This window comes from Rickettsia endosymbiont of Urophora cardui, assembly GCF_964030725.1.
In the GTDB taxonomy this organism is placed as follows: Bacteria; Pseudomonadota; Alphaproteobacteria; order Rickettsiales; family Rickettsiaceae; genus Rickettsia.
Genome location: NZ_CAXIPY010000004.1, coordinates 115,344 through 173,014, shown reverse-complemented (window position 1 = coordinate 173,014; position 57,671 = coordinate 115,344). Strand labels below are relative to the sequence as shown.

Sequence of the window (57,671 nt, the reverse complement as noted above, 5' to 3'; positions counted from 1 at the left end):
TTAGAGTTAAAACGTCGTAAGGAACTTGATGAGTATAATAATAAACATATTTTAATTGAAAAAGAGTTGTCAGAGTTAAAAGATAATTTACTAAAACGAGAAACTGATTTGGCAACCAAAGAACAGGAATATGTTTCATTAAAAATGCAAATAGATGGCATGGCAGATAAGATAAAAGAAGCAGTTTATACTGCCGAAGAATTATTACGTAACCAATTATTACAACAATATGATTTTGAAAAACAACTAACACAAAAAGAATATAATGGCATATTACAGCTAAAGGAGCAAAGCATTATCTATCTTGAAGATAAAATCAAAAAACAAGAAAACACTATCCAAGAACTAACTGCTAAAGCCGATCATGCAACGCAACAAGTACAATCTATAGCGTGCCGAGCCCTAGACACTTCAGGTCAACGCTTCGTAAGCTTAGCTACCAATAAACAGGAAGAAAAAGGCTAATCTACAACTAAGGCTATGCCATGGGTTTACTATTAGTTTGAGTGTGCCAAAGCTTAGCATATATACCTTGCTGCTGTAATAGTTCCGCGTGACTGCCTTGTTGGACAATCATGCCTTGATCTAGCACCAGAATGCGATTAGCATACTTAATAGTATTCAATCTATGAGCAATACTAATTACTGTACGATTACGGCAGATTTGATCCATATTAGCCATAATAGCTGCCTCAGATTCATAATCAAGTGCTGAAGTTGCTTCATCTAAAATTAAAATCCTTGGATTTACTAACAAAGCTCTAGCAATAGCTATTCGCTGACGCTGACCACCAGATAGACCACTGCCTTTTTCGCCGATCATGGTTTGATAAGCTTGCGGTAATCGTCTAATAAAATCATCTGCACCAGCTAGCCTCGCTGCTTGTACAATTTCTTCTTCACCAGCTTCTGGGCAACAGAGCTTAATATTTTCTAATATTGATCCGGCAAATAACATGTTATCTTGTAATACCACACTCATATTGCAACGTAATGAAGTAGGATCAGCTATGGCTATATCCATACCATCTACTAAAATCTGACCATGCTGAGGAATATAGAGGCGTTGTAATAATCTAGTTAGCGTACTTTTACCTGAACCAGATGGACCGGTAATGCCGATAAATTCTCCTGATTGGAGTCTTTTGCAATGATTGTGTAAATTTTTGTTGAGCCTATATTAGAAGTAATTAAAAATATAGGTAACAGAAATGCAAATAGAGAAGAATAAAAAAATAAATGAAGCAATAGATTTGCTGATAGAAGGCGGAGTAGATTTAAAAACAGTACTAAGTCAGAATGGATTAATTAAGGAATTAACCAAGGGTATTTTAGAGCGAGCACTGCATGCTGAGATGTCAGAACATTTAGGTTATAGCAAGTATGATAGAGCTGAAACTGAGAATGCGAGGAATGGTAGTTTTAGTAAGAATCTGATTAGTGAGAATGGTACTATAGAGCTAAATGTTCCAAGAGACAGACAAGGTAAATTTGAACCTATAATAGTCTCAAAGAAACAAACAAGAATAGATGGCTTAGACCAAAAGATAATATCCTTATATGCGAAGGGTATGAGTGTGTCTGATATTAAAACACAATTGCAAGAATTATATGGAGCTGAGATCAGTGAGAGCCTAATCAGCAGGATTACAGATGAAGTAATAGATGAGGTCAAGATTTGGCAGAGTAGACCTCTTGAATCAGTATACCCTATAGTATATTTTGACTGTTTAGTAGTGAAAGTAAGACAAGATAAACTTATTATTAATAAATCAGTATATGTAGCTTTAGGAATAGATTTATCTGGCAGAAAGGATATTTTAGGCTTATGGATAAGTGAGAATGAAGGAGCTAAATTTTGGCTTGGTAATTTTACTGAAATGAAGAATCGAGGAGTAAAAGATATCTTAATTGCTTGTAGTGATAATCTAACTGGTATGTCTGATGCTATTGCATCAGTATATCCGAAAACTGAACATCAAATTTGTATTGTCCATCAGATCAGGAATAGCCTCAAATATGTATCATATAAAGATAGAAAGCAATTAGCAGCGGATTTGAAACTAATCTATACTTCTGCTACTGAAAAAGAAGCAGAATTAGCTCTTGAGTCATTTGATCAAAAATGGAGTAAGCAATATCCGCATATAGCTAAATCTTGGTATAATAATTGGGATAATTTGATAATTTTCTTGCAATATCCAAAGGAGATTCGTAAGATTATTTACACTACAAATGCGATAGAATCGCTGAATAGCCAATTGAGAAAAGTTACTAAGAATAAACGCATCTTTCCAAATGATGACGCAGTATTTAAAGTTTTATATCTGACAATTGATTATATTACCAAAAAATGGTCTATGCCTATCCCCAATTGGAATGAAGCTATGGCTCATTTTATGATCAAATTTGATGGTAGAATTTAATGGTTCACGAAATTTACACAATTGATGAGACAGAGCCCCTGATTGTATTATAAAGGATAAATCTCTTAATATTTCCGGTGTATCAGCTTGATAGCGAAAACACACATATTGGAACTCTACTTTTCCGGTTAATTTTGGCATAGTAGCAACTCCCTTACCAACTGCTTCTGTTCTGATTTAGTATCTAAAATATCTCCAATACGACGTAATGCTATTAAACTATGCTGAAACTCTTGCCATATTTGTGCTAATCTTAGAATTGGTTGAGTTATATGATTAGCCAGCATATTAAAAGCTACTAACCCACCAACTGTTAATTCATGTTGTAGTACAATCTTAACGCCACACCATAATAGCAATGCTGAAGTTAATTTTTGTATTAAGCTAACTCCTTGGCTAGCAATAATTGCTACCTTCTTAGCTAAAAATATCGCTCTTAACTGACAAGATAGAACTTGTTGCCAACGTTTTAAAAAAGCTGATTCTGTAGCAGTAGTTTTTAATATTTCAATACCAGTAATAGTTTCAGTTAAATAAGCTGTAGCAATACTACTTGCGTCATATTCTTTAGTAACTCGCTGTCTTAATATTGGACCAATACTTAACCAAAACACGACATATAACACTAGGGATCCAAGTACTATCCAAGTTAATATTTTAGCATAACTAAACATTACTACTAAAAACATCAGAATAAAAATAATATCTAATACCAACATTAAAGCCGAACCAGTTAAAAACTGGCGAATCTGGTTCATTTCACGCACACGAGCAACAATCTGACCAGTTTGTCGATTACTAAAATAGCTTAGTGGTAAAGTTAACAAGTGACGATATAATTTACCGGAAAGTTCAGAGTTAATCTTACTAGCTAAATTGCTAAAGATTTTACCGCGTAAATAACTAAATAAAGGCTCAGCTAGAGCAAGTGCTAATATAGCAATAGCTAGTACCTTTAAACTTGAAACACCACGACTAACTAATACTCGATCTATAACATTTTGGAATAATTTAGGACCTACTAAAGCAATCAACTGCAACATTAATGATAAAGCTAATATAGCTAACACGGAAATGTTTCTACCACAGATTAGGAAAAACTTAGGCATTGATCAATAATTTTATGTAAACAGTTTTTAAAGTTAGTCCAGCAATGTTTAATAGGATTTAGATCTGGTGAATATGTGAGTAAATACAAAAACTATGGTAAAAACCTTTTCGCGTTAGCTATACATCACGTAACTGATTTATATGCCGCAATATCGAAGGCAAAAACCAATTAAAGCCAAATTTAACATCTGTAATTTGCAGTTCTTGGACTGCTAATAATATTATTGGTAGGTTATATTTACTATTATTAGCTGTAGGAAGTAGCTCCTTATTAAACTTTTCAGTAGCTACATCATAACGCCACCAATATTCTGTTTCAACTTTTTCAATCACACTCCATTGATTAGCTAAACAAACCAATATAGGCACAGGTAATGTTTGCAGATCACCACTAATTTCTTCATAATATTTTGCCCGCAATCCTACTGCTCGAGCTGCTCGGCAAACATCTATCCATGTTAATTCTTGGCAATCTATACCAAGTTTATGACGTAACGATCCTTCAGTTACTAATATTTGAAACTGTTTAGCAGCTCTAATAATTGCTGGTATACCATGTGTACCAGTAATCATCTTTTGACCCATCATGGTTCTCTCCAAGCTTCTGATTTATATTCTCGAATTGGACTCAATAAATAGTCAATCACTCGGCGTTTACCAATTTTAATCTCAGCAACAACAGACATACCAGGGGTTAAAGTAACTAAACTATTATCTATCATGATATGATTTTGAGCTAATTCAATCTGAGCTGGAAATACTAACTCAGCACTTGACTCATTAAGTTTAACTGAATCAAGAGAGATACTTTGTACTTGACCGCTAATAGTACCATAACGGCTATATGGGAATGCTTCAATTTTAACTGTTACAGGTTGCCTAGGGCTAATAAAACCTACATCTTTATTAGCAATATTGACTTCTGCTTGTTGCGGTGCATCATGAGGCGTAATCATCATTAATGTCTGAGCACCTTGCACAATCCCACCAACAGTATGAACAGCTAGTTGTTGTACTATACCATCCATTGGTGCTCGTAAGATTTGTAAGCGATCTCGCTCCTTGGCTTTAGCTAGCTCTTGTTCTGTTATTAACAAAACAGATTGGGCTTTATTTAAATTATCATGCCACTCACGATATTTTTGAGCAATATAGCTAGCTTTATTCTCCCGTATGGTGTTAGCACGAGCCTGTAATACTTGCAATTCCTGCTGCTTAACTGTAATTGATAATTCAGTCTCTAATGCTTCTTTCTCTTTCGCTAATAACTCAGTTTTAGATACAAATTTAGACTTTAACAACTCACGACTTGGAGCAAGGCGTTGTTGAATATTATGTAGCAATTTTTGTAGCCCAACTATACTAGCGTGATTAGCAACTTGTTCAGATTGATTAGCTGCTAATTCAGCATCAAATTTCGCCAAGATTGCTTGATGTTCCTGCCAAATACTAATAAGATGAGCTCTAGACCTTATCGCAGCTGACTCCTCAATATTATCCGGCATTGTTAGTAGATTTAATGGCTCATGGCTTTGTTGCATAAATAAGATTTGTAGAGAAAGAGTGGTGATAATCTGGTAAGATGTCCTGAATTAAAAATATAATGGACTAATGGTATGGACCTCCTGATATAGAGAATGAAAAGCAGTTGCTAATCTTCTAGGGTTAATATTTAACATATTAAAACAACAATTAAGGAGGTCCATATGGAGGTTACTACAATTGGTATAGATATTGCAAAAAGAATTTTTCAAATTCATGGTGTAGATAAAAATGGCAAGACAGTATTAAAGAAAAAATTGATGAGAGATCAGGTTTTGACATTTATGGCTAATTTACCACAATGTTTAGTAGGGATGGAAGCTTGTGGTGGTTCTAGTTATTGGGCAAGAGAAATAACTAAATTAGGGCATGAAGTAAAACTAATGGCACCGCAATTTGTCAAACCATATGTTAAAACTAATAAAAATGATCAAGCAGATGCTGAAGCGATATGTGAAGCCGTGACAAGACCTAATATGAGATTTGTTGCAATTAAAACTATAGAGCAACAAGAAATTTTATCAATACATAGGGTAAGAGAGAGATTGGTAAAAAATCGTACAGCACTTGCTAATGAAATTAGGGGGCTACTACATGAGTTTGGTTTTATTGTTCCTCAAGGCATTAATAAGGTTATCACAAAATTAATTGAGATTTTAGATGCAGGGAAATTAAGCCAGTTAAGTTATCAAACATTTAGTGAACTAAAAGAAGAATTCTTAGATAATAACAGAAAAATAAAAGAGATAGAAAAACGATTAACAATGATAGCAAGTAACCTAACTCAATATCAACGATTAAGAGCTATACCTGGTCTTGGTTTAATTACTGCTACTGCTTTAATAGCATCAATAGGTAATGCTACAAGTTTTGAGAATGGCAGGCAATTATCGGCATGGCTAGGATTAGTGCCAAGACAACATTCAAGTGGTGGGAAGGATAAGCTGCTGGGAATTAGCAAGCGAGGTGATGTATACTTACGCACTTTATTAATTCAAGGGGCTAGAGCTGTACTAAATGCCAAGATAAGATTTACATCGGAAGAACAGAAATCTAAAAAAGATTTTAGCCAATTTACGAAATGGATGTTTAATTTATCTGAGCGAAGTAGCCATAATAAAACGACAGTTGCCATAGCTAATAAGTTGGCAAGAGTGGTGTTTGCTGTACTAAGATCAGGAGATGATTATGTAGAGAGTAAAGTTTGTAGCTAAAGAGTGTGTAGCATAGCACTTATAAGTAAAATAAATGGTGATTTATATAATGAATAGGTAAAAGCAAAACAATATGTAAGAGATTCCAACCCGAAATATGCTTGAGATAATTAATATTGATGGTAAATAAGACAAACCTTAGCTTACAAAAAAACTGCGTTTTTCAGTGGCTCTTTTAGAAGCCGATGGACTGATAAGTATATAGTTTGTAAGCCAGCGAATTCCATCAGGGCTGTAGAATAAATTAGGTTGATTTATCAGCTATAAGCCGGATACATGACTGCATTTGTTTGTTTTTATTATTGATGTTATTTTTTTCTTGCATTCTACAGGAGGTCCATACATGAAAAAATTGGACAAAAAAATGAAGGAGTGTGTTTCCGCAATAAGTTAGAATAAATAGCAATAAACTTAAGAGGAAAGATGAAGAAAAATAAAGTAAAAATTTTCAGTGCTTCAGAAAAAACGGGGATAGTATTAGAATTAATAAAAGAGGAGTCGACACTTGGTCAGTTAGCTTCAAAATATGCAATAAGTGTTAAAACAATTCAAAATTGGAAAAAACAGTTTTTAGGTAATGCGGCATGGCTTTGTTGCATAAATAAAATTTGTAGAGCAAGAGTGGTGATAATCTGGTAAGATGTCCTGAATTAAAAAATAATCCAGATTATATGAGATCTCGGAAGAAAGCCCCTTTTAGTAAATCACGCAAGTATTCTAAATATAAAATAACGAATTGGTCAGAATATAATAATTTTTTACGCAATAGGGGTCGCATAGATTTTATCAGGAGTTTCGCACTTAGCAAAATTGTGTATTAGTTAGAAGCCATTTAATGTTGTTCTGAATTGATGTTTTTATAACTTCCCAAGTTTGTTGATATAAAGTAATGTTTTCATTTATCCTCCTTTTGTTCATATCAAGCCAGGCCAATACAGCAAGGCAAATATGATTTCTTTGAGCTCGACCCGTGCGTGCCTGACAGCATTCAATACCACAAGTTTGTTTCAATTCTCGATGATAAACTTCTATAGACCAACGCGCCTTAACAATTTTCTCTATTTGCTCACGTGTAGGATTCTCTAAATTAGTTGTTATGTAATCAATGCGACCATTTTTTGCCACAAACTTAAATACCGTAACCCAACCGTATCCACGTAGGTGAATTTTTAGCCCTTCATCGGGAATCTCTAAAGTTTCCAAGCTAACATTACGATTAACTTTTCTATTTTTTCTTAGGTTGGTAACCCATATCCAACCTAAATTACGTATATGTTTTAAATTATCCAAACCACTATACCAAGCATCCATAACTATAGCATCAGGCTTGATACCTCTTTCTTTAGCTAAAGTAAGCATATCACAAAAATGCTCGTTCTTTGTTTTACCATCAGTTTCTTTATCATATATTCTATAATCTACAGGAGTAGATTGATCAATTTGAGTATTGTAATGCAGTAAGTTTACCATTCCTATACCAGGTATAACATCATGTACAGCCCCAGAATATTGATAATTTACAAGCTCGATCCTCTTACTGTATTGCTTTGACAATAAGGTGTCATCTCCCACTAATAAACAAGGATCTTCCAGATCAATATATTTTGACACTTTGCTATAGATTTCGCTAGGGCGAAAATCCTTACTCTTTAACCATCGACTTGCACTATCGTGCGATAGATCTAATGGACTTACTTTAGATAATGCTTTGCTAGTATATCTTACACTACTTGCTTGTAAGAATGATTTATATAAATCTTTGCTACATTTTGATCTTGTCATTTTTATCTAAAACTATTTTTCTCTAGATTAGCATATTATTTGCTAAGTGCGAAACTCCTGTAAATGAAAACATTACTTTATATCAACAAACTTGGGAAGTTATAAAAACATCAATTCAAAACAATATCAGATGGCTTTTAACTGATTCGCAACTTTGCTAAGTGCGAAACTCCTGTTATTGATAGTTTAGTACGTAAACCTGGAGCATTTGTTCAATATCAATATTATGAAGCTTTATTCCCACGTGCTATATTTCGTCAGGTATATGACCAGCTTATCTCTATATATCCATATAAAGGGCATAAAATATATCTTAAAATATTACAATTAGCAAAAATGTATGGAGAATTGAATGTAGTTACTGCATTAGAAGTGCTATTAGAAAAGAAAATTGAGCCAATAATTGATCATATTACAGATTTACTAAAGGCTCTGTCTCATCAATTGTGTAAATTTCGTGAACCATTAAATTCTACCATCAAATTTGATCATAAAATGAGCCATAGCTTCATTCCAATTGGGGATAGGCATAGACCATTTTTTGGTAATATAATCAATTGTCAGATATAAAACCTTAAATACTGCGTCATCATTTGGAAAGATGCGTTTATTCTTAGTAACTTTTCTCAATTGGCTATTCAGCGATTCTATCGCATTTGTAGTGTAAATAATCTTACGAATCTCCTTTGGATATTGCAAGAAAATTATCAAATTATCCCAATTATTATACCAAGATTTAGCTATATGCGGATATTGCTTACTCCATTTTTGATCAAATGACTCAAGAGCTAATTCTGCTTCTTTTTCAGTAGCAGAAGTATAGATTAGTTTCAAATCCGCTGCTAATTGCTTTCTATCTTTATATGATACATATTTGAGGCTATTCCTGATCTGATGGACAATACAAATTTGATGTTCAGTTTTCGGATATACTGATGCAATAGCATCAGACATACCAGTTAGATTATCACTACAAGCAATTAAGATATCTTTTACTCCTCGATTCTTCATTTCAGTAAAATTACCGAGCCAAAATTTAGCTCCTTCATTCTCACTTATCCATAAGCCTAAAATATCCTTTCTGCCAGATAAATCTATTCCTAAAGCTACATATACTGATTTATTAATAATAAGTTTATCTTGTCTTACTTTCACTACTAAACAGTCAAAATATACTATAGGGTATACTGATTCAAGAGGTCTACTCTGCCAAATCTTGACCTCATCTATTACTTCATCTGTAATCCTGCTGATTAGGCTCTCACTGATCTCAGCTCCATATAATTCTTGCAATTGTGTTTTAATATCAGACACACTCATACCCTTCGCATATAAGGATATTATCTTTTGGTCTAAGCCATCTATTCTTGTTTGTTTCTTTGAGACTATTATAGGTTCAAATTTACCTTGTCTGTCTCTTGGAACATTTAGCTCTATAGTACCATTCTCACTAATCAGATTCTTACTAAAACTACCATTCCTCGCATTCTCAGTTTCAGCTCTATCATACTTGCTATAACCTAAATGTTCTGACATCTCAGCATGCAGTGCTCGCTCTAAAATACCCTTGGTTAATTCCTTAATTAATCCATTCTGACTTAGTACTGTTTTTAAATCTACTCCACCTTCTATCAGCAAATCTATTGCTTCATTTATTTTTTTATTCTTCTCTATTTGCATTTCTGTTACCTATATTTTTAATTACTTCTAATATAGGCTCAACAAAAATTTACACAATCATTGCAAAAGACTCTTACTAAATAGCCAGACTCAAACTGTTTGTTCAGTAAAAATTAATCAACCAATACTGTCTGAATATGATCAATTACATTGCTTTAAAACAATGGAGGTTGCATGAGTAAACAGATAATAACTCCGCAACCGCTAAATAATTTACTCAAGAACCTTTGCTTACCTAGTCTATCCGCCAAAAACACTTCAAATCCTGATCATTTGTAATGGGATAGAGTTTTGACCAGGAGTTTCGCACTTAGCAAATAATATGCTAATCTAGAGAAAAATAGTTTTAGATAAAAATGACAAGATCAAAATGTAGCAAAGATTTATATAAATCATTCTTACAAGCAAGTAGTGTAAGATATACTAGCAAAGCATTATCTGAAGTAAGTCCATTAGATCTATCGCACGATAGTGCAAGTCGATGGTTAAAGAGTAAGGATTTTCGCCCTAGCGAAATCTATAGCAAAGTGTCAAAATATATTGATCTGGAAGATCCTTGTTTATTAGTGGGAGATGACACCTTATTGTCAAAGCAATACAGTAAGAGGATCGAGCTTGTAAATTATCAATATTCTGGGGCTGTACATGATGTTATACCTGGTATAGGAATGGTAAACTTACTGCATTACAATACTCAAATTGATCAATCTACTCCTGTAGATTATAGAATATATGATAAAGAAACTGATGGTAAAACAAAGAACGAGCATTTTTGTGATATGCTTACTTTAGCTAAAGAAAGAGGTATCAAGCCTGATGCTATAGTTATGGATGCTTGGTATAGTGGTTTGGATAATTTAAAACATATACGTAATTTAGGTTGGATATGGGTTACCAACCTAAGAAAAAATAGAAAAGTTAATCGTAATGTTAGCTTGGAAACTTTAGAGATTCCCGATGAAGGGCTAAAAATTCACCTACGTGGATACGGTTGGGTTACGGTATTTAAGTTTGTGGCAAAAAATGGTCGCATTGATTACATAACAACTAATTTAGAGAATCCTACACGTGAGCAAATAGAGAAAATTGTTAAGGCGCGTTGGTCTATAGAAGTTTATCATCGAGAATTGAAACAAACTTGTGGTATTGAATGCTGTCAGGCACGCACGGGTCGAGCTCAAAGAAATCATATTTGCCTTGCTGTATTGGCCTGGCTTGATATGAACAAAAGGAGGATAAATGAAAACATTACTTTATATCAACAAACTTGGGAAGTTATAAAAACATCAATTCAGAACAACATTAAATGGCTTCTAACTAATACACAATTTTGCTAAGTGCGAAACTCCTGTTGACAACAAATTGCTAAGATTTTCAATAAAAATTAATAAGTTATGTTAATTTTTACTGATACATTTCTGTGTTGGTCTAATTTTGATATGGAGCTATTGTTAACGATTTTTTATCGTTCATCTAGTTTTTGCATGATGATATTTTTGATTTATGTGGAGTTAGACACGATTTGTAAATGATTTGCAATGCATCGTAAATTCAAACCAATAGCAGAGATTATTGGATTGATAATATCTCCTATCATACCTTTCAAGAAGTTTCTACCCATCCGACCATATTGCTTTAAGTGACCTATTATTGGTTCTATGGCACTGCGTCTCTTGATCATAGACTTGTCCTCTTGTAACAACTTCTTCCGCGTTTTTGGGGTATATACCTTACTCTTCTCCTTTACATTGCTACCACTATACCCAAGATCAACAAATGATTTCTTTATCTTGATTCCAGTGACACTCTCTACTGCTTCAAAGCTCTGATGCAATGTATGACCATCATAAGGATTATTATGAAACGATTTTGCGGATAAAACAAAATTTCTACGACCACTTACTACTACCGCTACTTTATTGCCAAACTCATATGGCTTGTTGCGTTTTCCCTTTCCTATACACTCTACTTCAGGGGCATGAAAACTATATAATACTTTGTTATCTTCTTTATATTGCTTTTTAGCTTCTCTTTTTAAAACAGATTGGTTATGTATTTGTTTTATTTTTTGCAATACTTCTTGATTTTTGAGCGACAAGTTTAATTGCTTATTTTTGATCTCACGCTCACATACTCTAATCAAACGACCCAGTAATATTTTTAAATGCTTCATTATTTTCCAACGCTTCTTGGCTTTACTATGTTCTTTATATTTCCATAGCTTTACTATATCGCGTTTATAGGTTCTAGCGTATGTTTCATTCAAATGTATACCCAAACTGTTGCAAAGCTTTACTATGCTAAGCCTAGCTTTATCCATTAAATAAACATCGTGTGGGTGTTTGATATTCTTAATTTGTACAGTCGTATCAGCGATGATTAATTCCAAATCTTTTTTTTTAATTGTGTTAGTTTTTATCCCAACCCTGATCAACTCCGATAATATCTCATTATATCCAGCTTCACCTAATACACTACGAAACCGTCGTATACTAGTTTCCGAGATAGCTATGTCTTTTTCTATATATTCCCACCCGCAGAAATACTGCCAATACATATTCTCTTTTAGCTCTTCCTCTGATAATGAATCTGAAAAATTATACATTGCTTGTAGCATCGTTATGCCAAGCATCACTCTATGACATTTTCTATTTCTACCAAATTTCTTAATACAAACATTTTTTGATAACCACTCTTCGAGCCTAGACCAATTTATTAATTCTCTTAATTTATATAGCTTATTATTTGGGTTTAATTCTTCTTTTAATTTATAACCAAACAGTTTCCCTTGTTCTTGCGATTTGATAATGTTGTCTATTGGCATTGACTGAAATCCATAAGGTTTATGACCATATTTTATCATTTTCTTACGGATTGTTGTATTACTTCTTGTCTTAAAACCATATTATCTATAAGGCTTGTAGAGTTTTGGCGGACGGACTACCTACTTTTGCATCGTGCTATAAATCAGTTGCAGAAAGCTTTGAGCAAGAAAAGAAAACATATATAGATTATCTACAGGAGTTAGCCATACGTGAGTTAGAACATAGACAACAACAACGTATTGCCAGATTGCTGAAGCAAGCAAAACTCTCTCGAGATAAGTTATTAAGCAACTTTGATATTAAGCGTATCCCAGGATTATCGCCAACTAAGATCCAATATCTTGCACAAGGAGAATTTATGGATCGCTATGAAAATATACTTATTTTTGGTAATCCTGGCACTGGCAAAAGTCATCTTAGTATAGGTTTAGCACGTGAGTGGTGTCTTGCTGGTAGACGTGTATTATATACAACAGCAGCTAATTTGGTTCAACAATTACTAGAAGCAAAGCTTAGTTTAAAACTTAAGCAAATTATTAAAAAATTCGATTATTTTGAAATATTGATAATTGATGATATATCATATGTACCATATAATCGTGAAGAAACTGATGTTTTATTTACCTTATTAGCTGAACGTTATGAAATGCGTAGTGTATTAATTACTAGCAATTTAGTTTTTGCAAAATGGAATACTATTTTTAAAGATGAAATGACTACGTCAGCAGTTATTGACAGATTGGTTCACCATTCTTCAATTCTTGAACTCAATACTGAAAGTTATAGAATCGCTACAGCTAAAGGCAAAAAATTAACTATAAAATCGGAGGATAATAATGTAACACTTTAGACAATATTTTTTACTCAAAAATGGGTAATTTTAATATTCGTCATGGGTAATTCTAATGTTCGTTCATCAATCAGCTACTCTGCTGTAGCTATCAATAAATACCTGAGAATAAACCTTACCTATACCCTTAAAGTTGCCTACATAATATGTATCTTGGCATCCTAGATACCCTGGATGCTGTGTCTCAATTTCTCCATGAGCTTCTTTTTCATTATGACGCTTCTCTAGCACTTGTAATTGTGCCTCAGTAAGCACAATACCATCTTGAGCCATTTTTGCTTCTAATGCTTTAAGTCTTTTACTGATGTTGTTTAAATCATTACGTAACCAAATTGATCTTACTCCCCCAGGTGATACAAGTACACCTGTCTTTTTAAGCTCATTTGATACTCTTAGCTGACCATATGCTGGATATTCTATTGCCATATCTAGTACTGCTTTCTCTACAGCAGGATCAACTCTATTCGCTATTATTGGCTTTCTTCGACTAATTTCATACAACGCTTCTTCGCCACCAGTTTCATACAGTTCTTTAAATCTGTAATAACTATCTCTACTATATCCCATCGCTTTACATGCTGATGATATACTACCAAGGCTCTTAGCTAATTCAAGTAAACCTAATTTTGGTTTTATTATTTTTTGATTTAAGTTCATTCTTTATCTCCATTTAATAATTAATTTATTTTACTAAATGTAAGATATAATCTTGTATCTTGAATATGTATCTGACAGTCAAAATTTAACTGACAATCAGGTGCAAAATTTATAGTGTCTGTAAGATCAAATCTTGACTTCTACACTTTATCAGATAAGTCTGTATGTTTCTTTATATGGTTAGATATAAGCTTTTCTATTTCTTTTATCTGTTCATCCAAAAATTTTAGATGAGATCAAATCCAGGAGTTTCGCACTTAGCAAAATTGTGTATTAGTTAGAAGCCATTTAATGTTGTTCTGAATTGATGTTTTTATAACTTCCCAAGTTTGTTGATATAAAGTAATGTTTTCATTTATCCTCCTTTTGTTCATATCAAGCCAGGCCAATACAGCAAGGCAAATATGATTTCTTTGAGCTCGACCCGTGCGTGCCTGACAGCATTCAATACCACAAGTTTGTTTCAATTCTCGATGATAAACTTCTATAGACCAACGCGCCTTAACAATTTTCTCTATTTGCTCACGTGTAGGATTCTCTAAATTAGTTGTTATGTAATCAATGCGACCATTTTTTGCCACAAACTTAAATACCGTAACCCAACCGTATCCACGTAGGTGAATTTTTAGCCCTTCATCGGGAATCTCTAAAGTTTCCAAGCTAACATTACGATTAACTTTTCTATTTTTTCTTAGGTTGGTAACCCATATCCAACCTAAATTACGTATATGTTTTAAATTATCCAAACCACTATACCAAGCATCCATAACTATAGCATCAGGCTTGATACCTCTTTCTTTAGCTAAAGTAAGCATATCACAAAAATGCTCGTTCTTTGTTTTACCATCAGTTTCTTTATCATATAGCTAACACGGAAATGTTTCTACCATAGATTAGGAAAAACTTAGGCATTGATCAATAATTTTATGTAAACAGTTTTTAAAGTTAGTCCAGCAATGTTTAATAGGATTTAGATCTGGTGAATATGTGAGTAAATACAAAAACTATGGTAAAAACCTTTTCGCGTTAGCTATATATTCTATAATCTACAGGAGTAGATTGATCAATTTGAGTATTGTAATGCAGTAAGTTTACCATTCCTATACCAGGTATAACATCATGTACAGCCCCAGAATATTGATAATTTACAAGCTCGATCCTCTTACTGTATTGCTTTGACAATAAGGTGTCATCTCCCACTAATAAACAAGGATCTTCCAGATCAATATATTTTGACACTTTGCTATAGATTTCGCTAGGGCGAAAATCCTTACTCTTTAACCATCGACTTGCACTATCGTGCGATAGATCTAATGGACTTACTTCAGATAATGCTTTGCTAGTATATCTTACACTACTTGCTTGTAAGAATGATTTATATAAATCTTTGCTACATTTTGATCTTGTCATTTTTATCTAAAACTATTTTTCTCTAGATTAGCATATTATTTGCTAAGTGCGAAACTCCTGCTGTTTTTAAATCTACTCCGCCTTCTATCAGCAAATCTATTGCTTCATTTATTTTTTTATTCTTCTCTATTTGCATTTCTGTTACCTAGTCTATCCGCCAAAAACACTTCAAATCCTGATCATTTGTAATGGGATAGAGTTTTGACAACAAATTGCTAAGATTTTCAATAAAAATTAATAAGTTATGTTAATTTTTACTGATACATTTCTGTGTTGGTCTAATTTTGATATGGAGCTATTGTTAACGATTTTTTATCGTTCATCTAGTTTTTGCATGATGATATTTTTGATTTATGTGGAGTTAGACACGATTTGTAAATGATTTGCAATGCATCGTAAATTCAAACCAATAGCAGAGATTATTGGATTGATAATATCTCCTATCATACCTTTCAAGAAGTTTCTACCCATCCGACCATATTGCTTTAAGTGACCTATTATTGGTTCTATGGCACTGCGTCTCTTGATCATAGACTTGTCCTCTTGTAACAACTTCTTCCGCGTTTTTGGGGTATATACCTTACTCTTCTCCTTTACATTGCTACCACTATACCCAAGATCAACAAATGATTTCTTTATCTTGATTCCAGTGACACTCTCTACTGCTTCAAAGCTCTGATGCAATGTATGACCATCATAAGGATTATTATGAAACGATTTTGCGGATAAAACAAAATTTCTACGACCACTTACTACTACCGCTACTTTATTGCCAAACTCATATGGCTTGTTGCGTTTTCCCTTTCCTATACACTCTACTTCAGGGGCATGAAAACTATATAATACTTTGTTATCTTCTTTATATTGCTTTTTAGCTTCTCTTTTTAAAACAGATTGGTTATGTATTTGTTTTATTTTTTGCAATACTTCTTGATTTTTGAGAGACAAGTTTAATTGCTTATTTTTGATCTCACGCTCACATATAGCTAACGCGGAAAGGTTTTTACCATAGTTTTTGTATTTACTCACATATTCACCAGATCTAAATCCTATTAAACATTGCTGGACTAACTTTAAAAACTGTTTACGTAAAATTATTGATCAATGCCTAAGTTTTTCCTAATCTGTGGTAGAAACATTTCCGTGTTAGCTATACTCTAATCAAACGACCCAGTAATATTTTTAAATGCTTCATTATTTTCCAACGCTTCTTGGCTTTACTATGTTCTTTATATTTCCATAGCTTTACTATATCGCGTTTATAGGTTCTAGCGTATGTTTCATTCAAATGTATACCCAAACTGTTGCAAAGCTTTACTATGCTAAGCCTAGCTTTATCCATTAAATAAACATCGTGTGGGTGTTTGATATTCTTAATTTGTACAGTCGTATCAGCGATGATTAATTCCAAATCTTTTTTTTTAATTGTGTTAGTTTTTATCCCAACCCTGATCAACTCCGATAATATCTCATTATATCCAGCTTCACCTAATACACTACGAAACCGTCGTATACTAGTTTCCGAGATAGCTATGTCTTTTTCTATATATTCCCACCCGCAGAAATACTGCCAATACATATTCTCTTTTAGCTCTTCCTCTGATAATGAATCTGAAAAATTATACATTGCTTGTAGCATCGTTATGCCAAGCATCACTCTATGACATTTTCTATTTCTACCAAATTTCTTAATACAAACATTTTTTGATAACCACTCTTCGAGCCTAGACCAATTTATTAATTCTCTTAATTTATATAGCTTATTATTTGGGTTTAATTCTTCTTTTAATTTATAACCAAACAGTTTCCCTTGTTCTTGCGATTTGATAATGTTGTCTATTGGCATTGACTGAAATCCATAAGGTTTATGACCATATTTTATCATTTTCTTACGGATTGTTGTATTACTTCTTGTCTTAAAACCATATTATCTATAAGGCTTGTAGAGTTTTGGCGGACGGACTACCTATATTTTTAATTACTTCTAATATAGGCTCAACAAAAATTTACACAATCATTGCAAAAGACTCCAATTATTATACCAAGATTTAGCTATATGCGGATATTGCTTACTCCATTTTTGATCAAATGACTCAAGAGCTAATTCTGCTTCTTTTTCAGTAGCAGAAGTATAGATTAGTTTCAAATCCGCTGCTAATTGCTTTCTATCTTTATATGATACATATTTGAGGCTATTCCTGATCTGATGGACAATACAAATTTGATGTTCAGTTTTCGGATATACTGATGCAATAGCATCAGACATACCAGTTAGATTATCACTACAAGCAATTAAGATATCTTTTACTCCTCGATTCTTCATTTCAGTAAAATTACCAAGCCAAAATTTAGCTCCTTCATTCTCACTTATCCATAAGCCTAAAATATCCTTTCTGCCAGATAAATCTATTCCTAAAGCTACATATACTGATTTATTAATAATAAGTTTATCTTGTCTTACTTTCACTACTAAACAGTCAAAATATACTATAGGGTATACTGATTCAAGAGGTCTACTCTGCCAAATCTTGACCTCATCTATTACTTCATCTGTAATCCTGCTGATTAGGCTCTCACTGATCTCAGCTCCATATAATTCTTGCAATTGTGTTTTAATATCAGACACACTCATACCCTTCGCATATAAGGATATTATCTTTTGGTCTAAGCCATCTATTCTTGTTTGTTTCTTTGAGACTATTATAGGTTCAAATTTACCTTGTCTGTCTCTTGGAACATTTATCTCTATAGTACCATTCTCACTAATCAGATTCTTACTAAAACTACCATTCCTCGCATTCTCAGTTTCAGCTCTATCATACTTGCTATAACCTAAATGTTCTGACATCTCAGCATGCAGTGCTTGCTCTAAAATACCCTTGGTTAATTCCTTAATGTCCCCCTTCGGGGATCAAAAATCCCTCGCCTTTAGGCGAAGGGAAGATATAATGAAATTGCTTTAGCAATGAATTTATATCAAGAAATGAGTCTTTTGCAATGATTGTGTAAATTTTTGTTGAGCCTATATTAGAAGTAATTAAAAATATAGGTAACAGAAATGCAAATAGAGAAGAATAAAAAAATAAATGAAGCAATAGATTTGCTGATAGAAGGCGGAGTAGATTTAAAAACAGTACTAAGTCAGAATGGATTAATTAAGGAATTAACCAAGGGTATTTTAGAGCGAGCACTGCATGCTGAGATGTCAGAACATTTAGGTTATAGCAAGTATGATAGAGCTGAAACTGAGAATGCGAGGAATGGTAGTTTTAGTAAGAATCTGATTAGTGAGAATGGTACTATAGAGATAAATGTTCCAAGAGACAGACAAGGTAAATTTGAACCTATAATAGTCTCAAAGAAACAAACAAGAATAGATGGCTTAGACCAAAAGATAATATCCTTATATGCGAAGGGTATGAGTGTGTCTGATATTAAAACACAATTGCAAGAATTATATGGAGCTGAGATCAGTGAGAGCCTAATCAGCAGGATTACAGATGAAGTAATAGATGAGGTCAAGATTTGGCAGAGTAGACCTCTTGAATCAGTATACCCTATAGTATATTTTGACTGTTTAGTAGTGAAAGTAAGACAAGATAAACTTATTATTAATAAATCAGTATATGTAGCTTTAGGAATAGATTTATCTGGCAGAAAGGATATTTTAGGCTTATGGATAAGTGAGAATGAAGGAGCTAAATTTTGGCTTGGTAATTTTACTGAAATGAAGAATCGAGGAGTAAAAGATATCTTAATTGCTTGTAGTGATAATCTAACTGGTATGTCTGATGCTATTGCATCAGTATATCCGAAAACTGAACATCAAATTTGTATTGTCCATCAGATCAGGAATAGCCTCAAATATGTATCATATAAAGATAGAAAGCAATTAGCAGCGGATTTGAAACTAATCTATACTTCTGCTACTGAAAAAGAAGCAGAATTAGCTCTTGAGTCATTTGATCAAAAATGGAGTAAGCAATATCCGCATATAGCTAAATCTTGGTATAATAATTGGGATAATTTGATAATTTTCTTGCAATATCCAAAGGAGATTCGTAAGATTATTTACACTACAAATGCGATAGAATCGCTGAATAGCCAATTGAGAAAAGTTACTAAGAATAAACGCATCTTTCCAAATGATGACGCAGTATTTAAAGTTTTATATCTGACAATTGATTATATTACCAAAAAATGGTTTATGCCTATCCCCAATTGGAATGAAGCTATGGCTCATTTTATGATCAAATTTGATGGTAGAATTTAATGGTTCACGAAATTTACACAATTGATGAGACAGAGCCGATTTTTTATTATTTTCTGGATGCTGTGATCAAGCCATGGTATGACACCAAGAGTGTTTTTTGAATCTACACAACAAAGCCTATGCGGGAATGACATGTAATATATGACTATGGAACTTACCGGAAATGAGTTAATTAAGTCCAAGCTTATAGATATCCCTGAGCGTTCAGGAGTCTATCGGATGTTTGACGCTAATAAACAAGTCATTTATGTCGGTAAAGCTAAAAACCTAAAAAAGCGTCTTACTAATTACATTAAAACAGATTTAGATACTAAAACGCTTCGGATGGTTGCAAATACTTGCTCGTTAGAGTATAGCATTACTAATTCTGAAGTTGAAGCACTGCTTTTAGAAGCTCAGCTAATCAAAAAATTTCAACCGAAATTCAATATTCTTCTTAAAGATGATAAATCTTTTCCTTTTATCAAATTACGTTTAGATCATGATTTCCCGCAATTGCTAAAATACCGAGGCAGAGCCTTAAATGATGGGAAGTTTTTTGGTCCGTTTGCTTCAGCAACCGAAGTTAACACTACTTTATCAGAACTACAAAAAATCTTTAAACTACGTTCCTGCACAGATAATTACTTCAATTCACGTACTCGTCCTTGCCTGCAATATGAAATCAAGCGTTGTTATGCTCCATGTGTTGGTAAGATTAATAAAAAGGATTATGCAGAACTAGTAGGGCAGGTCAAAGATTTCTTGCAAGGACGCAGTAAAGAACTCCAAGAAAATCTATCGAAGAAAATAGAAGAGTTAAGCGAGCAGATGCGTTTTGAAGAAGCGGCAGACATCAGAGATCGTATTAAGGCATTGAGTTATGTACAGCTTAAAGCGGGTATTACGGATATCATTAAAGACGCAGATATAATTGCTATTGTAGAAAAAAATGGGCATTATTGCGTAGAGGTATTTTTATATAGAATAGGTCAAGCTTGTGGTAATATTCCGTATTTCCCTACTGCTACTGAAAATAGTACTAAAGAAGAAGTGTTAAGGCATTTTTTATTACAATTTTACCAAAAACAACAAGTACCTCAGGAAATTATTATTAATCACGAAATTGATGATAAAGATAATATTATAGAAGCGATTAGGAATATTAATGATTTTGCTAAGCTTAGCATTACAATTCCTGCTAGCGGTGGTAAGCTTAAACTAGTTCAAAATGCTGAGGAAAATGCCTTATTTTCGCTTGAGCAATATCTAAAGAAATTTGCTAAAAATCAAGAGCTTATGTTTGAGGTTAAAGAGTTATTTAATCTTCCTGAAATTCCTGAGAGAATTGAGGTTTACGATAATAGCCATATTCAAGGTAAGTTTGCCGTTGGGGTTATGATAGTTGCCGGAAAATCTGGCTTTGATAAAAAAGAATATCGGGTTTTTTCCTTGTCATCCCGTGACTCGATCACGGGATCCAGTAAATCAACAAACAATGATGGTGTTAGTTGTTTTTTGGATACCGTGGACAAGCCACGGTATGACGCTGTAGGCGATGACTATGAAATGCTTCGTCAAGTTTTAACTAGACGATTAACGAGATTAAAACAAGAGCCACATAGATTACCGAGTTTGATGATTATTGATGGGGGAAAGGGGCATTTAGGTATTGTTAAAGAAGTGATGAATAAGCTTCAAATGGATATTTCGTTTGTTTGTATGTCAAAAGGTCCTGATAGAAATGCTGGTCTTGAGCAGTTTCATATGGTAGGTAGAGAAGTATTTACCTTAAACAAGAATTTACCGCTTATGAAATATTTACAAATCTTGCGTGATGAAGCTCATAATTTTGCAATAAAGAATCATAGACTTAGTAGGTCACGTGCTATAAAAGTCTCAAGCCTTGATGAAATAGAGGGAATAGGGGATACTCGTAAAAAAGCATTACTGCATTATTTTGGTTCATATAAAGCAGTATCAGATGCGACGCTAGATGAGCTTTCTAAAATAAAAGGCATTAGTAAATCACTTGCGAAAATGATCTTTAATGCCTTGCATAAAAATTAAGCTATTAAGCTTTGTCTGTAGAACTGAATTTTGAGTCTTTTGCAATGATTGTGTAAATTTTTGTTGAGCCTATATTAGAAGTAATTAAAAATATAGGTAACAGAAATGCAAATAGAGAAGAATAAAAAAATAAATGAAGCAATAGATTTGCTGATAGAAGGTGGAGTAGATTTAAAAACAGTACTAAGTCAGAATGGATTAATTAAGGAATTAACCAAGGGTATTTTAGAGCGAGCACTGCATGCTGAGATGTCAGAACATTTAGGTTATAGCAAGTATGATAGAGCTGAAACTGAGAATGCGAGGAATGGTAGTTTTAGTAAGAATCTGATTAGTGAGAATGGTACTATAGAGCTAAATGTTCCAAGAGACAGACAAGGTAAATTTGAACCTATAATAGTCTCAAAGAAACAAACAAGAATAGATGGCTTAGACCAAAAGATAATATCCTTATATGTGAAGGGTATGAGTGTGTCTGATATTAAAACACAATTGCAAGAATTATATGGAGCTGAGATCAGTGAGAGCCTAATCAGCAGGATTACAGATGAAGTAATAGATGAGGTCAAGATTTGGCAGAGTAGACCTCTTGAATCAGTATACCCTATAGTATATTTTGACTGTTTAGTAGTGAAAGTAAGACAAGATAAACTTATTATTAATAAATCAGTATATGTAGCTTTAGGAATAGATTTATCTGGCAGAAAGGATATTTTAGGCTTATGGATAAGTGAGAATGAAGGAGCTAAATTTTGGCTTGGTAATTTTACTGAAATGAAGAATCGAGGAGTAAAAGATATCTTAATTGCTTGTAGTGATAATCTAACTGGTATGTCTGATGCTATTGCATCAGTATATCCGAAAACTGAACATCAAATTTGTATTGTCCATCAGATCAGGAATAGCCTCAAATATGTATCATATAAAGATAGAAAGCAATTAGCAGCGGATTTGAAACTAATCTATACTTCTGCTACTGAAAAAGAAGCAGAATTAGCTCTTGAGTCATTTGATCAAAAATGGAGTAAGCAATATCCGCATATAGCTAAATCTTGGTATAATAATTGGGATAATTTGATAATTTTCTTGCAATATCCAAAGGAGATTCGTAAGATTATTTACACTACAAATGCGATAGAATCGCTGAATAGCCAATTGAGAAAAGTTACTAAGAATAAACGCATCTTTCCAAATGATGACGCAGTATTTAAGGTTTTATATCTGACAATTGATTATATTACCAAAAAATGGTCTATGCCTATCCCCCTGAAGTTTTGACAAAAAATTTTTATTAAAAAAAGTGGCGAGTGTATCAATCTATAATTTGTATTATATATCAAATAATTTACTTTAAATTGTAGAAATATCGCTTTTAAGCTGATAAAAGCACTAAATATTTAACTTTAAATATAAATTTTCACTTTAGTCAGAAAAATTAGAATTTTTGTCAAAACTTCAGTATCCCCAATTGGAATGAAGCTATGGCTCATTTTATGATCAAATTTGATGGTAGAATTTAATGGTTCACGAAATTTACACAATTGATGAGACAGAGCCTGATGAGACAGAGCCATTGATTCATATTGGTCCAATCAGACTGACTCTGTTTGCCAGGAAGAATATTTTGTAAAAAGATTACTGTCTTATCCTTACCATGTGCAGCTCTCCATTGTTTCAACCTTTTCTGCAAACAGCGTAATTGCTTCCCATTATAATTCCCATGATACTTTTCTGTCAAATATGCTAATATGGTAGTTGCTTGCAACTCCGGTGCTGATTCTAGCATTGATTCTATTTCATCCCAGTGCTTCACAAATGGATCCTTACGTGTCCTATATTTACGTATTGTGCGTAATTCGCTTGGATACTTATTAATACGTAAATACTTACGTGCCGTTTTTACACTCATACCTGCTTTTGCAGCAGAAATTATCTGATTATATTTTTTGATCTTTTGCAATGATGCTCCTCGCAGCAGAGCTACGAGGTATCTAAAAAAGTTTTAGTTGTTTCTTATGATATCACGAAGCAGAGCTTCGGGGAATTAAACCCTGAGAGATTAATATTTTTTAATACATTAGCGGCACAAATATTAACGTAATTTAAGAGATGATAATCCAATAAGGACAAATATGAGAGAGATAATCCAGAATCTTATTACGACTTTTGATTCTGCCCAGCCACTTTTTTCAAAGTGATGATGCAATGGTGCCATTTTAAATATTCGCTTTCCTTTAGTAGCTTTAAAGTAATATACCTGCATAATCACCGATATTGTTTCAATAACAAATAATCCGCCAACAATGCCTAAAACTATTTCATGCTTAGTAATAACGCTGATAATGCCAAGTACACCGCCAAGGCTTAAGCTGCCAGTATCTCCCATAAACACTTCAGCCGGTTGTGCGTTAAACCATAAAAATCCAAGACAGCTACCTACTATACTTGCACAAAAAATCGTTAATTCTCCGGTATTTGGTAGGTAAGTTAGTTGTAGATAATTTGAGTAAATTAAATTTCCGACTAGGTAGCTTATTAAAGCAAAAGAACCGGCAGTTAAGGCAATAGGGACTGTTGCGAGGCCATCAAGTCCATCAGTAAGGTTAACAGCATTAGAAGCACCGACTATAACGAATATGGCAAAGAATATATATAAATAACCAAGGTCCATACTTAAACTTTTAAAAAATGGTACGTTAAGCATGTGACTAGGGCTATCAATTGTATATTCTAGTAAAATACATACTATTAAGCTAATGATACCTTGAAGTAAGAGTTTACTTTTTCCCTTTACGCCATAATGGTTATTTTTAGTTACTTTTGCATAATCATCAAGAAAACCGATAATACCGAAGCTAATAAAACCAAATAATGTAATCCAGATATATTTATTAGTTAAATCAGCAAGCAATAAGGTAGAAAAACAGCTGAATAATATAATCATAATACCACCCATAGTAGGAGTGCCTGCTTTTGCTTGATGTGATTCAGGGCCATCTAAACGTATCGGTTGACCATATTTTTGAAGAGCTTGTAAAAACTTTATTAGCCTTGGACCGATAAGAAAACTAAGACTAAGAGTAACTAGAACGGCAAGTCCACTACGAAAAGTAATATAATGAAATAAATTAGCTATATGTGAATTATGAATGTAAGGTAGTAAGAGGTTGTATAACATATTTTAGTTTAAATTTAAAAGTATAAGTTAGTTTAATTTACTTTAGTGTAATAATCAATAATCTTGTCAAGTTTTATTCCTCTAGAACCTTTTATCAAAATAAGCTCATCATTTTTGAATAAATCATTTGTAGATGCAATTAATTCATCAATATTTTTAAAATATGCTTTAGTTATTTTTTTAGGTAATGAATCATAAATATATTTAGTATTTGCACCTACTAAGAAAACCTTAGAACAGCCTGAACCTAATATATAAGGCGTTAGTTCTTTATGTAGCCTTTCTGAATTCTGCCCAAGCTCCAGCATCTCGCCTATTATAGCGGTTTTATTTGTGGCAGGCATTTGCTTTAAATATTCTAAGGCAGCTTTCATTGACGCAGGGCTTGCGTTATAATAATCACAAATAATGCGGCTATTTCCTATGTTAATAATTTCGCCTCTGCCTTTTGTCATAGGAATATTTTTCAAATAACCAGCAGCTTTATTTAAATCTTGATTAAGCAACAAGATGATTAATAATATACCAGTATAATTTTCGGCAAAGTGCTTAGGTATAAATGGTATAGTAGTCTCTATAATCGCATCATATATCTTATATTTTAAATGAACTTGCTCACCAGAAACCTCATATAAAATTAATTCAGCTGAAGATGATTTACCAAAATTGTGTATATTTTCTATAGATAATTTTTTTAATATAGATAAGATTTTATCATAACAATTAGTATCTGAATTAATAACGGCAATTCCATCTTTGTCAAAGCTCTCAAAAATTTCGCATTTAGCTTCAGCGATATCTTCAAGTGAGTTAAAAAACTCCAAATGTGCTTCTGAAATATTAGTGATCATAGCAATATTTGGTTTTAATATTTGAACAAGCTCCCGTATCTCACCTTTATGGTTCATACCGAGTTCAAAAATAGCAAATTCTGTATCATCCGGCATCGAAGCAAGATTAATAAGTAACCCTAAATGATTATTGAAATTACCTCGACTAGCCAAAGTTAGTGCGTTGTGTTCTAATAAAGTCTTTAATGCTTCTTTAGTTGAAGTCTTACCAACACTACCGGTTATAGCAATAAATTTGGCGTTTGAATTTTTTCTTTTATACAAAGTCAGCTGCTCTAGGGCTTTTAGGCAATTGTCTACTAGGATAATCTTACTTGGGTCAGATATATCTACTTGCTTACTAACTATTACTGCTGATGCTCCTTGATTAATGGCATCTTGAATATAATCGTGACCATCTTTATTGCCTTGAAGTGCTATAAATAAATCACCTTTTTTAACATCTTTAGAGTTAAATTGTATTTCGTTAGCGATAATAGAGTGCGGTACTGATACCCTTAAGGCATCACTTAAAGTTTTAGAATTCCAAATCATGTGTTTTTGTTGTTGTGCGTTTTAATTGTATTACTATGTCATTCCCGCGTAGGCGGGCATCCAGATTTTTAGCTGTCATCCCGTGACTTGATCACGGGATCTTGTATCACAGATTGTGTTCTGAGATACCGCAGTCAAACCGCGGTATGACAGACTTTTTACTGGATTCCCGCCTACGCGGGAATGACATAGATGCCACCTCGGCGTCATCAAACTCTATCTTCTCATCACCTATAATTTGATAATTTTCATGACCTTTGCCGGCGATTAGTAAAATATCATCTTCCTTTAAATTACTTATCCCATATTTAATAGCTTCTTTTCTGTCAGCTATTTCTATGTAGTTTTTTGTTTCTATCCCACTAGTAATTTCTTGTCTGATAGCTTTTGGGTTTTCATGGCGTGGGTTGTCATCGGTTACAATAACATTATCTGCTATTGAGGCTGCTATTTTGCCCATAAGCTTTCTTTTTGTAGTATCACGATTACCGCCACAGCCAAAAATTACGCTTAATTTACCACCCTTAGCTTTAATATTTTTTAGCTCAGTCACAGCTTTTTCAAGAGCATCAGGAGTGTGAGCATAATCAATGAATATATTAGCATTTTCTATTCGCTCCATTCGTCCTTTTACGGCTTTAACTTTAGTCAAAGCACTTATAACTTTACTAAAATCAAAACTGGTATAATAAACACTAAGTCCAGCTATTAATAAATTACTAGCCTGAAAGCTGCCTATTATTGGGGTATCAAAATCATAATTTTTATTATCAAAGATAAAATTAATATTTTGTCCTTTTAAAGAACTGTTAGTTTTAGTTATTTTACAATAATCGTTTGCTCCAACGCATAAATATTTTATCTTATGCTTATCCAAATAATCTTTAATAAACTTTATTTCTTCTATATCAGAATTTAATATCGCAATACCGTCTTCTGATAAATGATCGGTAAATAACTTTAATTTAGCAAGCAAATAATTTTCTTTTGTATGATGATAGTCAAGGTGGTCTTGGCTAAAGCTAGTGAAACATGCAACATTTACTTTTAAATCGCCAAGTCTTTGTTGATCTAAGCCATGGCTTGAAGCTTCAAATGCTAAATAATCTATCCTATGTTCAGCGAGTTTATGAGCAATTTTTCTAAAGCTTAAGTAGTCAACTGTAGTTAATCCGCCTATAGACTCATTAAAATTATCGATGCCAAAAACTTCTACGCCCATTGTGCCTATTGATGCTGCTTTTTGTCCAAGTAACGAATATGTTTGAGCTATATATGATACTACTGAGCTTTTGCCATTAGTACCGGTTACTGCTATCATAGTTTTAGTTTTTTTGGGATAGAAGAGTTCTATAGCTTCATATAAAGTTTCTTTGATGTCTTCCACAAAGATTACTTTATTTGTAGTGTTTTTTTTATCATCAGTAATAACTAATGCTGCCCCTTTATCTAAAGCATCTGCAATAAAATCATTCCCACCTTTAATGGCAAAAAAGGCGTCATTTGCCTTAATAGTTTTAGAATTATTCGATAAACCTTTTACGTTATGTTTTTCAAATAATTGTTTTAGGTTAGGTGTCATATTATATATATTTTTTTAAGTTTTATGTCATTCCCGCGTAGGCAGGAATCCAGAAAAAAGTCTGTCATACCGCGGCTTGACCGCGGCATCTCAGGACACATTCTATGGCACAAGATCCCGTGGTCAAGCCACGGGATGACATACAGAATCTAAATTCCACAACAACTGATTCGCCTCAGCAATTATATTCTTACCTACTAACTTCTTGATAAATACTAATTTGTTATCAGGTTTAATTTTTGCGTTAGCAGTATAGGTACTGACAAATTTTAGAATCTTATCAGCCATATCAGCGTTTTTATAAAATTTAATTACAAAACCGTTATCGCCTGAATCTAGATTTTCAATGTTCAACTTAAAGCATAATAATTTTATTTTAACAATATCAAGTAAATTATTAAATTCAGTTGGCAAGCTACCAAATCTATCTATCATTTCGTCTTTAAATTTTTCTACTTCCAGATCATCGTTTAGATTACCTATTCTTCTATATAAACCAAGCTTTAGAACTGAATCCGATACATAATTATCAGGAATAAAGACCGATAAACCTAAATTAATAGTCGGGATGAAAGGCTGCTCGCCGCTTATCGGCTCATCTTTAAAAATAGCTATCTGTTCTTCCAGCATTTCTTGATAAAGCTCTGTTCCGACTTCTCTAATTTGCCCTGATTGCTCTTCACCTATTAAATTACCGAAGCCCCTTAAATCCATATCATGGCTTGCGATAGTAAAGCCTGAACCAAGGGCACAGCTATTCTGGATTATCTCTAAACGTCTTAAGCTATGTGGCGTCATTTTCTTATGACTTGGCAAGGTTAGGTAGGCATAACCTCGCATCTTACCTCGCCCGATTCTTCCACGTAATTGATATAGCTGACTCAAGCCCAGCATATCGGCTTTATGGATAATCATAGTATTAGCGTCTTGTATATCAATTCCTGACTCTATTATAGTTGTGGAGATTAATATATCGAATTTGCCGGCATAAAATTCACTCATAATCTCGTCAATTTTATTCGGCGACATTTTACCATGTGCGACTTTATAGCTTAATTCAGGGACGATTTGCTTTAACTGCTTTTCGATATCCTCTATATCGTTAATTCTTGGAACGACAAAAAAGCTTTTACCGCCCCTAAAATGCTCACGCAGTAATGCATCCCTGATAATAACAGGATCAAACGGCATAACAGAGGTGCGGACTTCCAGCCTATTTAGCGGAGGTGTTGCGATAATGCTTAGCTCTTTTAAGCCGGTCATCGACATTTGTAAGGTGCGAGGTATTGGAGTCGCAGACATTGCAAGCACATGGGTAGAAGATTTTAGCGATTTAAGGAATTCCTTTTGACCAACGCCGAAATGCTGTTCTTCATCTATAATTAATAGTTTAAGGTTACAAAATTTAGTAACTTTATGTAGTAACTGAAGTTTTGACAAAAAGATAACCAAACTTATAAAGTATGATATAAATACGCTCAAATACAAAATGGTTTTTAGTGTGTATGATTATGCAAGAAATGTTGCAAGAAATAAAAAATTTTCCCCTATAATCAAGATGTGGTTTTAGAATTAATACTATCACTAGTAACTAATGATAGCGTTAAAGCAAGATCTGTTGTTGAATTAACAACTAATAAATATTTTCAGCGTAGTTGGTCAAGTGTATACAGAGCTATAGAGAATTTTTACTGTGCTCGTGATGAATCATTAAATATAAGAGATGAGCAACGTTTTAAGACTCGAGAAGATATAGAAAAATACTTAATAAGTAAACTGATTAATGAGGGTAAAAACTTACTGCAAATAGATACTACAGTGAGTAGCAAGAAAGATTCCAAGAAAGCAATTGATCGTACATATATTACAGGAGTTTCGCACTTAGCAAAATTGTGTATTAGTTAGAAGCCATTTAATGTTGTTCTGAATTGATGTTTTTATAACTTCCCAAGTTTGTTGATATAAAGTAATGTTTTCATTTATCCTCCTTTTGTTCATATCAAGCCAGGCCAATACAGCAAGGCAAATATGATTTCTTTGAGCTCGACCCGTGCGTGCCTGACAGCATTCAATACCACAAGTTTGTTTCAATTCTCGATGATAAACTTCTATAGACCAACGCGCCTTAACAATTTTCTCTATTTGCTCACGTGTAGGATTCTCTAAATTAGTTGTTATGTAATCAATGCGACCATTTTTTGCCACAAACTTAAATACCGTAACCCAACCGTATCCACGTAGGTGAATTTTTAGCCCTTCATCGGGAATCTCTAAAGTTTCCAAGCTAACATTACGATTAACTTTTCTATTTTTTCTTAGGTTGGTAACCCATATCCAACCTAAATTACGTATATGTTTTAAATTATCCAAACCACTATACCAAGCATCCATAACTATAGCATCAGGCTTGATACCTCTTTCTTTAGCTAAAGTAAGCATATCACAAAAATGCTCGTTCTTTGTTTTACCATCAGTTTCTTTATCATATATTCTATAATCTACAGGAGTAGATTGATCAATTTGAGTATTGTAATGCAGTAAGTTTACCATTCCTATACCAGGTATAACATCATGTACAGCCCCAGAATATTGATAATTTACAAGCTCGATCCTCTTACTGTATTGCTTTGACAATAAGGTGTCATCTCCCACTAATAAACAAGGATCTTCCAGATCAATATATTTTGACACTTTGCTATAGATTTCGCTAGGGCGAAAATCCTTACTCTTTAACCATCGACTTGCACTATCGTGCGATAGATCTAATGGACTTACTTCAGATAATGCTTTGCTAGTATATCTTACACTACTTGCTTGTAAGAATGATTTATATAAATCTTTGCTACATTTTGATCTTGTCATTTTTATCTAAAACTATTTTTCTCTAGATTAGCATATTATTTGCTAAGTGCGAAACTCCTGTATTAGACAGAATGCTAATAACCGACCAGTTGCGGGTTATGAATATAGTGTAGTTTGCATCGGTGCTCAGCCTAAATGGTCTGTACCAATATCTATAAATAGAGTAAAATCAGATGAGAATAAGTATAGCAAAGGTAGCAAACAAATAATGAAAATTGTTAAGCAAATACCACAAAAGGCTCTAAATATAACAGTAGGTGATGCAGGTTATAGCGCTCTATCTTTCATTCACCCGCTGCACAATGAAGCAAATACGGTAACAATAACCCGCCAAAGAATTAATCGCAGTATTTACAAAATATATATAGAGGAGCAAAAAACAAGAGGTCGTAAAAGATCTTATGGAGCTAAGATTTCTTGTAGTAGTTCTGATAATTTACTGATTCCAGATACAGAAGAAACTGTAGTAAAGGCTACAAAAAATGGTGACATATCAATTAGTATTTCACTATTTAAGAATTATCTAATCAAGGGCAAGAAACAGCATATCATGTCTGATAAACCGCTGAATTTTATTCAGGTTAAGGTGTTAGATGCATCAGGAAATAGGAAATATAACAGAGATTTATGGTTATGTGTTTCTGGCCAACAAAAAGATAAAATCAGTGGTAAAGAAGTATATGAATACTATAGACAAAGGTTTGATATTGAGCATTTTTTTAAATTTGGTAAGTCAAAATTATTGATGGATAAATTTCAAACGAATGATCCAAATAAAGATGAGGATTATATGTTATTCGTAATGCTAGCGTACAACATATTGTATCATGCACAATCTTCAGTTAAGGCAAGAAAAGTAAGGGCATGGGATAAAAAAATCAATAGCAATATGTTGTCTCCAAGTGAAGTTTATAGATCTATGCCACAAATTGCCCTTGAAGAAATATTAGAAAAGTCTATATCCAGAGGGATACCAGATCATAGAAATATTAGAAATAATCATCAGGTCAAACCATTTGCACCAGTAATACGCAAAAGTAATAAACACGGTAAGTTGGAAATTACAATAAAATCAAGTTTTGATGGAAGTAACCAAATTACCAAAACCTCATTTAATAAAAAGCTAGAATTACCAAATAATATTAGTAAGTATAAACCAGCAATATTAGACAAAATTGCTACAGTTTTTGACACATTATGTACCCAAATAGAATAAATAAATTTTGTTATTACTAAAAAAGTATAAAAAAATTGGAATACATTTCTCCTTATGGAAAGGATTTGGTCAAAACTTCAGTAGTAAAGAATGCGTACCTATTATTATATTTATCTTACCGCTTTCAAGTTCCGATCTTACAATCTTTGCTTCTTTGGAGCTAACAACACTAGATAATTGCTTGATATTTAAGCCAAAATCTTTAAATCTTTCCGTAAATCTTGCAAAATGTTGACTGCACAGGATAGTAGTTGGTACGACAATCGCCACTTGCGGTAAATTCTCGTTTAAGGATTTAGCAACCATAAAGGCAGCACGCATTGCTACTTCAGTCTTACCAAAGCCGACATCCCCACATATTAGCCTATCCATTAACATGCCAGTGCTTAAATCTTCCCTAATCTCATTTATTGCGTTTAATTGATCTTCAGTCTCGGTAAAAGGAAATTTAGCACAAAATTTATCATATTCTTCAAGGTCGAATTCAATAGCAGCAGTGGTATTAAGCTTTCTTTTGGCAGCTATTTGCATTAAATGCAAGGCAATTTCCTTAATACGGTTTTTAAGCTTAGCTTTATTTTTTTGCCATGAGACGCTCCCGAGCTTATCAAGCTGAGCAACATCACTGCCATATTTCTTTATTACCTCAATATTTTCAACTGGTATATATAGCTTATCATTACCAGCATATAGAATCTTTAAGAAATCATGAAGTTTGCCTTTAATTTCTAAAGCTTCAAGCTTTAAAAACTGCCCTATACCATGATCCTTATGGACTATCAGCTCTCCCTCGGCTAAATGATCAAGCTCAAGTAAAATATTCTTAAGTTTCTTGTTAGTATTTGTAGGGATAACTTTTTCTTCTAACAGTTCGCTAGCTGAAATAAATAAATATTCAGGAGTAGAAAAGCTTTGATTTAAAGGTAATATAGCAATATTGATAGTATTTGTTTTAGCCTCTTCTAAATATTCTATTTCATTATAACTACATTCATAGTTTTCGATTATACTTTTAACTCTTTCAAAGCTACTTAAAACGCTTGAGCCTATAATAATTTTCTTACGAGAATTAGCTTTTATAACTTCAAACAATTTATCAAAAACAGTTTTCTTTTCTACAAAGCTGGCAGCTGCTATATTTTCAACTATGCTAGCCTGCTCAGAATTTTCATAGCTAATTAGGATATTATTTTCCTGCTCAAGTAATTCTATAGCTTCAATAGAAGTAAAATATAGTGCAGAAGGTGAAAGAGTAGGATAAAAGCTGTTAAATTTAAGCTTATTGGCATCCAGCCTTGCTTTGTAAAAATCGTTATAGCTATGCTCAAATTCTAAAATAGCTTGCTTTGTTAGATTATCAAAGATAATGACCGGATTATTAAGGTAATCTGTTAAACCGGAATAGTCATCATAAAATAAAGGTAGTAACTGCTCATATCCTGAGAATTTCCTTCCGCCGGTTATTGCTTCATATAGAGGATTATCGGTATGGTTAACTCCAAAATTACGCAAGTAATTATCTTTAAAATTACTGATTGTTTCAGGATTTAAAACTATCTCATTTGCCGGACTGATAATTAATTCATTACAAGATCTGGTTGAGATTTGCGTATCAATATCAAATTGTTTGATAGACTCGACATAATCCCAGCTAAAATTAATTCTATAGCCTTTAGATTCAAGTAATATTAAGTCAACAATCTCGCCTCTTACTGCAAATTCTCCAACATCAACAGTGCTTGCATTCCTCGTAAAGCTATTTTCTACCAAAAACTTACTTAGCTCATTTGCACTCAGCTTCAATTTAGGAAATAGTTTTAGATAATATTTAGCAAAGAAATCCTTAGGCGGTAATTTGTTCAATAAGTTCGTTACGTGAGTAATAACTAATTTATTTCCTTGATTGGTCGTAAGTTTACTTAATGTTTCGGCTCGCTTAGATAAAATATTACAATTTGGTGACGTATGGTCATAAGGAATTGTATCATAGCTCGGAAAATAATATATATTTTCGCTCGGTAAAAAAAATAAAGCCTGCTTGTATAATTGCAACGCCTCTTCTTCATTGCTTGTAACTAAGACAAAATCTTGCTTAGAATTCTTTATAAAGCTATCAATTGTGAAGAAAGATTTAGCAGCTTGTGGAAATTTTTGTTGTAACATGTATGATGGGAAATTATATTTTTATTATTTTGCGTAATTGCTCAATTATTTCGGCATCTAAATTAGAAGGAACGGAAGATTTATTAGTAATCCAATTATAAAGGTCATTGTCATTTTGATCAAGTATTAAAGCATAGCTTAAAAGTTTTTCTTCCGCCATGAAAGGTAGATAAAGACTAGCAAAATTGCCTAATATATAATCCATTTCTTTGCAGCCACGATTTTTACTACGATAAAAAAGTTTCTTTTGTAAAGAGTTTTTATTTAATTTATTCATGTTATAAAATCTTGCAAAATTTTTTTATGATAATATTATTAAAACTATCAGAGACCAAGAATATTTAAAAAATATTTAAGGTTTTGCGAAAGCTATACTATCTTAATAAATTCATCTTCGCATGAATAAAATCCAATAGTTTAAACATTTTATTATATATAACAGCAATATAAGTAATAGGCAAAATATGTTAGTTCAAAATATCTGTTCTAAAGAAGCTTATAATATGCTGGTTTCAAATAATAATACTTTTCTTGTTGATGTTAGAACAGAAGAAGAATGGAAAAATGTGGGTGTTCCGAGTTTAAGTAATAAAAATAATGTAATCTTTTTAAGCTGGCAGCTATCGCCTTTTATGGAACTGAATAAAGATTTTGAAGATAGATTTTTATCTATTATTGATGATAAAATGTCTAACATTATATTTTTTTTATGCAGATCAGGGCATAGATCATTAATGGCAGCAAATTTTATGGCTAATGTAGGCTATAAAAATTGTTATAATATTATTGATGGTTTCGAAGGAAATCTTCAAAATAAAGGCTGGAAACAAAATAACTTACCGTGGCAGTTTTAAGTGAATACTAATCAAATAATTTTAACAAATCAAAATGATAATAGTATAAATGTCTGGAGTAACGTAACCCAAGACCTTTATAACTATTACGGTGAGGCTTTATATAATAGCTGGTTTAGTAAGGTCAATTTTATAGAATCTTCATTAAATACTGTTATTCTTTGTGCCCCTACTAATTTTATTAGAGATTGGATAAAATCTAAATATTCTGTCATTATATTGCAATTATTTCAGCATTATAATAATGCTATTAAAACAGTAGAGATAATTACTAAAGAATTGCCGGTATCTAATCAAGCAACTCTTGAGTTGCCTACTAAAACTTTTGCCGATATTGGTAGTAGTGAGCTTAATTCAGAAAATATTTTCTCAACGCTTGATATACGTTTTACTTTCGATAATTTTGTTGTTGGTGCTCCAAATGAGCTTGCTTATGCTGCTGCAAGAGCAGTAGCTGAGTCCTCAAGTGCAGTTTCCGAATCTAACCCTCTTTTTCTATATGGCGGGGTAGGGCTTGGTAAAACGCATTTAATGCATGCAATTGGTTGGTACATAAAACAGAATAATCCAAGCCGTAAGGTTATATATATGTCGGCAGAGAAATTTATGTACCAATTTGTTAAAGCTTTGCGTAACAAAGAAGTAATGTCTTTTAAAGAGAAATTTCGCTCAGTCGATGTATTAATGATTGATGATATTCAGTTTATTTGTGGTAAAGATAGTACGCAGGAAGAGTTCTTCCATACGTTCAATACGCTGATTGATAATAACCGTCAGATGGTTATTTCTTGCGATAGGTCGCCTTCCGATTTAGATGATATTGAAGACCGGATTAAATCCCGTTTAGGGTGGGGTTTAGTGGCAGACGTTCATAGCACTACTTATGAGTTACGTCTTGGTATTTTAGAGTCTAAAATTGAGCAGATGAACGTTAAAGTTCCAAAAGATGTAATTGATTTTTTAGCTTCTAAGATTGTTTCGAATGTAAGAGAGCTTGAGGGAGCGTTGAATAAGGTTATTGCCCACTCTAACTTTACTGCAAAAGAAATAACACTCGAAAATACACAAAATATTTTAAGAGATTTGCTGCGTTCTAATGAAAGGATAATTACAGTTGAAGATATTCAGAAAAAAGTAGCTAATCGTTACAATATTAAATTATCTGATATGTCCTCACCTCGTAGAATGCGTACCATTGCAAGACCGCGTCAGATAGCTATGTATTTAAGTAAAATCCTCACCCCTAAAAGTCTAGTCGATATAGGTAAAAAATTCGGTAAAAAAGATCATACAACAGTCATGCACGCCATCAAGAAAGTGGAAGAGCTATTAGAAAGCGATTTAGAATTACGCGAAGAGATTAACCTAATGATGAAAATCTTGCAGAATTAGCTTATGTGTCATCATTGCGAGGAGAGACAAAGTCTCGACGTGGCAATCTCATGAAGTAATATCAAGACTTCTGAGATTGCTTCGTTGAAACTTGCAGTTTCTTCTCGCAATGACGATTAACAGAATATCTATACAAAAATCCTTTTAAAATTATCTATTATTGCTATTACATAAATAGTGTGGTACAAGAGCGTACAACTAATTTTAGGTATAAAATTGTGACTATTTACACTAGTAGCCAAGTACAAGCCAAATTCATTAGTCTTATTGATGAAATAAATGAAACTCATAAGCCTATTTATATTAACTGAAGTTTTGACAAAAAGATAGCCAAACTTATAAGTTATAGCTAACGCGGAAAGGTTTTTACCATAGTTTGTGTATTTACTCACATATTCACCAGATCTAAATCCTATTAAACATTGCTGGACTAACTTTAAAAACTGTTTACGTAAAATTATTGATCAATGCCTAAGTTTTTCCTAATCTGTGGTAGAAACATTTCCGTGTTAGCTATATGATATAAATACGCTCAAATACAAAAGGGGTTTTAGTGTGTACTGAAGTTTTGACAAAAATTCTAATTTTTCTGACTAAAGTGAAAATTTATATTTAAAGTTAAATATTTAGTGCTTTTATCAGCTTAAAAGCGATATTTCTACAATTTAAAGTAAATTATTTGATATATAATACAAATTATAGATTGATACACTCGCCACTTTTTTTAATAAAAATTTTTTGTCAAAACTTCAGTGTGTATGATTATACACGAAATGTTGCAAGAAATAAAAAATTTTTCCCTATAATCAAGATGTGGTTTTAGAATTAATACTATCACTAGTAACTAGTCCGTCCGCCAAAACTCTACAAGCCTTATAGATAATATGGTTTTAAGACAAGAAGTAATACAACAATCCGTAAGAAAATGATAAAATATGGTCATAAACCTTATGGATTTCAGTCAATGCCAATAGACAACATTATCAAATCGCAAGAACAAGGGAAACTGTTTGGTTATAAATTAAAAGAAGAATTAAACCCAAATAATAAGCTATATAAATTAAGAGAATTAATAAATTGGTCTAGGCTCGAAGAGTGGTTATCAAAAAATGTTTGTATTAAGAAATTTGGTAGAAATAGAAAATGTCATAGAGTGATGCTTGGCATAACGATGCTACAAGCAATGTATAATTTTTCAGATTCATTATCAGAGGAAGAGCTAAAAGAGAATATGTATTGGCAGTATTTCTGCGGGTGGGAATATATAGAAAAAGACATAGCTATCTCGGAAACTAGTATACGACGGTTTCGTAGTGTATTAGGTGAAGCTGGATATAATGAGATATTATCGGAGTTGATCAGGGTTGGGATAAAAACTAACACAATTAAAAAAAAAGATTTGGAATTAATCATCGCTGATACGACTGTACAAATTAAGAATATCAAACACCCACACGATGTTTATTTAATGGATAAAGCTAGGCTTAGCATAGTAAAGCTTTGCAACAGTTTGGGTATACATTTGAATGAAACATACGCTAGAACCTATAAACGCGATATAGTAAAGCTATGGAAATATAAAGAACATAGTAAAGCCAAGAAGCGTTGGAAAATAATGAAGCATTTAAAAATATTACTGGGTCGTTTGATTAGAGTATGTGAGCGTGAGATCAAAAATAAGCAATTAAACTTGTCTCTCAAAAATCAAGAAGTATTGCAAAAAATAAAACAAATACATAACCAATCTGTTTTAAAAAGAGAAGCTAAAAAGCAATATAAAGAAGATAACAAAGTATTATATAGTTTTCATGCCCCTGAAGTAGAGTGTATAGGAAAGGGAAAACGCAACAAGCCATATGAGTTTGGCAATAAAGTAGCGGTAGTAGTAAGTGGTCGTAGAAATTTTGTTTTATCCGCAAAATCGTTTCATAATAATCCTTATGATGGTCATACATTGCATCAGAGCTTTGAAGCAGTAGAGAGTGTCACTGGAATCAAGATAAAGAAATCATTTGTTGATCTTGGGTATAGTGGTAGCAATGTAAAGGAGAAGAGTAAGGTATATACCCCAAAAACGCGGAAGAAGTTGTTACAAGAGGACAAGTCTATGATCAAGAGACGCAGTGCCATAGAACCAATAATAGGTCACTTAAAGCAATATGGTCGGATGGGTAGAAACTTCTTGAAAGGTATGATAGGAGATATTATCAATCCAATAATCTCTGCTATTGGTTTGAATTTACGATGCATTGCAAATCATTTACAAATCGTGTCTAACTCCACATAAATCAAAAATATCATCATGCAAAAACTAGATGAACGATAAAAAATCGTTAACAATAGCTCCATATCAAAATTAGACCAACACAGAAATGTATCAGTAAAAATTAACATAACTTATTAATTTTTATTGAAAATCTTAGCAATTTGTTGTCAAAACTCTATCCCATTACAAATGATCAGGATTTGAAGTGTTTTTGGCGGATAGACTAACTAATGATAGCGTTAAAGCAAGATCTGTTGTTGGTAAATTCCGAGTCTTTTGCAATGATTGTGTAAATTTTTGTTGAGCCTATATTAGAAGTAATTAAAAATATAGGTAACAGAAATGCAAATAGAGAAGAATAAAAAAATAAATGAAGCAATAGATTTGCTGATAGAAGGTGGAGTAGATTTAAAAACAGTACTAAGTCAGAATGGATTAATTAAGGAATTAACCAAGGGTATTTTAGAGCGAGCACTGCATGCTGAGATGTCAGAACATTTAGGTTATAGCAAGTATGATAGAGCTGAAACTGAGAATGCGAGGAATGGTAGTTTTAGTAAGAATCTGATTAGTGAGAATGGTACTATAGAGCTAAATGTTCCAAGAGACAGACAAGGTAAATTTGAACCTATAATAGTCTCAAAGAAACAAACAAGAATAGATGGCTTAGACCAAAAGATAATATCCTTATATGCGAAGGGTATGAGTGTGTCTGATATTAAAACACAATTGCAAGAATTATATGGAGCTGAGATCAGTGAGAGCCTAATCAGCAGGATTACAGATGAAGTAATAGATGAGGTCAAGATTTGGCAGAGTAGACCTCTTGAATCAGTATACCCTATAGTATATTTTGACTGTTTAGTAGTGAAAGTAAGACAAGATAAACTTATTATTAATAAATCAGTATATGTAGCTTTAGGAATAGATTTATCTGGCAGAAAGGATATTTTAGGCTTATGGATAAGTGAGAATGAAGGAGCTAAATTTTGGCTTGGTAATTTTACTGAAATGAAGAATCGAGGAGTAAAAGATATCTTAATTGCTTGTAGTGATAATCTAACTGGTATGTCTGATGCTATTGCATCAGTATATCCGAAAACTGAACATCAAATTTGTATTGTCCATCAGATCAGGAATAGCCTCAAATATGTATCATATAAAGATAGAAAGCAATTAGCAGCGGATTTGAAACTAATCTATACTTCTGCTACTGAAAAAGAAGCAGAATTAGCTCTTGAGTCATTTGATCAAAAATGGAGTAAGCAATATCCGCATATAGCTAAATCTTGGTATAATAATTGGGATAATTTGATAATTTTCTTGCAATATCCAAAGGAGATTCGTAAGATTATTTACACTACAAATGCGATAGAATCGCTGAATAGCCAATTGAGAAAAGTTACTAAGAATAAACGCATCTTTCCAAATGATGACGCAGTATTTAAGGTTTTATATCTGACAATTGATTATATTACCAAAAAATGGTCTATGCCTATCCCCAATTGGAATGAAGCTATGGCTCATTTTATGATCAAATTTGATGGTAGAATTTAATGGTTCACGAAATTTACACAATTGATGAGACAGAGCCTAAATTCCAGTATTAATCTCTCAGGGTTTAATTCCCCGAAGCTCTGCTTCGTGATATCATAAGAAACAACTAAAACTTTTTTAGATACCTCGTAGCTCTGCTGCGAGGAGCATCATTTAAGCCAGATTTATATTTTCTTCCCATACCTCATTGGGTGTTTTATAACCGAGCACTTTTCTTGGTAAATTATTTAAAAAATCCTCAATTTCTTGTAATTGCTTTATTGTTAATTTTTTTATATCTAAAGATTTAGTCTATCCGCCAAAAACACTTCAAATCCTGATCATTTGTAATGGGATAGAGTTTTGACAACAAATTGCTAAGATTTTCAATAAAAATTAATAAGTTATGTTAATTTTTACTGATACATTTCTGTGTTGGTCTAATTTTGATATGGAGCTATTGTTAACGATTTTTTATCGTTCATCTAGTTTTTGCATGATGATATTTTTGATTTATGTGGAGTTAGACACGATTTGTAAATGATTTGCAATGCATCGTAAATTCAAACCAATAGCAGAGATTATTGGATTGATAATATCTCCTATCATACCTTTCAAGAAGTTTCTACCCATCCGACCATATTGCTTTAAGTGACCTATTATTGGTTCTATGGCACTGCGTCTCTTGATCATAGACTTGTCCTCTTGTAACAACTTCTTCCGCGTTTTTGGGGTATATACCTTACTCTTCTCCTTTACATTGCTACCACTATACCCAAGATCAACAAATGATTTCTTTATCTTGATTCCAGTGACACTCTCTACTGCTTCAAAGCTCTGATGCAATGTATGACCATCATAAGGATTATTATGAAACGATTTTGCGGATAAAACAAAATTTCTACGACCACTTACTACTACCGCTACTTTATTGCCAAACTCATATGGCTTGTTGCGTTTTCCCTTTCCTATACACTCTACTTCAGGGGCATGAAAACTATATAATACTTTGTTATCTTCTTTATATTGCTTTTTAGCTTCTCTTTTTAAAACAGATTGGTTATGTATTTGTTTTATTTTTTGCAATACTTCTTGATTTTTGAGAGACAAGTTTAATTGCTTATTTTTGATCTCACGCTCACATACTCTAATCAAACGACCCAGTAATATTTTTAAATGCTTCATTATTTTCCAACGCTTCTTGGCTTTACTATGTTCTTTATATTTCCATAGCTTTACTATATCGCGTTTATAGGTTCTAGCGTATGTTTCATTCAAATGTATACCCAAACTGTTGCAAAGCTTTACTATGCTAAGCCTAGCTTTATCCATTAAATAAACATCGTGTGGGTGTTTGATATTCTTAATTTGTACAGTCGTATCAGCGATGATTAATTCCAAATCTTTTTTTTTAATTGTGTTAGTTTTTATCCCAACCCTGATCAACTCCGATAATATCTCATTATATCCAGCTTCACCTAATACACTACGAAACCGTCGTATACTAGTTTCCGAGATAGCTATGTCTTTTTCTATATATTCCCACCCGCAGAAATACTGCCAATACATATTCTCTTTTAGCTCTTCCTCTGATAATGAATCTGAAAAATTATACATTGCTTGTAGCATCGTTATGCCAAGCATCACTCTATGACATTTTCTATTTCTACCAAATTTCTTAATACAAACATTTTTTGATAACCACTCTTCGAGCCTAGACCAATTTATTAATTCTCTTAATTTATATAGCTTATTATTTGGGTTTAATTCTTCTTTTAATTTATAACCAAACAGTTTCCCTTGTTCTTGCGATTTGATAATGTTGTCTATTGGCATTGACTGAAATCCATAAGGTTTATGACCATATTTTATCATTTTCTTACGGATTGTTGTATTACTTCTTGTCTTAAAACCATATTATCTATAAGGCTTGTAGAGTTTTGGCGGACGGACGATTTAGAGTATACTCTGTGCACCATTGAGTTAATCTTCTCTATCAATGGTTTTTGCCATGGAGAATAAGGATTGCAAAAATATACTTTTCGTTCAGATTTTGGCAATAGTTGTTCATGATTGGTAAATTCTTTGCCATTATCTAACGTTATGCTTTTGATTATATGCGACAATTGTTTAAGTTTTTTATTCATGTTACCAATCACATCTTGTGTTCTTTTTGAACGGTTTAAAGTGAGAAACACTTTTTGTGTTCTGATATCCACAAGAGCGCCTATATTACGACTTTGATTACCTTTGTTAAAAGTTAAATCACCTTCTAAATGACCTATTGCTGCTATCTTTCTATTTATCTCTGGTCTTTCAGTAATGGAAACTCGATTTGGTATTGTAATTCTTTTGTTTCTGATTCTTGTACCATGATGCAACCTATTTTTCCTTTTTCTTGCTAAAGATAAATATAATTTTTGCCTTTGTGCTATAGGAGATGTATAAATAAACTGGTATATACTCTCTGTAGAAATATTGACAGTATCTCGTGATAGTTTACGTCTACCTGAAATTATATCTGGTGAAATACCCTGTGTTAACTGCTTTATTATTTCTGCTCGTAAATTATTATCAATATCTAATTTTCTTTTTCTCTTACCTTGCCTTAAACTGCAAGCAAGTGTGTTAGCCCTATCTGGTCTATAATTATGCCTCATTCTCTTGAGTTCATAACATATAGTGCTTTTATCACGGCCAATCTTTGTCCCTATATATCGCGAGCTATAACCACTCTTATTCATTTCGTATATTTTAAATCTTTCATCTATCGTTAAATGAGCCATGATATATCTATATTTAAATGATGCTCCTCGTAGCTCTGCTGCGAGGAGCATCATTAAAAATTTTTTGTCAAAACTTCAGTGAAATATCAAAGGTATAGCAAAAAGCAATGAAGCTCAGACATTCAATTTACGAGCGAGATTGCAGAGCGTATACTAAACGTGAGCAAAATCGAGACTCACTAAATTTGATGTATCAACTTTATTGCTTGAAGCTATATATATACTGATCTTAATAATAGGCATTATATAATATGACACAAGATCAAGACAACGATCCAAAAAATAACGAAAGCGATAAGCTAAAATCTTTGCATAATAAATTAGGAAGCATTTCAGGCTTCTTAATGACAATGCGTTCTAACACTATTGAAGAACAAAAGAAAATTTTGCATGATTTAAAAGCTTTAATGAAACAGATTAATACTATGCAAAAAAGTATAGAAATATATTTTATTGTTATATTAGTATTAATGTTTTTCATGACGCAAAAAATGCTTTGGAGCGGTTCAAGCAAAAACCTTTCTCTTTTAACTGAAGTTTTGACACAATCCTTTCCATAAGGAGAAATGTATTCCAATTTTTTTATACTTTTTTAGTAATAACAAAATTTATTTATTCTATTTGGGTACATAATGTATCAAAAACTGTAGCAATTTTGTCTAATATTGCTGGTTTATACTCACTAACCTGAATTCTGGATTAATCTAGGTTTGGAAGTAAGTATTTACAAGGGATAGAAGATACTCTATATAATTTTTAGCAAAAAAACAAGAGTATCCCCATGAAGAAAGATATTACTGCATTATTTTGTTTTGTCGATGATTTTTGTAAAATTAGCGAGCAGTGGATTAATAAATCATTTCTACCATTAATTAATAAAAACCCTACAAACCTGAATTCTGGATTAGCTAATTTTGAGATATAGCAGGTTTGTTAGGTTTCATACAGTATGCAATTAGGGCGGATAAGATATGTACAAAGGCATTCCAAATTGATCTATGTCTTGTATGTTCGATCTCGAAAGCACCCTTCAGCACACTAAATACTGTTTCGATAATTGAGCGTTTGCGTAATAATATTTTTTCAAATAATGGCATAAGTTTATTCTTCATTTTCTTCTTTATGCCAGTTACTAACTTGATTCCTTTGCTGTATAGATCATCAAAGAGCTCCTGTTTGATATAACCCTTATCGCCAAACAATAATCCCGTGATATGTTTGGTGATTATCGAAACCGGCGCTCTATCATCTACATTACCAGGCGTTAGTTTTAGACCTTGAATCTCACCTTTTTCGTTAATAACCAAATGTAATTTTAGACCAAAAAACCAACTTTTTGTTGTTTTACCCAAAGCAGCAATACCGGCAAAGACTTTATTACGAGAGATTCTTTTTCGATGACAAAGGAAAGTTCTATAATTAATTAAGCCAGATATAATCAATTTTTAATCTCTCAGGGTTTAATTCCCCGAAGCTCTGCTTCGTGATATCATAAGAAACAACTAAAACTTTTTTAGATACCTCGTAGCTCTGCTGCGAGGAGCATCATTTAAATATAGATATATCATGGCTCATTTAACGATAGATGAAAGATTTAAAATATACGAAATGAATAAGAGTGGTTATAGCTCGCGATATATAGGGACAAAGATTGGCCGTGATAAAAGCACTATATGTTATGAACTCAAGAGAATGAGGCATAATTATAGACCAGATAGGGCTAACACACTTGCTTGCAGTTTAAGGCAAGGTAAGAGAAAAAGAAAATTAGATATTGATAATAATTTACGAGCAGAAATAATAAAGCAGTTAACACAGGGTATTTCACCAGATATAATTTCAGGTAGACGTAAACTATCACGAGATACTGTCAATATTTCTACAGAGAGTATATACCAGTTTATTTATACATCTCCTATAGCACAAAGGCAAAAATTATATTTATCTTTAGCAAGAAAAAGGAAAAATAGGTTGCATCATGGTACAAGAATCAGAAACAAAAGAATTACAATACCAAATCGAGTTTCCATTACTGAAAGACCAGAGATAAATAGAAAGATAGCAGCAATAGGTCATTTAGAAGGTGATTTAACTTTTAACAAAGGTAATCAAAGTCGTAATATAGGCGCTCTTGTGGATATCAGAACACAAAAAGTGTTTCTCACTTTAAACCGTTCAAAAAGAACACAAGATGTGATTGGTAACATGAATAAAAAACTTAAACAATTGTCGCATATAATCAAAAGCATAACGTTAGATAATGGCAAAGAATTTACCAATCATGAACAACTATTGCCAAAATCTGAACGAAAAGTATATTTTTGCAATCCTTATTCTCCATGGCAAAAACCATTGATAGAGAAGATTAACTCAATGGTGCACAGAGTATACTCTAAATCTTTAGATATAAAAAAATTAACAATAAAGCAATTACAAGAAATTGAGGATTTTTTAAATAATTTACCAAGAAAAGTGCTCGGTTATAAAACACCCAATGAGGTATGGGAAGAAAATATAAATCTGGCTTAATTAATACTGGAATTTACCTTATTAACGAAAAAGGTGAGATTCAAGGTCTAAAACTAACGCCTGGTAATGTAGATGATAGAGCGCCGGTTTCGATAATCACCAAACATATCACGGGATTATTGTTTGGCGATAAGGGTTATATCAAACAGGAGCTCTTTGATGATCTATACAGCAAAGGAATCAAGTTAGTAACTGGCATAAAGAAGAAAATGAAGAATAAACTTATGCCATTATTTGAAAAAATATTATTACGCAAACGCTCAATTATCGAAACAGTATTTAGTGTGCTGAAGGGTGCTTTCGAGATCGAACATACAAGACATAGATCAATTTGGAATGCCTTTGTACATATCTTATCCGCCCTAATTGCATACTGTATGAAACCTAACAAACCTGCTATATCTCAAAATTAGCTAATCCAGAATTCAGGTTTACTAATACTTTGATAAGGTGGCACAGATACATAGATATAGCTAACGCGAAAAGGTTTTTACCATAGTTTTTGTATTTACTCACATATTCACCAGATCTAAATCCTATTAAACATTGCTGGACTAACTTTAAAAACTGTTTACATAAAATTATTGATCAATGCCTAAGTTTTTCCTAATCTGTGGTAGAAACATTTCCGTGTTAGCTATATGTACGTGATTTGAAGCTATCTTCCCTCTTAATATCTCTACACCATTATTCTTACATATCTCTTGGATTAGGTCCTTGACTCTCCTACCAATATCACCAACCAATATATTATAGCGATATTTAGTCACCCATACTATATGATAAGTGCAATCGTAAACTGTGTGGCTTAGCTTCTTGTAATACTGCATCTCTTCATTCTATATGTTAAAACGACGCACTGCAAGTGCGGGGTTTTTCTCCCAAATTTGGGACAATAAAAATTTTTTGTCAAAACTTCAGTTAGTAACTTTTCTCAATTGGCTATTCAGCGATTCTATCGCATTTGCAGTGTAAATGGTAAATTCCAGTATTAATTAAGCCAGATTTATATTTTCTTCCCATACCTCATTGGGTGTTTTATAACCGAGCACTTTTCTTGGTAAATTATTTAAAAAATCCTCAATTTCTTGTAATTGCTTTATTGTTAATTTTTTTATATCTAAAGATTTAGAGTATACTCTGTGCACCATTGAGTTAATCTTCTCTATCAATGGTTTTTGCCATGGAGAATAAGGATTGCAAAAATATACTTTTCGTTCAGATTTTGGCAATAGTTGTTCATGATTGGTAAATTCTTTGCCATTATCTAACGTTATGCTTTTGATTATATGCGACAATTGTTTAAGTTTTTTATTCATGTTACCAATCACATCTTGTGTTCTTTTTGAACGGTTTAAAGTGAGAAACACTTTTTGTGTTCTGATATCCACAAGAGCGCCTATATTACGACTTTGATTACCTTTGTTAAAAGTTAAATCACCTTCTAAATGACCTATTGCTGCTATCTTTCTATTTATCTCTGGTCTTTCAGTAATGGAAACTCGATTTGGTATTGTAATTCTTTTGTTTCTGATTCTTGTACCATGATGCAACCTATTTTTCCTTTTTCTTGCTAAAGATAAATATAATTTTTGCCTTTGTGCTATAGGAGATGTATAAATAAACTGGTATATACTCTCTGTAGAAATATTGACAGTATCTCGTGATAGTTTACGTCTACCTGAAATTATATCTGGTGAAATACCCTGTGTTAACTGCTTTATTATTTCTGCTCGTAAATTATTATCAATATCTAATTTTCTTTTTCTCTTACCTTGCCTTAAACTGCAAGCAAGTGTGTTAGCCCTATCTGGTCTATAATTATGCCTCATTCTCTTGAGTTCATAACATATAGTGCTTTTATCACGGCCAATCTTTGTCCCTATATATCGCGAGCTATAACCACTCTTATTCATTTCGTATATTTTAAATCTTTCATCTATCGTTAAATGAGCCATGATATATCTATATTTAAATGATGCTCCTCGCAGCAGAGCTACGAGGTATCTAAAAAACTTAATTAATTATAGAACTTTCCAATAATCTTACGAATCTCCTTTGGATATTGCAAGAAAATTATCAAATTATCCCAATTATTATACCAAGATTTAGCTATATGCGGATATTGCTTACTCCATTTTTGATCAAATGACTCAAGAGCTAATTCTGCTTCTTTTTCAGTAGCAGAAGTATAGATTAGTTTCAAATCCGCTGCTAATTGCTTTCTATCTTTATATGATACATATTTGAGGCTATTCCTGATCTGATGGACAATACAAATTTGATGTTCAGTTTTCGGATATACTGATGCAATAGCATCAGACATACCAGTTAGATTATCACTACAAGCAATTAAGATATCTTTTACTCCTCGATTCTTCATTTCAGTAAAATTACCAAGCCAAAATTTAGCTCCTTCATTCTCACTGATCCATAGCCTAAAATATCCTTTCTGCCAGATAAATCTATTCCTAAAGCTACATATACTGATTTATTAATCTCTCAGGGTTTAATTCCCCGAAGCTCTGCTTCGTGATATCATAAGAAACAACTAAAACTTTTTTAGATACCTCGTAGCTCTGCTGCGAGGCGCATCATTTAAATATAGATATATCATGGCTCATTTAACGATAGATGAAAGATTTAAAATATACGAAATGAATAAGAGTGGTTATAGCTCGCGATATATAGGGACAAAGATTGGCCGTGATAAAAGCACTATATGTTATGAACTCAAGAGAATGAGGCATAATTATAGACCAGATAGGGCTAACACACTTGCTTGCAGTTTAAGGCAAGGTAAGAGAAAAAGAAAATTAGATATTGATAATAATTTACGAGCAGAAATAATAAAGCAGTTAACACAGGGTATTTCACCAGATATAATTTCAGGTAGACGTAAACTATCACGAGATACTGTCAATATTTCTGCAGAGAGTATATACCAGTTTATTTATACATCTCCTATAGCACAAAGGCAAAAATTATATTTATCTTTAGCAAGAAAAAGGAAAAATAGGTTGCATCATGGTACAAGAATCAGAAACAAAAGAATTACAATACCAAATCGAGTTTCCATTACTGAAAGACCAGAGATAAATAGAAAGATAGCAGCAATAGGTCATTTAGAAGGTGATTTAACTTTTAACAAAGGTAATCAAAGTCGTAATATAGGCGCTCTTGTGGATATCAGAACACAAAAAGTGTTTCTCACTTTAAACCGTTCAAAAAGAACACAAGATGTGATTGGTAACATGAATAAAAAACTTAAACAATTGTCGCATATAATCAAAAGCATAACGTTAGATAATGGCAAAGAATTTACCAATCATGAACAACTATTGCCAAAATCTGAACGAAAAGTATATTTTTGCAATCCTTATTCTCCATGGCAAAAACCATTGATAGAGAAGATTAACTCAATGGTGCACAGAGTATACTCTAAATCTTTAGATATAAAAAAATTAACAATAAAGCAATTACAAGAAATTGAGGATTTTTTAAATAATTTACCAAGAAAAGTGCTCGGTTATAAAACACCCAATGAGGTATGGGAAGAAAATATAAATCTGGCTTAATTAATACTGGAATTTACCAATTAAACCCTGAGAGATTAAAAAAAGTGGCGAGTGTATCAATCTATAATTTGTATTATATATTCAAATAATTTACTTTAAATTGTAGAAATATCGCTTTTAAGCTGATAAAAGCACTAAATATTTAACTTTAAATATAAATTTTTACTTTAGTCAGAAAAATTAGAATTTTTGTCAAAACTTCAGTTCAAAGGTTGGTAAGCTAAATTTGGGGGTTCATAATTTCTAAAATGGAGTGATATTTACTATATTCTTTTAATCCCTGTTGGGTTAAATTCCCCGTGGCTTGCCACGATTATTAGCAAATATATGATCTTAACCAAACTTTAAGTGATTTCTACTACATGTTATTTTAAATGTCAAGAAAAACCATATCTCATGGTAATATTATTATTTTCTAAGTTTTATAAAAAATGTTTAAAAATATACTAAAAATCAAGTTTTTTTTAGCCACATTATCTTTAATTATATTTGTTACCATATTAAATTTCGGCGTATTTTATATTTTTGTACCGGGTAATTTAGCTCAAACTAAGACAATAATTATCGAGCCTAAATTATCTATAAACCAAATAGTTACAAAACTTTACTCTAATAAAGTAATAAAATATCCAGAAGTTTTTAAGATAATTGCTAAAATTTACTCTATAAAAAATCCTCTTAAAAGTGGTGAATATATTTTTACGCATAATATTTCGCCTCTGCAAACTTTAAGAGTTTTAGCAAGCGGCAAGTCTGTAATACATAAAATAATAGTGCCTGAGGGTACTGTAGTTCAGGAAGTTGTAAAAAAAATTAATGAAGAAACACGCTTAGTAGGTGAGATAAAAGGAATAATCCCTGAAGGATTTCTAATGCCATCAACTTATTTTTTCTCATATGGTGATCAAAAAGAGCGAATAATCAATCAGATGAGAAATCTAATGTCTAATAACTTAGATAAAGTGATGATAAATCTCTCGCCTGATTCTCCATTAAAAACTAGACTTGATATATTAACGCTTGCTTCTATAGTAGAAAAAGAAGCGGGTTCTGATGCAGAGAAGCCTATTATTGCCGCAGTATTTCTTAATCGTTTAAAAAAGAATATGAAGCTGCAAGCTGATCCTACTACTATATATGCTTTAACGGAAGGGAAAATTAAGCTAGCAAGAGCTTTAACTAAAAAAGATTTATTACAAGAATTGCCGTATAATACTTATTATATTAAAGGATTGCCGCCAGGACCAATTGCTTGTCCCTCGTTAAAATCTCTAGAAGCAGTTGTAAAACCTGCTAAAACAGATGCATTATTTTTTGTAGTTGATGGAAAAGGTGGGCATAATTTTTCTAATAACCTTAATGATCATAATAGATTTGTTGAGATGTATAGAAAAAGCACGATTAAAACACCCGTAATAGATCCAGAGAAAACCAAAGAAAATTATGAATGATAGTGAATTTAGTAAAATAGCTAAAACAGTAATTGCACATATAGCAGACAGGATTGAAGAACAAAATCAAGATATAGATATAGACCTACAAAGCGATATATTAAGTATTGATACAACTGACGGTATATATGTAATAAATAAACAAAGTGCCGCTAAGGAAATTTGGTTATCATCTCCTGTTAGTGGACCTTACCATTTTTTCTATGAGCAAGGGAAATGGAAAAATAGAGCAGGGCTAGAGCTAATGAGTATTTTAACTGACGAGCTTGGAATTGATTTTTAAAAGGTTAGCTAGATTTACATAAACTTAAACCCTTGTCAATAACATCAGAATCTATATTTAGACAGTCAAGAATTGAATGAAAAACATAATCATGGCTAATTTCATTATTGGCATAATTTTTAATTGATGCTACTGATTCAGGATGCTTTTGCTTGAATTCATCTGACATCCAGACTAGAAAGGGTACAGTTGTTTGTTCTGCAATTAGCGGTCCGCCATGACCATAATAGCCATTTTCCCCTAATGATTCGCCATGATCAGAGACATATAATAGAAACGCTAATTTAGGATAAGGGATAGATAGAAAGCTTATAGATAAAGGGTTTAACCGCATAGCGAAAATCTAGGGAGCTTGCTCCCTAGATGGATAGCGTTATAATATAAGCGTTGGCATATTATAATTTAGTAGAATGGAATTGAGGCGTAATAGTCATCATGTTTTTAGAATAATGTATCACTTTGTGTGGATACCAAAATCAACTAAACGCAATGGATAAAATTGAAAAAGAAACAAAGCAGTTTAACCTGTTTTGAAACTCGGTCGCTTGCGGCCGAGTTCTTCATACTCTATTCTAGAAATTTAAGAATGATAACTAATATTCGCAAGGATATGAAGAATTATTTACTAGAATTAGAAGATAAAGCTATGTTACGTAAACGATCATTAATTGAATCAGTATTTAATATACCAAAAAATAGAATGAACCTAGAGCATACAAGGTATAGATCTCCTGTTAATTTCTTGGTGCATATTCTAGCTTGTGTTACTTCTTATGCTATCACTAAATCTCGTATAAAACTTGATGCTTTAGCTCCAGAACAACTGCTCTTATCCTAAATTGGCGTTAGAAATGCATTTTTGTCTTTTACTGAAGTTTTGACAAAATCCTTTCCATAAGGAGAAATGTATTCCAATTTTTTTATACTTTTTTAGTAATACTGAAGTTTTGACAAAAAATTTTTATTAAAAAAAGTGGCGAGTGTATCAATCTATAATTTGTATTATATATCAAATAATTTACTTTAAATTGTAGAAATATCGCTTTTAAGCTGATAAAAGCACTAAATATTTAACTTTAAATATAAATTTTTACTTTAGTCAGAAAAATTAGAATTTTTGTCAAAACTTCAGTAGTAATAACAAAATTTATTTATTCTATTTGGGTACATAATGTATCAAAAACTGTAGCAATTTTGTCTAATATTGCTGGTTTATACTCACTAATATTATTGGGTAATGCTAGCTTTTTATTAAATGACTGAAGTTTTGACAAAAATTCTAATTTTTCTGACTAAAGTAAAAGATAGTGGACTAATGGTATGGACCTCCTGATATAGAGAATGAAAAGCAGTTGCTAATCTTCTAGGGTTAATATTTAACATATTAAAACAACAATTAAGGAGGTCCATATGGAGGTTACTACAATTGGTATAGATATTGCAAAAAGAATTTTTCAAATTCATGGTGTAGATAAAAATGGCAAGACAGTATTAAAGAAAAAATTGATGAGAGATCAGGTTTTGACATTTATGGCTAATTTACCACAATGTTTAGTAGGGATGGAAGCTTGTGGTGGTTCTAGTTATTGGGCAAGAGAAATAACTAAATTAGGGCATGAAGTAAAACTAATGGCACCGCAATTTGTCAAACCATATGTTAAAACTAATAAAAATGATCAAGCAGATGCTGAAGCGATATGTGAAGCCGTGACAAGACCTAATATGAGATTTGTTGCAATTAAAACTATAGAGCAACAAGAAATTTTATCAATACATAGGGTAAGAGAGAGATTGGTAAAAAATCGTACAGCACTTGCTAATGAAATTAGGGGGCTACTACATGAGTTTGGTTTTATTGTTCCTCAAGGCATTAATAAGGTTATCACAAAATTAATTGAGATTTTAGATGCAGGGAAATTAAGCCAGTTAAGTTATCAAACATTTAGTGAACTAAAAGAAGAATTCTTAGATAATAACAGAAAAATAAAAGAGATAGAAAAACGATTAACAATGATAGCAAGTAACCTAACTCAATATCAACGATTAAGAGCTATACCTGGTCTTGGTTTAATTACTGCTACTGCTTTAATAGCATCAATAGGTAATGCTACAAGTTTTGAGAATGGCAGGCAATTATCGGCATGGCTAGGATTAGTGCCAAGACAACATTCAAGTGGTGGGAAGGATAAGCTGCTGGGAATTAGCAAGCGAGGTGATGTATACTTACGCACTTTATTAATTCAAGGGGCTAGAGCTGTACTAAATGCCAAGATAAGATTTACATCGGAAGAACAGAAATCTAAAAAAGATTTTAGCCAATTTACGAAATGGATGTTTAATTTATCTGAGCGAAGTAGCCATAATAAAACGACAGTTGCCATAGCTAATAAGTTGGCAAGAGTGGTGTTTGCTGTACTAAGATCAGGAGATGATTATGTAGAGAGTAAAGTTTGTAGCTAAAGAGTGTGTAGCATAGCACTTATAAGTAAAATAAATGGTGATTTATATAATGAATAGGTAAAAGCAAAACAATATGTAAGAGATTCCAACCCGAAATATGCTTGAGATAATTAATATTGATGGTAAATAAGACAAACCTTAGCTTACAAAAAAACTGCGTTTTTCAGTGGCTCTTTTAGAAGCCGATGCAGGAGTTTCGCACTTAGCAAAGTTGCGAATCAGTTAAAAGCCATCTGATATTGTTTTGAATTGATGTTTTTATAACTTCCCAAGTTTGTTGATATAAAGTAATGTTTTCATTTATCCTCCTTTTATTCATATCAAGCCAGGCAAATACTGCAAGGCAAATATGATTTCTTTGAGCTCGGCCCGTGCGTGCCTGACAGCGTTCAATACCACAAGTTTGTTTTAATTCTCGATGATAAACCTCTATAGACCAACGTGCCTTAACAATTTTCTCTATTTGCTCACGTGTGGGATTTTCCAAGTTCGTTGTTATGTAATCAATGCGACCATTCTTTGCCACAAACTTAAATACCGTAACCCAACCGTATCCACGTAGGTGAATTTTTAGCCCCTCATCGGGTATCTCTAAACTTTCCAAGCTAACATTATGATTAACTTTTCTATTTTTCCTTAGGGTGGTAACCCATAGCCAGCCTAAATTACGTATATGTTTTAAATTCTCCAACCCGCTATACCAAGCATCCATGACTATGGCATCAGGATTGAGACCTCTTTCTTTAGCTAAAGTAAGCATATCACAAAAATGCTCATTCTTTGTTTTACCATCAGTGTCTTTATCATATATTCTATAATCTATAGCTAACACGGAAATGTTTCTACCACAGATTAGGAAAAACTTAGGCATTGATCAATAATTTTACGTAAACAGTTTTTAAAGTTAGTCCAGCAATGTTTAATAGGATTTAGATCTGGTGAATATGTGAGTAAATACAAAAACTATGGTAAAAACCTTTCCGCGTTAGCTATACGGGAGTAGATTGAGCAATTTTAGTATTGTAATGTAGTAAGTTTACCATTCCTATACCAGGTATAACATCATGTACAGCTCCAGAATATTGATAACGTACAAGCTCAATCTTCTGACTGTATTGCTTTGATAATAAGGTGTCATCCCCCACTAATAAACACGGTGCTTCCCAATCTATATATTTTGACACTTCCTTATAGATTTCGCTAGGACGAAAATCCTTACTCTTTAACCATCGACTTGCACTATCGTGAGATAGATCTACTGGACTCACTTCAGATAATGCCTTGCTAGTATATCTGACACTACTTGCTTGTAAAAATGATTTATATAAGTCCTTGCTACATTTTGTTCTTGTCATTTTTATCTAAAACTATTTTTCTCTAGATTAACATACTTTTTGCTAAGTGCGAAACTCCTGCGATGGACTGATAAGTATATAGTTTGTAAGCCAGCGAATTCCATCAGGGCTGTAGAATAAATTAGGTTGATTTATCAGCTATAAGCCGGATACATGACTGCATTTGTTTGTTTTTATTATTGATGTTATTTTTTTCTTGCATTCTACAGGAGGTCCATACATGAAAAATCAAGACAAAAAAATGAGTAGTATGTTTTCCTAATTTTTCGATTATCAGGCAGCAATTTGCTGATAATTTTGCATATGGAAAGTTCTATAATTAATTAAGCCAGATATAATCAATTTTTAATCTCTCAGGGTTTAATTCCCCGAAGCTCTGCTTCGTGATATCATAAGAAACAACTAAAACTTTTTTAGATACCTCGTAGCTCTGCTGCGAGGAGCATCATTTAAATATAGATATATCATGGCTCATTTAACGATAGATGAAAGATTTAAAATATACGAAATGAATAAGAGTGGTTATAGCTCGCGATATATAGGGACAAAGATTGGCCGTGATAAAAGCACTATATGTTATGAACTCAAGAGAATGAGGCATAATTATAGACCAGATAGGGCTAACACACTTGCTTGCAGTTTAAGGCAAGGTAAGAGAAAAAGAAAATTAGATATTGATAATAATTTACGAGCAGAAATAATAAAGCAGTTAACACAGGGTATTTCACCAGATATAATTTCAGGTAGACGTAAACTATCACGAGATACTGTCAATATTTCTACAGAGAGTATATACCAGTTTATTTATACATCTCCTATAGCACAAAGGCAAAAATTATATTTATCTTTAGCAAGAAAAAGGAAAAATAGGTTGCATCATGGTACAAGAATCAGAAACAAAAGAATTACAATACCAACTCGAGTTTCCATTACTGAAAGACCAGAGATAAATAGAAAGATAGCAGCAATAGGTCATTTAGAAGGTGATTTAGTCCGTCCGCCAAAACTCTACAAGCCTTATAGATAATATGGTTTTAAGACAAGAAGTAATACAACAATCCGTAAGAAAATGATAAAATATGGTCATAAACCTTATGGATTTCAGTCAATGCCAATAGACAACATTATCAAATCGCAAGAACAAGGGAAACTGTTTGGTTATAAATTAAAAGAAGAATTAAACCCAAATAATAAGCTATATAAATTAAGAGAATTAATAAATTGGTCTAGGCTCGAAGAGTGGTTATCAAAAAATGTTTGTATTAAGAAATTTGGTAGAAATAGAAAATGTCATAGAGTGATGCTTGGCATAACGATGCTACAAGCAATGTATAATTTTTCAGATTCATTATCAGAGGAAGAGCTAAAAGAGAATATGTATTGGCAGTATTTCTGCGGGTGGGAATATATAGAAAAAGACATAGCTATCTCGGAAACTAGTATACGACGGTTTCGTAGTGTATTAGGTGAAGCTGGATATAATGAGATATTATCGGAGTTGATCAGGGTTGGGATAAAAACTAACACAATTAAAAAAAAAGATTTGGAATTAATCATCGCTGATACGACTGTACAAATTAAGAATATCAAACACCCACACGATGTTTATTTAATGGATAAAGCTAGGCTTAGCATAGTAAAGCTTTGCAACAGTTTGGGTATACATTTGAATGAAACATACGCTAGAACCTATAAACGCGATATAGTAAAGCTATGGAAATATAAAGAACATAGTAAAGCCAAGAAGCGTTGGAAAATAATGAAGCATTTAAAAATATTACTGGGTCGTTTGATTAGAGTATGTGAGCGTGAGATCAAAAATAAGCAATTAAACTTGTCTCTCAAAAATCAAGAAGTATTGCAAAAAATAAAACAAATACATAACCAATCTGTTTTAAAAAGAGAAGCTAAAAAGCAATATAAAGAAGATAACAAAGTATTATATAGTTTTCATGCCCCTGAAGTAGAGTGTATAGGAAAGGGAAAACGCAACAAGCCATATGAGTTTGGCAATAAAGTAGCGGTAGTAGTAAGTGGTCGTAGAAATTTTGTTTTATCCGCAAAATCGTTTCATAATAATCCTTATGATGGTCATACATTGCATCAGAGCTTTGAAGCAGTAGAGAGTGTCACTGGAATCAAGATAAAGAAATCATTTGTTGATCTTGGGTATAGTGGTAGCAATGTAAAGGAGAAGAGTAAGGTATATACCCCAAAAACGCGGAAGAAGTTGTTACAAGAGGACAAGTCTATGATCAAGAGACGCAGTGCCATAGAACCAATAATAGGTCACTTAAAGCAATATGGTCGGATGGGTAGAAACTTCTTGAAAGGTATGATAGGAGATATTATCAATCCAATAATCTCTGCTATTGGTTTGAATTTACGATGCATTGCAAATCATTTACAAATCGTGTCTAACTCCACATAAATCAAAAATATCATCATGCAAAAACTAGATGAACGATAAAAAATCGTTAACAATAGCTCCATATCAAAATTAGACCAACACAGAAATGTATCAGTAAAAATTAACATAACTTATTAATTTTTATTGAAAATCTTAGCAATTTGTTGTCAAAACTCTATCCCATTACAAATGATCAGGATTTGAAGTGTTTTTGGCGGATAGACGATTTAACTTTTAACAAAGGTAATCAAAGTCGTAATATAGGCGCTCTTGTGGATATCAGAACACAAAAAGTGTTTCTCACTTTAAACCGTTCAAAAAGAACACAAGATGTGATTGGTAACATGAATAAAAAACTTAAACAATTGTCGCATATAATCAAAAGCATAACGTTAGATAGTCTATCCGCCAAAAACACTTCAAATCCTGATCATTTGTAATGGGATAGAGTTTTGACAACAAATTGCTAAGATTTTCAATAAAAATTAATAAGTTATGTTAATTTTTACTGATACATTTCTGTGTTGGTCTAATTTTGATATGGAGCTATTGTTAACGATTTTTTAT

Annotated in this window: 42 protein-coding genes and 18 pseudogenes (1 of these 60 only partly in view); 29 read left to right on the top strand and 31 right to left on the bottom strand. The window is 32.6% G+C overall.

Going from position 1 to position 57,671, the window contains the following annotated elements; genetic code table 11:
* Positions 1–465, top strand: the 3' portion of a protein-coding gene (locus AAHI98_RS03995) for a coiled-coil domain-containing protein (RefSeq protein ID WP_342225115.1). It extends 558 nt beyond the left edge of the window; only the last 465 of its 1,023 coding nucleotides appear in the window; the start codon falls outside the window, past its left edge; the stop codon is at positions 463–465.
* A gap of 13 nt (positions 466–478) precedes the next feature.
* On the opposite strand, the pseudogene AAHI98_RS03990 reads toward AAHI98_RS03995, so the two are convergent.
* Positions 479–1,132 (bottom strand): annotated as a pseudogene (locus tag AAHI98_RS03990) (ATP-binding cassette domain-containing protein); the annotation flags it as partial.
* A 79-nt stretch (positions 1,133–1,211) separates the two neighbouring features.
* Between AAHI98_RS03990 and AAHI98_RS03985 the strand changes: the two are divergent.
* Positions 1,212–2,426 (top strand): IS256 family transposase, encoded by a 1,215-nt coding sequence (locus AAHI98_RS03985; protein WP_342224662.1) that lies wholly within the window; start codon positions 1,212–1,214, stop codon positions 2,424–2,426.
* A gap of 128 nt (positions 2,427–2,554) precedes the next feature.
* On the opposite strand, the gene AAHI98_RS03980 is transcribed toward AAHI98_RS03985, so the two are convergent.
* From AAHI98_RS03980 to AAHI98_RS03970, 3 genes are all read right to left on the bottom strand, one after another.
* Positions 2,555–3,535, bottom strand: a complete 981-nt coding sequence (locus AAHI98_RS03980; RefSeq protein WP_342225114.1) for an ABC transporter transmembrane domain-containing protein — start codon at positions 3,533–3,535, stop codon at positions 2,555–2,557.
* A 118-nt stretch (positions 3,536–3,653) separates the two neighbouring features.
* On the bottom strand, positions 3,654–4,109 hold the full coding sequence (locus AAHI98_RS03975; protein WP_342225113.1) for a cysteine peptidase family C39 domain-containing protein: 456 nt from the start codon (positions 4,107–4,109) through the stop codon (positions 3,654–3,656).
* A gap of 11 nt (positions 4,110–4,120) precedes the next feature.
* A complete protein-coding gene (locus AAHI98_RS03970) occupies positions 4,121–5,077 on the bottom strand; it encodes an HlyD family type I secretion periplasmic adaptor subunit (RefSeq protein ID WP_342225112.1) in 957 nt (318 codons plus the stop codon).
* A gap of 165 nt (positions 5,078–5,242) precedes the next feature.
* Between AAHI98_RS03970 and AAHI98_RS03965 the strand changes: the two genes are divergently transcribed.
* The 3 genes from AAHI98_RS03965 to AAHI98_RS03955 all read left to right on the top strand — a co-directional run bounded on the left by AAHI98_RS03965 (position 5,243) and on the right by AAHI98_RS03955 (position 7,113).
* Positions 5,243–6,292 carry an IS110 family RNA-guided transposase gene (locus tag AAHI98_RS03965; protein WP_342224642.1) on the top strand — a complete coding sequence of 350 codons (1,050 nt, stop codon included), beginning with the start codon at positions 5,243–5,245 and terminating at the stop codon, positions 6,290–6,292.
* Between the two features lie 423 nt (positions 6,293–6,715).
* Positions 6,716–6,931 (top strand): helix-turn-helix domain-containing protein, encoded by a 216-nt coding sequence (locus tag AAHI98_RS03960; RefSeq protein ID WP_342224723.1) that lies wholly within the window; start codon positions 6,716–6,718, stop codon positions 6,929–6,931.
* A gap of 32 nt (positions 6,932–6,963) precedes the next feature.
* Complete coding sequence (locus AAHI98_RS03955; protein ID WP_342225111.1) at positions 6,964–7,113, top strand: hypothetical protein; 150 nt, start codon at positions 6,964–6,966, stop codon at positions 7,111–7,113.
* Here AAHI98_RS03955 and AAHI98_RS03950 read toward each other — a convergent pair.
* Positions 7,094–8,074, bottom strand: coding sequence for an IS701 family transposase (locus AAHI98_RS03950; protein WP_342225110.1), 981 nt, complete (start codon positions 8,072–8,074; stop codon positions 7,094–7,096). The two genes, AAHI98_RS03955 and AAHI98_RS03950, sit on opposite strands and share 20 nt — an antisense overlap.
* Before the next feature lie 59 nt (positions 8,075–8,133).
* Here AAHI98_RS03950 and AAHI98_RS18480 point away from each other — a divergent pair.
* A pseudogene (locus tag AAHI98_RS18480) lies at positions 8,134–8,235 on the top strand (IS701 family transposase); the annotation flags it as partial.
* Between the two features lie 304 nt (positions 8,236–8,539).
* Here AAHI98_RS18480 and AAHI98_RS03945 read toward each other — a convergent pair.
* Complete coding sequence (locus AAHI98_RS03945) at positions 8,540–9,754, bottom strand: IS256 family transposase (protein WP_342224662.1); 1,215 nt, start codon at positions 9,752–9,754, stop codon at positions 8,540–8,542.
* A gap of 356 nt (positions 9,755–10,110) precedes the next feature.
* Between AAHI98_RS03945 and AAHI98_RS03940 the strand changes: the two genes are divergently transcribed.
* Positions 10,111–11,091 carry an IS701 family transposase gene (locus AAHI98_RS03940; RefSeq protein WP_342224656.1) on the top strand — a complete coding sequence of 327 codons (981 nt, stop codon included), beginning with the start codon at positions 10,111–10,113 and terminating at the stop codon, positions 11,089–11,091.
* Between the two features lie 164 nt (positions 11,092–11,255).
* Here the strand turns inward: AAHI98_RS03940 and AAHI98_RS03935 are convergent, their stop codons facing one another.
* Positions 11,256–12,617, bottom strand: coding sequence for an IS5 family transposase (locus AAHI98_RS03935; RefSeq protein WP_342224717.1), 1,362 nt, complete (start codon positions 12,615–12,617; stop codon positions 11,256–11,258).
* Between the two features lie 65 nt (positions 12,618–12,682).
* Between AAHI98_RS03935 and istB the strand changes: the two genes are divergently transcribed.
* The gene (gene istB, locus AAHI98_RS03930; protein ID WP_342225109.1) at positions 12,683–13,429 is read left to right on the top strand and encodes an IS21-like element helper ATPase IstB; all 747 of its coding nucleotides are present in this window, start codon (positions 12,683–12,685) and stop codon (positions 13,427–13,429) included.
* A 69-nt stretch (positions 13,430–13,498) separates the two neighbouring features.
* Here istB and AAHI98_RS03925 read toward each other — a convergent pair.
* The 6 genes and pseudogenes from AAHI98_RS03925 to AAHI98_RS03900 all read right to left on the bottom strand — a co-directional run.
* A pseudogene (locus AAHI98_RS03925) lies at positions 13,499–14,086 on the bottom strand (helix-turn-helix domain-containing protein); the annotation flags it as partial.
* Positions 14,087–14,343: 257 nt separating this feature from the next.
* Positions 14,344–14,949, bottom strand: a pseudogene (locus AAHI98_RS03920) (transposase); the annotation flags it as partial.
* Between the two features lie 172 nt (positions 14,950–15,121).
* Positions 15,122–15,496: pseudogene (locus tag AAHI98_RS03915) on the bottom strand (IS701 family transposase); the annotation flags it as partial.
* Positions 15,497–15,847: 351 nt separating this feature from the next.
* A complete protein-coding gene (locus AAHI98_RS03910; protein ID WP_342225107.1) occupies positions 15,848–16,525 on the bottom strand; it encodes a transposase in 678 nt (225 codons plus the stop codon).
* A gap of 121 nt (positions 16,526–16,646) precedes the next feature.
* Positions 16,647–17,381, bottom strand: a complete 735-nt coding sequence (locus tag AAHI98_RS03905; RefSeq protein WP_342225106.1) for a transposase — start codon at positions 17,379–17,381, stop codon at positions 16,647–16,649.
* A 135-nt stretch (positions 17,382–17,516) separates the two neighbouring features.
* Positions 17,517–18,401 (bottom strand): annotated as a pseudogene (locus AAHI98_RS03900) (IS256 family transposase); the annotation flags it as partial.
* A 153-nt stretch (positions 18,402–18,554) separates the two neighbouring features.
* Here AAHI98_RS03900 and AAHI98_RS03895 point away from each other — a divergent pair.
* The 3 genes from AAHI98_RS03895 to AAHI98_RS03885 all read left to right on the top strand — a co-directional run bounded on the left by AAHI98_RS03895 (position 18,555) and on the right by AAHI98_RS03885 (position 23,096).
* Complete coding sequence (locus AAHI98_RS03895; protein ID WP_342225104.1) at positions 18,555–19,769, top strand: IS256 family transposase; 1,215 nt, start codon at positions 18,555–18,557, stop codon at positions 19,767–19,769.
* A 141-nt stretch (positions 19,770–19,910) separates the two neighbouring features.
* Positions 19,911–21,818: an excinuclease ABC subunit UvrC gene (gene uvrC, locus AAHI98_RS03890; protein WP_342225103.1), complete on the top strand. Its 1,908-nt coding sequence runs from the start codon at positions 19,911–19,913 to the stop codon at positions 21,816–21,818.
* A 105-nt stretch (positions 21,819–21,923) separates the two neighbouring features.
* Complete coding sequence (locus tag AAHI98_RS03885; protein WP_342225102.1) at positions 21,924–23,096, top strand: IS256 family transposase; 1,173 nt, start codon at positions 21,924–21,926, stop codon at positions 23,094–23,096.
* 238 nt (positions 23,097–23,334) lie between these two features.
* Here AAHI98_RS03885 and AAHI98_RS03880 read toward each other — a convergent pair whose 3' ends face one another.
* The 5 genes and pseudogenes from AAHI98_RS03880 to AAHI98_RS03860 all read right to left on the bottom strand — a co-directional run.
* Positions 23,335–23,778 carry a hypothetical protein gene (locus AAHI98_RS03880; RefSeq protein ID WP_342225101.1) on the bottom strand — a complete coding sequence of 148 codons (444 nt, stop codon included), beginning with the start codon at positions 23,776–23,778 and terminating at the stop codon, positions 23,335–23,337.
* Positions 23,779–23,910: 132 nt separating this feature from the next.
* Positions 23,911–24,996: a phospho-N-acetylmuramoyl-pentapeptide-transferase gene (gene mraY / locus AAHI98_RS03875; RefSeq protein WP_342225100.1), complete on the bottom strand. Its 1,086-nt coding sequence runs from the start codon at positions 24,994–24,996 to the stop codon at positions 23,911–23,913.
* A gap of 32 nt (positions 24,997–25,028) precedes the next feature.
* On the bottom strand, positions 25,029–26,381 hold the full coding sequence (locus tag AAHI98_RS03870) for a UDP-N-acetylmuramoyl-tripeptide--D-alanyl-D-alanine ligase (protein WP_342225099.1): 1,353 nt from the start codon (positions 26,379–26,381) through the stop codon (positions 25,029–25,031).
* Positions 26,382–26,487: 106 nt separating this feature from the next.
* A complete protein-coding gene (locus AAHI98_RS03865; RefSeq protein ID WP_342225098.1) occupies positions 26,488–27,963 on the bottom strand; it encodes a UDP-N-acetylmuramoyl-L-alanyl-D-glutamate--2,6-diaminopimelate ligase in 1,476 nt (491 codons plus the stop codon).
* A gap of 123 nt (positions 27,964–28,086) precedes the next feature.
* A pseudogene (locus AAHI98_RS03860) lies at positions 28,087–29,391 on the bottom strand (TRCF domain-containing protein); the annotation flags it as partial.
* Positions 29,392–29,523: 132 nt separating this feature from the next.
* Between AAHI98_RS03860 and AAHI98_RS03855 the strand changes: the two are divergent.
* Entirely contained in the window at positions 29,524–29,868 is a 345-nt protein-coding gene (locus tag AAHI98_RS03855) for a hypothetical protein (RefSeq protein ID WP_342225097.1), read from the top strand.
* Here the strand turns inward: AAHI98_RS03855 and AAHI98_RS03850 are convergent.
* The gene (locus AAHI98_RS03850) at positions 29,845–30,825 is read right to left on the bottom strand and encodes an IS701 family transposase (protein WP_342224656.1); all 981 of its coding nucleotides are present in this window, start codon (positions 30,823–30,825) and stop codon (positions 29,845–29,847) included. The genes AAHI98_RS03855 and AAHI98_RS03850 overlap by 24 nt on opposite strands.
* 46 nt (positions 30,826–30,871) lie before the next feature.
* Between AAHI98_RS03850 and AAHI98_RS03845 the strand changes: the two genes are divergently transcribed.
* Entirely contained in the window at positions 30,872–32,041 is a 1,170-nt protein-coding gene (locus AAHI98_RS03845; RefSeq protein WP_342225096.1) for a transposase, read from the top strand.
* A 75-nt stretch (positions 32,042–32,116) separates the two neighbouring features.
* Here the strand turns inward: AAHI98_RS03845 and AAHI98_RS03840 are convergent.
* Together AAHI98_RS03840 and AAHI98_RS03835 are read right to left on the bottom strand one after the other, a co-directional pair.
* Positions 32,117–34,204, bottom strand: a pseudogene (locus tag AAHI98_RS03840) (CarD family transcriptional regulator); the annotation flags it as partial.
* A 13-nt stretch (positions 34,205–34,217) separates the two neighbouring features.
* A complete protein-coding gene (locus tag AAHI98_RS03835; RefSeq protein ID WP_342225095.1) occupies positions 34,218–34,481 on the bottom strand; it encodes a succinate dehydrogenase assembly factor 2 in 264 nt (87 codons plus the stop codon).
* 187 nt (positions 34,482–34,668) lie between these two features.
* Between AAHI98_RS03835 and AAHI98_RS03830 the strand changes: the two genes are divergently transcribed.
* From AAHI98_RS03830 to AAHI98_RS03815, 4 genes are all read left to right on the top strand, one after another.
* The gene (locus AAHI98_RS03830) at positions 34,669–35,058 is read left to right on the top strand and encodes a rhodanese-like domain-containing protein (RefSeq protein ID WP_342225094.1); all 390 of its coding nucleotides are present in this window, start codon (positions 34,669–34,671) and stop codon (positions 35,056–35,058) included.
* Positions 35,059–36,450 (top strand): chromosomal replication initiator protein DnaA, encoded by a 1,392-nt coding sequence (dnaA, locus tag AAHI98_RS03825; protein WP_342225093.1) that lies wholly within the window; start codon positions 35,059–35,061, stop codon positions 36,448–36,450.
* Between the two features lie 925 nt (positions 36,451–37,375).
* Positions 37,376–38,737, top strand: coding sequence for an IS5 family transposase (locus AAHI98_RS03820; RefSeq protein WP_342224717.1), 1,362 nt, complete (start codon positions 37,376–37,378; stop codon positions 38,735–38,737).
* Between the two features lie 321 nt (positions 38,738–39,058).
* Positions 39,059–40,273, top strand: a complete 1,215-nt coding sequence (locus AAHI98_RS03815) for an IS256 family transposase (RefSeq protein ID WP_342224662.1) — start codon at positions 39,059–39,061, stop codon at positions 40,271–40,273.
* 153 nt (positions 40,274–40,426) lie between these two features.
* On the opposite strand, the pseudogene AAHI98_RS18475 reads toward AAHI98_RS03815, so the two are convergent.
* From AAHI98_RS18475 to AAHI98_RS03805, 3 genes and pseudogenes are all read right to left on the bottom strand, one after another.
* Positions 40,427–40,564 (bottom strand): annotated as a pseudogene (locus AAHI98_RS18475) (IS30 family transposase); the annotation flags it as partial.
* A gap of 201 nt (positions 40,565–40,765) precedes the next feature.
* Positions 40,766–42,127 carry an IS5 family transposase gene (locus AAHI98_RS03810; protein WP_342224717.1) on the bottom strand — a complete coding sequence of 454 codons (1,362 nt, stop codon included), beginning with the start codon at positions 42,125–42,127 and terminating at the stop codon, positions 40,766–40,768.
* Positions 42,124–43,038, bottom strand: a complete 915-nt coding sequence (locus tag AAHI98_RS03805; RefSeq protein WP_342225092.1) for an IS30 family transposase — start codon at positions 43,036–43,038, stop codon at positions 42,124–42,126. Before AAHI98_RS03805 ends, AAHI98_RS03810 begins: the two co-directional genes overlap by 4 nt.
* A gap of 251 nt (positions 43,039–43,289) precedes the next feature.
* On the opposite strand from AAHI98_RS03805, the gene AAHI98_RS03800 reads away from it, so the two are divergent.
* Both AAHI98_RS03800 and AAHI98_RS03795 read left to right on the top strand, forming a co-directional pair.
* On the top strand, positions 43,290–43,598 hold the full coding sequence (locus AAHI98_RS03800) for a hypothetical protein (protein ID WP_342225091.1): 309 nt from the start codon (positions 43,290–43,292) through the stop codon (positions 43,596–43,598).
* 221 nt (positions 43,599–43,819) lie between these two features.
* Positions 43,820–43,927: pseudogene (locus tag AAHI98_RS03795) on the top strand (IS982 family transposase); the annotation flags it as partial.
* A 19-nt stretch (positions 43,928–43,946) separates the two neighbouring features.
* On the opposite strand, the pseudogene AAHI98_RS03790 reads toward AAHI98_RS03795, so the two are convergent.
* Positions 43,947–44,444 (bottom strand): annotated as a pseudogene (locus AAHI98_RS03790) (IS982 family transposase); the annotation flags it as partial.
* Between the two features lie 160 nt (positions 44,445–44,604).
* On the opposite strand from AAHI98_RS03790, the gene AAHI98_RS03785 reads away from it, so the two are divergent.
* Positions 44,605–45,567: an IS30 family transposase gene (locus AAHI98_RS03785; RefSeq protein ID WP_342224646.1), complete on the top strand. Its 963-nt coding sequence runs from the start codon at positions 44,605–44,607 to the stop codon at positions 45,565–45,567.
* Positions 45,568–45,584: 17 nt separating this feature from the next.
* Positions 45,585–45,980 (top strand): annotated as a pseudogene (locus AAHI98_RS03780) (IS982 family transposase); the annotation flags it as partial.
* Positions 45,981–46,205: 225 nt separating this feature from the next.
* Here AAHI98_RS03780 and tnpA read toward each other — a convergent pair.
* The 3 genes and pseudogenes from tnpA to AAHI98_RS03760 form a co-directional block, all read right to left on the bottom strand.
* Positions 46,206–46,397, bottom strand: a pseudogene (gene tnpA / locus AAHI98_RS03770) (IS200/IS605 family transposase); the annotation flags it as partial.
* Between the two features lie 165 nt (positions 46,398–46,562).
* A complete protein-coding gene (locus AAHI98_RS03765) occupies positions 46,563–47,525 on the bottom strand; it encodes an IS30 family transposase (protein WP_342224646.1) in 963 nt (320 codons plus the stop codon).
* A gap of 80 nt (positions 47,526–47,605) precedes the next feature.
* Positions 47,606–48,063, bottom strand: a pseudogene (locus AAHI98_RS03760) (IS256 family transposase); the annotation flags it as partial.
* A gap of 119 nt (positions 48,064–48,182) precedes the next feature.
* Here AAHI98_RS03760 and AAHI98_RS03755 point away from each other — a divergent pair.
* From AAHI98_RS03755 to cyaY, 3 genes are all read left to right on the top strand, one after another.
* Positions 48,183–49,145 carry an IS30 family transposase gene (locus AAHI98_RS03755; protein ID WP_342225089.1) on the top strand — a complete coding sequence of 321 codons (963 nt, stop codon included), beginning with the start codon at positions 48,183–48,185 and terminating at the stop codon, positions 49,143–49,145.
* 431 nt (positions 49,146–49,576) lie between these two features.
* On the top strand, positions 49,577–50,596 hold the full coding sequence (gene mltG / locus AAHI98_RS03750) for an endolytic transglycosylase MltG (RefSeq protein WP_342225088.1): 1,020 nt from the start codon (positions 49,577–49,579) through the stop codon (positions 50,594–50,596).
* Positions 50,589–50,879 (top strand): iron donor protein CyaY, encoded by a 291-nt coding sequence (gene cyaY / locus AAHI98_RS03745; protein ID WP_342225087.1) that lies wholly within the window; start codon positions 50,589–50,591, stop codon positions 50,877–50,879. Before mltG ends, cyaY begins: the two co-directional genes overlap by 8 nt.
* 4 nt (positions 50,880–50,883) lie before the next feature.
* Here cyaY and AAHI98_RS03740 read toward each other — a convergent pair.
* Positions 50,884–51,165 (bottom strand): annotated as a pseudogene (locus AAHI98_RS03740) (sulfatase-like hydrolase/transferase); the annotation flags it as partial.
* Between the two features lie 213 nt (positions 51,166–51,378).
* Between AAHI98_RS03740 and AAHI98_RS03735 the strand changes: the two are divergent.
* Both AAHI98_RS03735 and AAHI98_RS03730 read left to right on the top strand, forming a co-directional pair.
* Complete coding sequence (locus AAHI98_RS03735; RefSeq protein WP_342225086.1) at positions 51,379–51,717, top strand: transposase; 339 nt, start codon at positions 51,379–51,381, stop codon at positions 51,715–51,717.
* Between the two features lie 572 nt (positions 51,718–52,289).
* Positions 52,290–53,339 carry an IS110 family RNA-guided transposase gene (locus AAHI98_RS03730; RefSeq protein ID WP_342224642.1) on the top strand — a complete coding sequence of 350 codons (1,050 nt, stop codon included), beginning with the start codon at positions 52,290–52,292 and terminating at the stop codon, positions 53,337–53,339.
* Between the two features lie 202 nt (positions 53,340–53,541).
* Here the strand turns inward: AAHI98_RS03730 and AAHI98_RS03725 are convergent.
* Both AAHI98_RS03725 and AAHI98_RS03720 read right to left on the bottom strand, forming a co-directional pair.
* Positions 53,542–54,159, bottom strand: a pseudogene (locus AAHI98_RS03725) (transposase); the annotation flags it as partial.
* Positions 54,160–54,331: 172 nt separating this feature from the next.
* Positions 54,332–54,694, bottom strand: a pseudogene (locus AAHI98_RS03720) (IS701 family transposase); the annotation flags it as partial.
* A gap of 466 nt (positions 54,695–55,160) precedes the next feature.
* Here AAHI98_RS03720 and AAHI98_RS03715 point away from each other — a divergent pair.
* From AAHI98_RS03715 to AAHI98_RS03705, 3 genes and pseudogenes are all read left to right on the top strand, one after another.
* Positions 55,161–55,685 (top strand): annotated as a pseudogene (locus AAHI98_RS03715) (IS30 family transposase); the annotation flags it as partial.
* Positions 55,686–55,763: 78 nt separating this feature from the next.
* On the top strand, positions 55,764–57,125 hold the full coding sequence (locus AAHI98_RS03710) for an IS5 family transposase (protein ID WP_342224717.1): 1,362 nt from the start codon (positions 55,764–55,766) through the stop codon (positions 57,123–57,125).
* Between the two features lie 179 nt (positions 57,126–57,304).
* On the top strand, positions 57,305–57,544 hold the full coding sequence (locus AAHI98_RS03705) for a hypothetical protein (protein ID WP_342225082.1): 240 nt from the start codon (positions 57,305–57,307) through the stop codon (positions 57,542–57,544).
* Positions 57,545–57,671: the final 127 nt, after the last annotated feature.

Excerpts from the sequence above, each read along its gene's own strand:
- AAHI98_RS03985 (WP_342224662.1), top strand. The coding sequence starts at position 1,212 with ATGCAAATAGAGAAGAATAAAAAAATAAATGAAGCAATAGATTTGCTG.
- AAHI98_RS03980 (WP_342225114.1), bottom strand. The coding sequence starts at position 3,535 with ATGCCTAAGTTTTTCCTAATCTGTGGTAGAAACATTTCCGTGTTAGCT.
- AAHI98_RS03975 (WP_342225113.1), bottom strand. The coding sequence starts at position 4,109 with ATGATTACTGGTACACATGGTATACCAGCAATTATTAGAGCTGCTAAA.
- AAHI98_RS03970 (WP_342225112.1), bottom strand. The coding sequence starts at position 5,077 with ATGCAACAAAGCCATGAGCCATTAAATCTACTAACAATGCCGGATAAT.
- AAHI98_RS03965 (WP_342224642.1), top strand. The coding sequence starts at position 5,243 with ATGGAGGTTACTACAATTGGTATAGATATTGCAAAAAGAATTTTTCAA.
- AAHI98_RS03960 (WP_342224723.1), top strand. The coding sequence starts at position 6,716 with ATGAAGAAAAATAAAGTAAAAATTTTCAGTGCTTCAGAAAAAACGGGG.
- AAHI98_RS03955 (WP_342225111.1), top strand. The coding sequence starts at position 6,964 with ATGAGATCTCGGAAGAAAGCCCCTTTTAGTAAATCACGCAAGTATTCT.
- AAHI98_RS03950 (WP_342225110.1), bottom strand. The coding sequence starts at position 8,074 with ATGACAAGATCAAAATGTAGCAAAGATTTATATAAATCATTCTTACAA.
- AAHI98_RS03945 (WP_342224662.1), bottom strand. The coding sequence starts at position 9,754 with ATGCAAATAGAGAAGAATAAAAAAATAAATGAAGCAATAGATTTGCTG.
- AAHI98_RS03940 (WP_342224656.1), top strand. The coding sequence starts at position 10,111 with ATGACAAGATCAAAATGTAGCAAAGATTTATATAAATCATTCTTACAA.
- AAHI98_RS03935 (WP_342224717.1), bottom strand. The coding sequence starts at position 12,617 with ATGATAAAATATGGTCATAAACCTTATGGATTTCAGTCAATGCCAATA.
- AAHI98_RS03905 (WP_342225106.1), bottom strand. The coding sequence starts at position 17,381 with ATGATAAAATATGGTCATAAACCTTATGGATTTCAGTCAATGCCAATA.
- AAHI98_RS03895 (WP_342225104.1), top strand. The coding sequence starts at position 18,555 with ATGCAAATAGAGAAGAATAAAAAAATAAATGAAGCAATAGATTTGCTG.
- uvrC (WP_342225103.1), top strand. The coding sequence starts at position 19,911 with ATGACTATGGAACTTACCGGAAATGAGTTAATTAAGTCCAAGCTTATA.
- AAHI98_RS03885 (WP_342225102.1), top strand. The coding sequence starts at position 21,924 with ATGCAAATAGAGAAGAATAAAAAAATAAATGAAGCAATAGATTTGCTG.
- mraY (WP_342225100.1), bottom strand. The coding sequence starts at position 24,996 with ATGTTATACAACCTCTTACTACCTTACATTCATAATTCACATATAGCT.
- AAHI98_RS03870 (WP_342225099.1), bottom strand. The coding sequence starts at position 26,381 with ATGATTTGGAATTCTAAAACTTTAAGTGATGCCTTAAGGGTATCAGTA.
- AAHI98_RS03865 (WP_342225098.1), bottom strand. The coding sequence starts at position 27,963 with ATGACACCTAACCTAAAACAATTATTTGAAAAACATAACGTAAAAGGT.
- AAHI98_RS03850 (WP_342224656.1), bottom strand. The coding sequence starts at position 30,825 with ATGACAAGATCAAAATGTAGCAAAGATTTATATAAATCATTCTTACAA.
- AAHI98_RS03835 (WP_342225095.1), bottom strand. The coding sequence starts at position 34,481 with ATGAATAAATTAAATAAAAACTCTTTACAAAAGAAACTTTTTTATCGT.
- AAHI98_RS03830 (WP_342225094.1), top strand. The coding sequence starts at position 34,669 with ATGTTAGTTCAAAATATCTGTTCTAAAGAAGCTTATAATATGCTGGTT.
- AAHI98_RS03820 (WP_342224717.1), top strand. The coding sequence starts at position 37,376 with ATGATAAAATATGGTCATAAACCTTATGGATTTCAGTCAATGCCAATA.
- AAHI98_RS03815 (WP_342224662.1), top strand. The coding sequence starts at position 39,059 with ATGCAAATAGAGAAGAATAAAAAAATAAATGAAGCAATAGATTTGCTG.
- AAHI98_RS03810 (WP_342224717.1), bottom strand. The coding sequence starts at position 42,127 with ATGATAAAATATGGTCATAAACCTTATGGATTTCAGTCAATGCCAATA.
- AAHI98_RS03805 (WP_342225092.1), bottom strand. The coding sequence starts at position 43,038 with ATGGCTCATTTAACGATAGATGAAAGATTTAAAATATACGAAATGAAT.
- AAHI98_RS03800 (WP_342225091.1), top strand. The coding sequence starts at position 43,290 with ATGACACAAGATCAAGACAACGATCCAAAAAATAACGAAAGCGATAAG.
- AAHI98_RS03785 (WP_342224646.1), top strand. The coding sequence starts at position 44,605 with ATGGCTCATTTAACGATAGATGAAAGATTTAAAATATACGAAATGAAT.
- AAHI98_RS03765 (WP_342224646.1), bottom strand. The coding sequence starts at position 47,525 with ATGGCTCATTTAACGATAGATGAAAGATTTAAAATATACGAAATGAAT.
- AAHI98_RS03755 (WP_342225089.1), top strand. The coding sequence starts at position 48,183 with ATGGCTCATTTAACGATAGATGAAAGATTTAAAATATACGAAATGAAT.
- mltG (WP_342225088.1), top strand. The coding sequence starts at position 49,577 with ATGTTTAAAAATATACTAAAAATCAAGTTTTTTTTAGCCACATTATCT.
- cyaY (WP_342225087.1), top strand. The coding sequence starts at position 50,589 with ATGAATGATAGTGAATTTAGTAAAATAGCTAAAACAGTAATTGCACAT.
- AAHI98_RS03730 (WP_342224642.1), top strand. The coding sequence starts at position 52,290 with ATGGAGGTTACTACAATTGGTATAGATATTGCAAAAAGAATTTTTCAA.
- AAHI98_RS03710 (WP_342224717.1), top strand. The coding sequence starts at position 55,764 with ATGATAAAATATGGTCATAAACCTTATGGATTTCAGTCAATGCCAATA.